The organism is Acidovorax sp. GW821-FHT10A04 (genome assembly GCF_059415825.1).
The window spans coordinates 167,660-222,638 of sequence record NZ_JBWKNZ010000007.1 but is presented as its reverse complement, the minus strand read 5'-3'; the positions used below and the strand labels follow the sequence as shown (position 1 = coordinate 222,638).

General features: G+C 68.3%; 53 protein-coding genes (2 of these 53 cut by a window edge). 25 read left to right on the top strand and 28 right to left on the bottom strand.

Features of this window, described 5'->3' with window-relative positions; translation table 11 throughout:
* The 4 genes from AC07PF_RS16865 to AC07PF_RS16850 all read right to left on the bottom strand — a co-directional run.
* Nucleotides 1–706, bottom strand: the beginning of a protein-coding gene (locus tag AC07PF_RS16865; RefSeq protein WP_494612621.1) for an efflux transporter outer membrane subunit. It extends 779 nt beyond the left edge of the window; the window shows 706 of its 1,485 coding nt (coding positions 1–706); the start codon lies at nucleotides 704–706; the stop codon falls past the left edge of the window.
* Nucleotides 707–725: 19 nt separating this feature from the next.
* Nucleotides 726–3,959 carry an efflux RND transporter permease subunit gene (locus AC07PF_RS16860; RefSeq protein WP_494609290.1) on the bottom strand — a complete coding sequence of 1,078 codons (3,234 nt, stop codon included), beginning with the start codon at nucleotides 3,957–3,959 and terminating at the stop codon, nucleotides 726–728.
* A gap of 32 nt (nucleotides 3,960–3,991) precedes the next feature.
* Nucleotides 3,992–5,236 (bottom strand): efflux RND transporter periplasmic adaptor subunit, encoded by a 1,245-nt coding sequence (locus AC07PF_RS16855; protein WP_007854633.1) that lies wholly within the window; start codon nucleotides 5,234–5,236, stop codon nucleotides 3,992–3,994.
* Between the two features lie 439 nt (nucleotides 5,237–5,675).
* Nucleotides 5,676–6,557 carry an alpha/beta hydrolase gene (locus AC07PF_RS16850; RefSeq protein ID WP_007854632.1) on the bottom strand — a complete coding sequence of 294 codons (882 nt, stop codon included), beginning with the start codon at nucleotides 6,555–6,557 and terminating at the stop codon, nucleotides 5,676–5,678.
* Nucleotides 6,558–6,723: 166 nt separating this feature from the next.
* Between AC07PF_RS16850 and AC07PF_RS16845 the strand changes: the two genes are divergently transcribed.
* Both AC07PF_RS16845 and AC07PF_RS16840 read left to right on the top strand, forming a co-directional pair.
* A complete protein-coding gene (locus AC07PF_RS16845) occupies nucleotides 6,724–7,641 on the top strand; it encodes a LysR family transcriptional regulator (protein ID WP_494609289.1) in 918 nt (305 codons plus the stop codon).
* Nucleotides 7,642–7,687: 46 nt separating this feature from the next.
* Complete coding sequence (locus AC07PF_RS16840; RefSeq protein ID WP_007854629.1) at nucleotides 7,688–7,990, top strand: VF530 family protein; 303 nt, start codon at nucleotides 7,688–7,690, stop codon at nucleotides 7,988–7,990.
* A 10-nt stretch (nucleotides 7,991–8,000) separates the two neighbouring features.
* Here AC07PF_RS16840 and AC07PF_RS16835 read toward each other — a convergent pair whose 3' ends face one another.
* Nucleotides 8,001–8,618, bottom strand: coding sequence for a DJ-1/PfpI family protein (locus tag AC07PF_RS16835; protein WP_494612619.1), 618 nt, complete (start codon nucleotides 8,616–8,618; stop codon nucleotides 8,001–8,003).
* Between the two features lie 87 nt (nucleotides 8,619–8,705).
* Between AC07PF_RS16835 and AC07PF_RS16830 the strand changes: the two genes are divergently transcribed.
* Nucleotides 8,706–10,037 (top strand): aminotransferase-like domain-containing protein, encoded by a 1,332-nt coding sequence (locus AC07PF_RS16830; RefSeq protein WP_494612618.1) that lies wholly within the window; start codon nucleotides 8,706–8,708, stop codon nucleotides 10,035–10,037.
* Here AC07PF_RS16830 and AC07PF_RS16825 read toward each other — a convergent pair.
* Complete coding sequence (locus AC07PF_RS16825; protein ID WP_494612617.1) at nucleotides 10,034–10,957, bottom strand: carbon-nitrogen hydrolase family protein; 924 nt, start codon at nucleotides 10,955–10,957, stop codon at nucleotides 10,034–10,036. The genes AC07PF_RS16830 and AC07PF_RS16825 overlap by 4 nt on opposite strands.
* An 82-nt stretch (nucleotides 10,958–11,039) precedes the next feature.
* Here AC07PF_RS16825 and AC07PF_RS16820 point away from each other — a divergent pair, with 82 nt between their 5' ends.
* The gene (locus AC07PF_RS16820) at nucleotides 11,040–11,972 is read left to right on the top strand and encodes a LysR family transcriptional regulator (RefSeq protein ID WP_494612616.1); all 933 of its coding nucleotides are present in this window, start codon (nucleotides 11,040–11,042) and stop codon (nucleotides 11,970–11,972) included.
* A gap of 21 nt (nucleotides 11,973–11,993) precedes the next feature.
* Here the strand turns inward: AC07PF_RS16820 and AC07PF_RS16815 are convergent, their stop codons facing one another.
* From AC07PF_RS16815 to AC07PF_RS16805, 3 genes are all read right to left on the bottom strand, one after another.
* On the bottom strand, nucleotides 11,994–12,953 hold the full coding sequence (locus AC07PF_RS16815) for an alpha-E domain-containing protein (RefSeq protein ID WP_007854623.1): 960 nt from the start codon (nucleotides 12,951–12,953) through the stop codon (nucleotides 11,994–11,996).
* The gene (locus tag AC07PF_RS16810; protein WP_007854621.1) at nucleotides 12,953–14,410 is read right to left on the bottom strand and encodes a circularly permuted type 2 ATP-grasp protein; all 1,458 of its coding nucleotides are present in this window, start codon (nucleotides 14,408–14,410) and stop codon (nucleotides 12,953–12,955) included. Before AC07PF_RS16810 ends, AC07PF_RS16815 begins: the two co-directional genes overlap by 1 nt.
* A 93-nt stretch (nucleotides 14,411–14,503) precedes the next feature.
* On the bottom strand, nucleotides 14,504–17,080 hold the full coding sequence (locus AC07PF_RS16805) for a DNA internalization-related competence protein ComEC/Rec2 (protein WP_494612615.1): 2,577 nt from the start codon (nucleotides 17,078–17,080) through the stop codon (nucleotides 14,504–14,506).
* Nucleotides 17,081–17,233: 153 nt separating this feature from the next.
* Between AC07PF_RS16805 and AC07PF_RS16800 the strand changes: the two genes are divergently transcribed.
* Nucleotides 17,234–17,692 (top strand): RidA family protein, encoded by a 459-nt coding sequence (locus AC07PF_RS16800; RefSeq protein ID WP_494612614.1) that lies wholly within the window; start codon nucleotides 17,234–17,236, stop codon nucleotides 17,690–17,692.
* Nucleotides 17,693–17,741: 49 nt separating this feature from the next.
* On the opposite strand, the gene AC07PF_RS16795 is transcribed toward AC07PF_RS16800, so the two are convergent.
* The 4 genes from AC07PF_RS16795 to AC07PF_RS16780 form a co-directional block, all read right to left on the bottom strand.
* Complete coding sequence (locus AC07PF_RS16795; RefSeq protein WP_494612613.1) at nucleotides 17,742–19,493, bottom strand: methyl-accepting chemotaxis protein; 1,752 nt, start codon at nucleotides 19,491–19,493, stop codon at nucleotides 17,742–17,744.
* 233 nt (nucleotides 19,494–19,726) lie between these two features.
* Nucleotides 19,727–22,081 (bottom strand): DNA topoisomerase IV subunit A, encoded by a 2,355-nt coding sequence (gene parC, locus AC07PF_RS16790; RefSeq protein ID WP_494612612.1) that lies wholly within the window; start codon nucleotides 22,079–22,081, stop codon nucleotides 19,727–19,729.
* Nucleotides 22,078–22,926, bottom strand: a complete 849-nt coding sequence (locus tag AC07PF_RS16785) for a lytic transglycosylase domain-containing protein (RefSeq protein WP_007859198.1) — start codon at nucleotides 22,924–22,926, stop codon at nucleotides 22,078–22,080. Before AC07PF_RS16785 ends, parC begins: the two co-directional genes overlap by 4 nt.
* On the bottom strand, nucleotides 22,898–24,880 hold the full coding sequence (locus AC07PF_RS16780) for a DNA topoisomerase IV subunit B (protein ID WP_007859200.1): 1,983 nt from the start codon (nucleotides 24,878–24,880) through the stop codon (nucleotides 22,898–22,900). The genes AC07PF_RS16785 and AC07PF_RS16780 overlap by 29 nt, the downstream gene beginning before the upstream one ends.
* 117 nt (nucleotides 24,881–24,997) lie before the next feature.
* On the opposite strand from AC07PF_RS16780, the gene AC07PF_RS16775 reads away from it, so the two are divergent.
* From AC07PF_RS16775 to AC07PF_RS16750, 6 genes are all read left to right on the top strand, one after another.
* Nucleotides 24,998–26,215 carry an MFS transporter gene (locus tag AC07PF_RS16775; protein WP_145696951.1) on the top strand — a complete coding sequence of 406 codons (1,218 nt, stop codon included), beginning with the start codon at nucleotides 24,998–25,000 and terminating at the stop codon, nucleotides 26,213–26,215.
* 31 nt (nucleotides 26,216–26,246) lie between these two features.
* Nucleotides 26,247–26,414 carry a hypothetical protein gene (locus tag AC07PF_RS16770; RefSeq protein WP_186457914.1) on the top strand — a complete coding sequence of 56 codons (168 nt, stop codon included), beginning with the start codon at nucleotides 26,247–26,249 and terminating at the stop codon, nucleotides 26,412–26,414.
* A 6-nt stretch (nucleotides 26,415–26,420) separates the two neighbouring features.
* Nucleotides 26,421–26,975, top strand: a complete 555-nt coding sequence (locus tag AC07PF_RS16765) for a class I SAM-dependent methyltransferase (protein WP_494612611.1) — start codon at nucleotides 26,421–26,423, stop codon at nucleotides 26,973–26,975.
* 32 nt (nucleotides 26,976–27,007) lie between these two features.
* Nucleotides 27,008–27,904 (top strand): 4-hydroxy-tetrahydrodipicolinate synthase, encoded by an 897-nt coding sequence (dapA, locus tag AC07PF_RS16760; protein WP_007859208.1) that lies wholly within the window; start codon nucleotides 27,008–27,010, stop codon nucleotides 27,902–27,904.
* Between the two features lie 41 nt (nucleotides 27,905–27,945).
* On the top strand, nucleotides 27,946–29,040 hold the full coding sequence (gene bamC / locus AC07PF_RS16755; RefSeq protein ID WP_007859210.1) for an NlpB/DapX family lipoprotein: 1,095 nt from the start codon (nucleotides 27,946–27,948) through the stop codon (nucleotides 29,038–29,040).
* Between the two features lie 80 nt (nucleotides 29,041–29,120).
* Nucleotides 29,121–29,957 carry an MBL fold metallo-hydrolase gene (locus tag AC07PF_RS16750; RefSeq protein WP_007859211.1) on the top strand — a complete coding sequence of 279 codons (837 nt, stop codon included), beginning with the start codon at nucleotides 29,121–29,123 and terminating at the stop codon, nucleotides 29,955–29,957.
* 116 nt (nucleotides 29,958–30,073) lie between these two features.
* On the opposite strand, the gene AC07PF_RS16745 is transcribed toward AC07PF_RS16750, so the two are convergent.
* From AC07PF_RS16745 to AC07PF_RS16735, 3 genes are all read right to left on the bottom strand, one after another.
* Nucleotides 30,074–30,316, bottom strand: coding sequence for a hypothetical protein (locus tag AC07PF_RS16745; RefSeq protein ID WP_081497403.1), 243 nt, complete (start codon nucleotides 30,314–30,316; stop codon nucleotides 30,074–30,076).
* 215 nt (nucleotides 30,317–30,531) lie between these two features.
* The gene (locus tag AC07PF_RS16740; RefSeq protein WP_007859213.1) at nucleotides 30,532–31,059 is read right to left on the bottom strand and encodes a hypothetical protein; all 528 of its coding nucleotides are present in this window, start codon (nucleotides 31,057–31,059) and stop codon (nucleotides 30,532–30,534) included.
* Nucleotides 31,060–31,061: 2 nt separating this feature from the next.
* Entirely contained in the window at nucleotides 31,062–32,201 is a 1,140-nt protein-coding gene (locus AC07PF_RS16735) for a cupin domain-containing protein (protein WP_007859215.1), read from the bottom strand.
* 53 nt (nucleotides 32,202–32,254) lie between these two features.
* Here AC07PF_RS16735 and AC07PF_RS16730 point away from each other — a divergent pair, with 53 nt between their 5' ends.
* A complete protein-coding gene (locus AC07PF_RS16730) occupies nucleotides 32,255–32,779 on the top strand; it encodes an FKBP-type peptidyl-prolyl cis-trans isomerase (protein WP_494612610.1) in 525 nt (174 codons plus the stop codon).
* Nucleotides 32,780–32,834: 55 nt separating this feature from the next.
* Here the strand turns inward: AC07PF_RS16730 and AC07PF_RS16725 are convergent, their stop codons facing one another.
* From AC07PF_RS16725 to coaBC, 4 genes are all read right to left on the bottom strand, one after another.
* Nucleotides 32,835–33,329 (bottom strand): outer membrane lipoprotein, encoded by a 495-nt coding sequence (locus AC07PF_RS16725; protein WP_007859218.1) that lies wholly within the window; start codon nucleotides 33,327–33,329, stop codon nucleotides 32,835–32,837.
* Nucleotides 33,330–33,547: 218 nt separating this feature from the next.
* Nucleotides 33,548–33,994 (bottom strand): dUTP diphosphatase, encoded by a 447-nt coding sequence (gene dut / locus AC07PF_RS16720; RefSeq protein ID WP_007859220.1) that lies wholly within the window; start codon nucleotides 33,992–33,994, stop codon nucleotides 33,548–33,550.
* Nucleotides 33,991–34,488, bottom strand: a complete 498-nt coding sequence (locus AC07PF_RS16715) for a hypothetical protein (RefSeq protein WP_494612609.1) — start codon at nucleotides 34,486–34,488, stop codon at nucleotides 33,991–33,993. The genes dut and AC07PF_RS16715 overlap by 4 nt, the downstream gene beginning before the upstream one ends.
* Before the next feature lie 41 nt (nucleotides 34,489–34,529).
* Nucleotides 34,530–35,753, bottom strand: coding sequence for a bifunctional phosphopantothenoylcysteine decarboxylase/phosphopantothenate--cysteine ligase CoaBC (gene coaBC / locus AC07PF_RS16710; protein ID WP_494612608.1), 1,224 nt, complete (start codon nucleotides 35,751–35,753; stop codon nucleotides 34,530–34,532).
* A 139-nt stretch (nucleotides 35,754–35,892) separates the two neighbouring features.
* Between coaBC and pyrG the strand changes: the two genes are divergently transcribed.
* The 6 genes from pyrG (at nucleotide 35,893) to AC07PF_RS16680 (ending at nucleotide 41,275) form a co-directional block, all read left to right on the top strand.
* Nucleotides 35,893–37,566: a CTP synthase gene (pyrG, locus tag AC07PF_RS16705; protein WP_007859226.1), complete on the top strand. Its 1,674-nt coding sequence runs from the start codon at nucleotides 35,893–35,895 to the stop codon at nucleotides 37,564–37,566.
* Nucleotides 37,567–37,606: 40 nt separating this feature from the next.
* Nucleotides 37,607–38,464, top strand: a complete 858-nt coding sequence (gene kdsA, locus AC07PF_RS16700) for a 3-deoxy-8-phosphooctulonate synthase (RefSeq protein WP_145696947.1) — start codon at nucleotides 37,607–37,609, stop codon at nucleotides 38,462–38,464.
* 3 nt (nucleotides 38,465–38,467) lie between these two features.
* Nucleotides 38,468–38,758 carry a DUF1330 domain-containing protein gene (locus AC07PF_RS16695; RefSeq protein ID WP_007859228.1) on the top strand — a complete coding sequence of 97 codons (291 nt, stop codon included), beginning with the start codon at nucleotides 38,468–38,470 and terminating at the stop codon, nucleotides 38,756–38,758.
* A 313-nt stretch (nucleotides 38,759–39,071) separates the two neighbouring features.
* Nucleotides 39,072–40,358, top strand: a complete 1,287-nt coding sequence (eno, locus tag AC07PF_RS16690; protein ID WP_494612607.1) for a phosphopyruvate hydratase — start codon at nucleotides 39,072–39,074, stop codon at nucleotides 40,356–40,358.
* Between the two features lie 100 nt (nucleotides 40,359–40,458).
* Nucleotides 40,459–40,737: a septum formation initiator family protein gene (locus AC07PF_RS16685; RefSeq protein ID WP_145696946.1), complete on the top strand. Its 279-nt coding sequence runs from the start codon at nucleotides 40,459–40,461 to the stop codon at nucleotides 40,735–40,737.
* 16 nt (nucleotides 40,738–40,753) lie between these two features.
* On the top strand, nucleotides 40,754–41,275 hold the full coding sequence (locus AC07PF_RS16680; RefSeq protein ID WP_145696945.1) for a hypothetical protein: 522 nt from the start codon (nucleotides 40,754–40,756) through the stop codon (nucleotides 41,273–41,275).
* On the opposite strand, the gene AC07PF_RS16675 is transcribed toward AC07PF_RS16680, so the two are convergent.
* From AC07PF_RS16675 to AC07PF_RS16665, 3 genes are all read right to left on the bottom strand, one after another.
* Nucleotides 41,235–41,678, bottom strand: coding sequence for a CZB domain-containing protein (locus AC07PF_RS16675; protein ID WP_238541918.1), 444 nt, complete (start codon nucleotides 41,676–41,678; stop codon nucleotides 41,235–41,237). The genes AC07PF_RS16680 and AC07PF_RS16675 overlap by 41 nt on opposite strands.
* 181 nt (nucleotides 41,679–41,859) lie before the next feature.
* Nucleotides 41,860–42,852, bottom strand: coding sequence for an Hsp33 family molecular chaperone HslO (gene hslO, locus AC07PF_RS16670; protein ID WP_494612606.1), 993 nt, complete (start codon nucleotides 42,850–42,852; stop codon nucleotides 41,860–41,862).
* 151 nt (nucleotides 42,853–43,003) lie between these two features.
* Nucleotides 43,004–43,528, bottom strand: a complete 525-nt coding sequence (locus tag AC07PF_RS16665) for a gamma carbonic anhydrase family protein (protein WP_007859909.1) — start codon at nucleotides 43,526–43,528, stop codon at nucleotides 43,004–43,006.
* 103 nt (nucleotides 43,529–43,631) lie between these two features.
* Between AC07PF_RS16665 and AC07PF_RS16660 the strand changes: the two genes are divergently transcribed.
* From AC07PF_RS16660 to AC07PF_RS16650, 3 genes are all read left to right on the top strand, one after another.
* Nucleotides 43,632–44,435 (top strand): ferritin-like domain-containing protein, encoded by an 804-nt coding sequence (locus tag AC07PF_RS16660; protein ID WP_494612605.1) that lies wholly within the window; start codon nucleotides 43,632–43,634, stop codon nucleotides 44,433–44,435.
* Nucleotides 44,436–44,508: 73 nt separating this feature from the next.
* Entirely contained in the window at nucleotides 44,509–45,780 is a 1,272-nt protein-coding gene (locus AC07PF_RS16655; RefSeq protein WP_007859905.1) for an EAL and HDOD domain-containing protein, read from the top strand.
* Between the two features lie 101 nt (nucleotides 45,781–45,881).
* On the top strand, nucleotides 45,882–47,162 hold the full coding sequence (locus AC07PF_RS16650; RefSeq protein WP_494612604.1) for an EAL and HDOD domain-containing protein: 1,281 nt from the start codon (nucleotides 45,882–45,884) through the stop codon (nucleotides 47,160–47,162).
* An 80-nt stretch (nucleotides 47,163–47,242) separates the two neighbouring features.
* Here the strand turns inward: AC07PF_RS16650 and AC07PF_RS16645 are convergent, their stop codons facing one another.
* The 4 genes from AC07PF_RS16645 to AC07PF_RS16630 all read right to left on the bottom strand — a co-directional run bounded on the left by AC07PF_RS16645 (nucleotide 47,243) and on the right by AC07PF_RS16630 (nucleotide 51,213).
* The gene (locus AC07PF_RS16645) at nucleotides 47,243–48,256 is read right to left on the bottom strand and encodes a Bug family tripartite tricarboxylate transporter substrate binding protein (RefSeq protein ID WP_494612603.1); all 1,014 of its coding nucleotides are present in this window, start codon (nucleotides 48,254–48,256) and stop codon (nucleotides 47,243–47,245) included.
* Between the two features lie 23 nt (nucleotides 48,257–48,279).
* On the bottom strand, nucleotides 48,280–49,149 hold the full coding sequence (locus AC07PF_RS16640) for a Bug family tripartite tricarboxylate transporter substrate binding protein (RefSeq protein ID WP_494612602.1): 870 nt from the start codon (nucleotides 49,147–49,149) through the stop codon (nucleotides 48,280–48,282).
* 123 nt (nucleotides 49,150–49,272) lie between these two features.
* A complete protein-coding gene (xerD, locus tag AC07PF_RS16635; protein ID WP_007859897.1) occupies nucleotides 49,273–50,172 on the bottom strand; it encodes a site-specific tyrosine recombinase XerD in 900 nt (299 codons plus the stop codon).
* A 75-nt stretch (nucleotides 50,173–50,247) separates the two neighbouring features.
* Complete coding sequence (locus AC07PF_RS16630; RefSeq protein ID WP_145696941.1) at nucleotides 50,248–51,213, bottom strand: tripartite tricarboxylate transporter substrate binding protein BugE; 966 nt, start codon at nucleotides 51,211–51,213, stop codon at nucleotides 50,248–50,250.
* 125 nt (nucleotides 51,214–51,338) lie between these two features.
* Here AC07PF_RS16630 and AC07PF_RS16625 point away from each other — a divergent pair, with 125 nt between their 5' ends.
* Together AC07PF_RS16625 and AC07PF_RS16620 are read left to right on the top strand one after the other, a co-directional pair.
* Nucleotides 51,339–52,244: an AEC family transporter gene (locus AC07PF_RS16625; RefSeq protein ID WP_494612601.1), complete on the top strand. Its 906-nt coding sequence runs from the start codon at nucleotides 51,339–51,341 to the stop codon at nucleotides 52,242–52,244.
* Between the two features lie 59 nt (nucleotides 52,245–52,303).
* Nucleotides 52,304–52,903, top strand: coding sequence for a GDSL-type esterase/lipase family protein (locus AC07PF_RS16620; RefSeq protein WP_494612698.1), 600 nt, complete (start codon nucleotides 52,304–52,306; stop codon nucleotides 52,901–52,903).
* 20 nt (nucleotides 52,904–52,923) lie between these two features.
* Here AC07PF_RS16620 and queG read toward each other — a convergent pair whose 3' ends face one another.
* Nucleotides 52,924–53,961 carry a tRNA epoxyqueuosine(34) reductase QueG gene (gene queG, locus AC07PF_RS16615; RefSeq protein WP_494612600.1) on the bottom strand — a complete coding sequence of 346 codons (1,038 nt, stop codon included), beginning with the start codon at nucleotides 53,959–53,961 and terminating at the stop codon, nucleotides 52,924–52,926.
* A 12-nt stretch (nucleotides 53,962–53,973) separates the two neighbouring features.
* On the opposite strand from queG, the gene tsaE reads away from it, so the two are divergent.
* A complete protein-coding gene (gene tsaE / locus AC07PF_RS16610; RefSeq protein WP_494612599.1) occupies nucleotides 53,974–54,528 on the top strand; it encodes a tRNA (adenosine(37)-N6)-threonylcarbamoyltransferase complex ATPase subunit type 1 TsaE in 555 nt (184 codons plus the stop codon).
* Nucleotides 54,529–54,532: 4 nt separating this feature from the next.
* Nucleotides 54,533–54,979, top strand: the start of a protein-coding gene (locus AC07PF_RS16605; RefSeq protein ID WP_494612598.1) for an N-acetylmuramoyl-L-alanine amidase. Its footprint extends 1,011 nt past the window's final position; only the first 447 of its 1,458 coding nucleotides appear in the window; its start codon is at nucleotides 54,533–54,535; its stop codon lies beyond the right edge, outside the window.

The following is a 54,979-nucleotide window of genomic DNA, read 5'->3' as shown; positions in this document are numbered from 1 at the left end:
CCAGCTCGGCCACATCGCCGGCCTGGAAGCGGCGCTGCGTCAGGCGCAGCGTGTCGCGGTAGGCGCCCAGGCTTTCGCGCACCAGCAGCTGCTCGGCCTGCACCGAGCGCAGCTGCAGGTAGGTCTGCGCCACGTCGGCCTGCACCAGAAGGCGCGTGCTCTGCAGCAGCGCATCGCGGGCCTGGGCATCCAGGCGCGCGGCGTCGCTGGCCTTGGACAAGCGGCCGAAAAGATCCACCTCGTACGCGACATTGAGCCCCACCGAGGTCAGCGTCGACGCCTGCGTGCTGCCCGTGGTGCCAGCGCCGGCCTGGCGCGTGGCACCGGCCGAGGCACCCACCTGCGGGGCGCGTGCGGCATCGGCCGAGCGCAGCAGCGAGCGCGCCTCGGCCAGGCGGGCGGCCGCCTCCTGCACCGTGGTGTTGCCGCTGGCGGCACGCTCCACCAGGGCGCTGAGCACCGGGTCCTGAAAGCCCAGCCACCATTCGCCGCGCGGCTGCGCCTCGGCGGGGGCGGCGGTGGTCCAGGCAGGTGCGCCATCGGCCACGCTGAAGCTGGCGGGCACGGCCACGCCGGCATGCTCGGGCTGCTGAGCGACAGGCGTGCCCATGCAGCCGGCCAGCACCAGGGCGGCGACCAGCGGCGCCAGGCGCGCCGCACGCCGCACGGTCAGGGAAGGATCGGAAAAAATCGTGTTGGCATTCATGGCAAAGACTCCCTTGCACTCATTCGTCATGGCCGCGCGGTGCAGCCAGTATCGGGTGGGCCACGGCGCCGGGGCCGGTGGCATCGGTCAGCGGCGCCGTATGGCTGCCGTGGTTGGCCAGGGGGCGGTTGCCCGCCAGTCGGCGCAGCACCACGTAGAACACCGGCGTGAGGAACAGGCCGAAGGCCGTCACCCCGATCATCCCGGCGAACACCGCCACGCCCATGGCGCTGCGCATTTCGGCACCGGCACCGGTGGACAGCACCAGGGGCAGCACGCCCATCACGAAGGCCAGCGAGGTCATCAGGATGGGGCGCAGCCGCAGGCGGCTGGCCTCGATGGCGGCCTGCACGGGCGTGCGCCCGGCAAACTCCAGCTCACGGGCGAACTCCACGATCAGGATGGCGTTCTTGGCCGATAGCCCCACCAGCACGATGAGCCCGATCTGGGTGAACACGTTGTTGTCCCCCTTGCTGAGCCACACGCCCGCCATGGCGGCCAGCAGGCCCATGGGCACGATCAGGATGATGGCGATCGGCAGCGTCAGGCTTTCGTACTGCGCGGCCAGCACCAGGAACACCAGCAGGATGGCGATGGGGAACACCAGCACGGCGGAATTGCCGGCCAGGATCTCCTGGTAGGTCAGCTCGGTCCACTCGAAGCCGATGCCCTTGGGCAGCGTTTCGGCGGCGATGCGCTCGATGGCGTCCTGGGCCTGGCCCGACGAGAAGCCGGGACCGGGCTGGCCGTTCACGTCGGCCGCGAGGAAGCCGTTGTAGCGCATGGCACGCTCGGGGCCGAAGCTCGGCTCGAGCTTCATCAGCGCCGACAGCGGCACCATCTCGCCCGTGGTGGAGCGCACCTTGAGCAGGCCCACGTCATCGCTGCGGGCACGGAAGGCCGCATCGGCCTGCACGCGCACGCTGTAGGTGCGGCCGAACTGGTTGAAGTCGTTGGCGTACAGGCTGCCCAGGTAGATCTGCAGCGTCTCGAAGATGTCCGTCACGGGCACGCCGAGCTGGCGCGCCTTGGTGCGGTCGATGTTCGCGTACAGCTGCGGCACGTTGACCTGCCAGCTTGTGAACAGGCCGGCCAGCTCGGGTGTCTGGTAGGCCTTGGCCATGAAGGCCTTCACGGCCGAGTCCATGGCCTCGTAGCCCAGCGATGCACGGTCTTCGATCTGCAGCTTGAAGCCGCCCGTGGTACCGAGGCCCGCCACCGGTGGCGGCGGGAACATGGCGATGAAGGCTTCCTGGATGGCACCGAACGACTGGTTCAGCTGGCCCGCCACGGCGCCGCCGCTCTGGTCGGCACGCGTGCGCTCGGCAAAGGGCTTGAGCGTGGCGAAGACGATGCCGGAGTTCGAGCTGTTGGTGAAGCCGTTGATCGACAGGCCGGGGAAGGCGATGGCGTCTTCCACGTTGGGGTTCTTCTTCATGATGTCGCCCATGCGGCGGATCACGTCCTCGGTACGGTCCAGCGTGGCGCCATCGGGCAGCTGCGCAAAGCCGATCAGGTACTGCTTGTCCTGCGCGGGCACGAAGCCGCCGGGAATGACCTTGAACAGGCCGAAGGTCACACCCACCAGCGCCAGGTAAACCACCAGCATCAGCGCCTTGCGGCCGATGACGCGCTTGACGCCGCCGCTGTAGGCCTCGGAGCCGCGGTGGAACACGCGGTTGAAGCCGCGGAACACACCACCGAGCACCTTGTCCATGCCGCGCGTGAGCGCGTCCTTGGGCTCATGGTGGCCCTTGAGCAGCAGCGCGCTGAGCGCCGGCGACAGGGTCAGCGAGTTGATCGCCGAGATCACCGTGGAGATCGCGATGGTGACCGCGAACTGGCGGTAGAACTGGCCCGTAAGGCCGCTGATGAAGGCCAGCGGCACGAACACCGCCACCAGCACCAGCGCGATCGCGATGATGGGGCCGGAGACTTCGCGCATGGCGCGGTAGGTGGCCTCGCGCGGGGTCAGGCCGGCCTCGATGTTGCGCTCCACGTTCTCCACCACCACGATGGCGTCGTCCACCACGATGCCGATGGCCAGCACCAGGCCGAACAGGCTCAGGGCGTTGATCGAAAAGCCCAGCAGGTGCAGCACGGCGAAGGTGCCCACCACCGACACCGGCACGGCCAGCAGCGGGATGATGGAGGCGCGCCAGGTCTGCAGGAACAGGATCACCACGACCACCACCAGCGCGATGGCCTCGAGCAGGGTCTGGATCACCGACTTGATGGAGGCCCGCACGAACTGCGTCGGGTCGTAGGCGATGCGGAATTCCACGCCTTCGGGCATGTTCTTCTGCAGCTCGTCCATGGTCTTGCGCACGTTGGCCGAGATGTCCAGGGCATTCGAGCCCGGGGCCTGGAACACGCCCATGCCCACGGCCGGGTCGTTGTTGAGCAGCGAGCGCAGCGAGTAGTCGGCCGCGCCCAGCTCCAGGCGGGCGATGTCGCGCAGGCGCGTTACCGCGCCGTCGGCACCGGTCTTGACGATGATGTCGCCGAAGTCGTCCTCGGTCTGCAGTCGGCCCTGGGCGTTGATGGACAGCTGCAGGTCCACGCCAGGCAGGCCGGGAGAAGCACCGACCACGCCGGCGGCGGCCTGCACGTTCTGGCCGCGGATGGCAGCCACCACGTCGCTGGCCGAGAGGCCGCGCTGCGCGACCTTCTGCGGGTCGAGCCAGACGCGCATGGAGTAGTCGCCACCGCCGAAGATCTGCACCTGGCCCACGCCCTGGATGCGCGCCAGGCGGTCCTTGACGTTGAGCACGGCGTAGTTGCGCAGGTAGTCGATGTCATAGCGGCCGTTGGGCGAGACCATGTGCACGACCATGGTCAGGTCGGGCGCGCTCTTGACCGTGGTGACGCCCAGGCGGCGCACTTCCTCGGGCAGGCGTGGCTCGGCCTGCGAGACGCGGTTCTGCACCAGCTGCTGGGCCTTGTCGGGATCGGTGCCCAGGGCGAAGGTCACGGTCAGCGTCATCACGCCGTCGGTCGTGGCCTGGCTGCCCATGTAGAGCATGCCTTCCACGCCGTTGATGGATTCCTCCAGCGGCGTGGCCACGGTTTCGGCGATGACCTTGGGGTTGGCGCCCGGGTACTGGGCGCGCACCACCACCGAGGGCGGGGCCACCTCGGGGTACTCGGAGATCGGCAGGCTGCGCAGCGCGATCAGCCCTCCGAGGAAGATGAGCACCGACAGCACCCCGGCGAAGATGGGTCGGTCGATGAAGAAGCGGGATAGATTCATGGCGATGGTCTTTCAGCAGGCGCGCGGTGCCCTTATGCGGCAGGCGACTTGGCGGCGCGGGCTTCCTTGCGGTCGGCGGAAGGGATTTCGGCCTTGGCGGTCATGGGGACGGACTGCGGGGCGACGACGGCGCCAGGGCGCACGCGCTGCAGGCCGTTGACGATGATGGTCTCGCCGGCCTTCAGGCCCGAGGTGACCACGCGCAGACCTTCGATGGGCGCACCCAGCGTGACCTCGCGGTACTCGGCCTTGTTGCCCTCGCCCACCACCAGCACGAACTTCTTGTTCTGGTCCGTGCCCACGGCGCGCTCGTTGATCAGGATGGCCTGCGAGCTGCGTGCCTGGCCCATGCGGATGCGCGCGAACTGGCCGGGAATGAGGTCGCCATCGGCGTTGTCGAACACGGCGCGCACGCGCACCGTGCCGCTCCTGGCATCGACCTGGTTGTCGATGAGCTGCAGCTTGCCTGCGTGCGGCGTGCCGCCCGAGGTGCCGGTGCCCATCTGCACGGGGATGCGCTCGATCAGGGTGCGGGCGCTGCTGCCGGACTTCAGGTCCTGCAGCGCCTTGACGACGATCTGCTCGTCGGTATCGAAGCTCGCGTAGATCGGGCTCACCGAGACCAGCGTGGTCAGCACCGGCGCACCGGCGCCCGAGGCCACCAGGTTGCCCACGGTGACTTCGATGCGGCCCACACGGCCGGCCACGGGGGCCCGCACCTGGGTGTAGCCGAGGTTCAGGCGCGCGGCCTGCAGCGCGGCCTGGGCGGCACGCAGGTTGGCGTCGGCCTCGCGCTGGGCGTTCTGGCGCTCGTCGTGCTCGCGCTGGGCGATGGCGCTTTCCTGCAGCAGGCGCGTGGCGCGCTCCAGCTCGCTGCGGGTGTAGGAGACGCGGGCCTGCGCTGCGGCGACCTGTGCCTCGGCGCGGTCCACCTCGGCGGCGTAGGGGGCTGGGTCCACCGTGATCAGCAGGTCGCCCTGCTTGACCAGCGAGCCTTCACGGAAGTGCACGGCCTGCACGGCACCCGCCACGCGCGGGCGGATGTCCACGCGCTGCACAGCTTCGAGCCGGCCCGAGAACTCGTCCCACAGGCTGATGTCCTGTTGCAGCACGGCGGACACGGAGACGGGTACGGCCTGGGGCTGCGCCGCACCGGCGGTGGCCTGGGCCGAGGGCGACTGGAACACCAGCACGGCGGATGCGGCGACGGCAGCGGCGGCCGTGGCCAGGGTGGCGAGGCCCAGGGGGCGCTTGGGGAAAGGAAGATGGAAGTTCATGGTCACTTTCTGTGGCGGGGTAGTTCTCGTGGAACACGCCCCGCTGCGGTTTTCAAGATCGGGTGGATTGGAGACGACGAAGTCTGGGCACTGACACGGTGGCAAGGTCAACACCGGCTGCGCAGTGCGGCGGCTTTTGTGTCGGCAGTGGCAGTGCTCCCGGGTGCAGCAGCCTGCAGGTCGATGGTGTTCATGGGCAATTCCTCCGTGTCGTTGATATGGGCAAAACAGATCGTCAAAAAGCGCGGGCAACAGCCGGTCCGTACCGATCTGTGTCGGCACTTGCACCAGCTCCTGGCCAGTCATGGGCAAAGCATTCCCCCTCCGGCGCCAATGGCCGGAAATTACGGGGTGAGCGCCTGGCTCGGTAAGTGGGGTGGCGGGAGTATCGAACCTCAACTTAAGTTGAGGTCAACCACATCCTACAAACCCTGGGGTTTCAGGTGGGGGCCGGACATCGGGTGTCCTCGAAAAACTGCCGGATCTGCACCAGCGCGCCTTCGGCGCAGGGGCATTCACGCTGCTCAGCCTCCAGGGCTTCGGGCATCTCTCCGGCTTTGGGAAACACATGGCGCCGTACCAGCAGGCCGGCGGATTCGAGGCGCGCGGCATAGGCCAGCGCCTCGTCGTGCATGGGGTCGGTGTCGCCCACCATCACCAGGGTGGAGGGCAGTCCTGCCAGGCGGTGCGCGGTGGCAGGCACGGCGTAGGGGTGTTCGGCATCGCGCGGGCAGCGCAGGAAGTTGCGCCAGCCCTCGGTCCATTTGCAGCCGGTGGCGTCGCCCGTGGCTTCGCGCACCGAGGCCGTGCCCACGCAGGGGTCGAGCATGGGCGACAGCAGGATCTGGCCGGCCAGCGGCGGGTGCGACTGGTCGCGCGCCATCACCGAGACGGCGGCCGCCAGGTTGCCGCCGGCCTCTTCGCCGGCCAGGTAGATCTGCGCACCCTGGCCGCCGAGCTTGACGCGGTTGCGAAACGCCCACTGCAGCACACCGTAGCCGGTGTTGACCGGCTGGGGGAAGGGCGTGAGCGGGTAGGCCACCGATACCACCACGGCGCCGGCCCTCTCGAGCAGGTCGGCCACGGTGCAGCCGGTATCGAGGTCACCCGTGGTGAACGCGCCGCCGTGGAAATGCACCACCAGCGGCGAGGGCTTGCCGGGCTGCTTGCGGCCATAGACGCGCACCGCCACCTCTTCGCCCTTGGCCACCTCAATGGTGGCGTCGGTGCGCTGGGGAGCGCCCGCTGCGCTGCCCGAAGCCTTGGAAGAGGCTCCGGCACGGGGGGACGGCGAAGGTGGCGACGGACGGTCGGGCTGCATGGCATGGACCCATTGGATTGACGATGGATGAAATGTAGTACCTGCCGCCTGCCCGATAAACAGGCCAAACACCACTGCACTGTTTCCAAAAGCTCAACAATCAAATGCAAACCGCATGTGAGAATTCCGCTGCACCCACTGGTGGGTGCAAGTACAAGGAGAGCCCATGGACCAGATACAGGCCATGCGCATATTCGTGCGGGTGGTGGAGGCCGGCACGTTCACAAGGGCGGCGGATTCGCTTTCGCTGCCCAAGGCCACGGTCACTAAGCATGTGCAGGCGCTGGAGGAGCGGCTGCGCGTGAAGCTGCTCAACCGCACCACGCGCCGCGTCACCGTGACCGCCGACGGCGCCGCCTACTACGAGCGCACCATCCGCCTGCTGACCGACCTGGACGACATCGAGGCGAGCATGACCAACGCCCGCTCGAACCCGCGCGGGCGCCTGCGCGTGGACGTGGGCACCTCGATGGCGCAATTGCTCATCCTGCCCAACCTGGCCGAGTTCCATGCGCGCTACCCCGACATCCAGGTGGACCTGGGCGTGAGCGACCGCATGGTGGACCTGATCAGCGACAACGTGGACTGCGTGATCCGCGGCGGCGAGTTGACCGACCAATCGCTGGTGGCGCGGCGCATCGGCAACCTCGAATTCATCACCGTGGCTTCGCCCGACTACCTGGCCAAGCACGGCACGCCCGTACATCCGCTGGAGATCGAGGAAAAGCACGCCATCGTCGTCTACTTCTCGCCCCAGACCGGGCGCCACTACCCGCTGGAGTTCCGCAAGGGCGATGAGTCGGTGGACATCACCGGCCCCTACCAGGTCAGCGTGAACGAGAGCAACGCCTATGTAACGGCGACCGTCTCGGGCCTGGGCATCGGGCAGGTCACGAGCTTCCAGGCCACGCGCCACCTGGAGACCGGCGCCCTGGTGCGCCTGCTGCCCGAATGGACACAGCCCCTGCTGCCGATCTACGTGGTCTACCCGCCCAACCGCCACCTGAGCGCCAAGGTGCGCGCCTTCGTGGACTGGACGGCCGAATTGGTGCAGCGCAACTCGCACCTGCAACGCACGACCTGACCCCCCGCAAGCCGCTTCGCGCCATCCCCCAAGGTATGCTTGGGACATGAGCGACGCCCCCGACACCCCGACGCCCGAACCCGGGACCCCGCCAGAAGCCACGCCCGCCAAACCCGCCCAGCCGCGCAACCCGCTGCACGGCGTGACGCTGGAGGCCATGGTGGTGGGCCTGGCCGATTACTTCGGCTGGGCTGGCCTGGCCGAGCGCATCCCGGTGCGCTGCTTCCAGAGCGACCCGAGCGTGGGCTCGAGCCTCAAGTTCCTGCGCAAGACGCCCTGGGCGCGTGAGAAGGTCGAGAGCCTGTACCTGTTCATGCTGCGCGACCAGCGGCGCAACGCGCAGGAGTAAGCGCTCAGCCTCAGACCGGCTCTGCCGCCGGCAGGTAGCGTTCGATATGGCCCATGGCGCGGGCCACGTAGTCGTCCTTCTCTCCCACCGGGGCGAAGTAATGCAGGGCGGTAGCAGCCTCCTCCACGCCCGCCAGGCGGGCAATCACCCATCCCGCCAGGTACGACGATGCGAGGCAGCCCCCTGCGGTCGCCACATTGCCGCGGGCAAAGAGCGGCTGGTCGAGCACCGTGACGCCCGCCGCCTGCACCCAGGGCTTCGTGGTCAGGTCGGTGCAGGCCGGCACATTGTCGAGCAGGCCCAGCCTGGCCAGGACCAGGGCACCCGAGCACTGCGCACCCAGCAGTTGGCGCACGGGGTCGAACTGCATCTGCGCCATCAGCACTGCGTCTTCCACCACCTCGCGGGTCTGGATGCCGCTGCCCACCAGCACCGCATCCGCGTCGCGCGCCCAGGCCAGTGACGCCTGGTGCGGCTCGACCACGATGCCGTTCATGGAGCGCACACGCGCAGTGGGGCAGACCAGGGCCACCTCCCAGCCCGGGCGCTTGACCCGGTTGAGGATGCCCAGGGCGATCAGGGAGTCGAGTTCATTGAAGCCGTCGAAGGCCAGCAGGGCAATGCGCATGGTGTGCTTGCAAGGGATGAAGATGCGCCATCGTAGGCAGGCCACTTAGTACAATCAAAGAATTGTCATAGATACACTGGGATTGCGATGGGCCTGGTCCGGTACAAGCAGGTGGTCGATGCGCTGGCGGCCGATATCCGCACCGGCCGGCTGCGGCCTGCCACCCGCCTGCCCACGCACCGCGCGCTGGCGGCGAAGTACGGTCTGGCGCTGGGCACGGCCAGCCGCGTGTATGCCGAACTGGAGGCCATTGGCCTGGTGGTCGGCGAGACCGGGCGCGGCACCTTCGTGCGCGACCCGTCGTACCCGCGGACGGGGGCCGACCTCACCGCGCCGCAGGCCAGTGCCATCGACCTGTCGTTCAACAACCCCAGCGTGCCCGGCCAGACCGAACAGCTGCGCGAGGCCCTGCGCCAGCTTGCGGCTTCGGGCGACCTGGAATCGCTGCTGCACTACCAGCCCTATGGCGGGCGCCTGCACGAGCGCGCCATCGTGGCGCGGCACTTGCAATCGCGGCTGCTCAAGGTCGGCGGCGAGCAAGTCCTCATCGTCAACGGCGCCCAGCACGGCATGGCCATCGCAGCGCTGGGCCTGCTCAACCCCGGCGACATCGTGGCCGTGGACGCCCTGACCTACCCCGGCTTTCGCGTGCTGGCCGAGCGCCTGCGGCTGGACCTGGCGCCCGTGCCCGTGGGGCCGGAGGGAACGGACCTCGACGCGCTGCAGCGCCTGTGCCATGCGCGGCCCGTGCGCGCCATCTACACCATGCCCACCTTGCACAACCCGCTGGGCTGTGTGATGCTGGCACGCGCACGCGGGCGCCTGGCGATGATCGCGCGCCAGCACGACCTGCTGGTGATCGAGGACGCGCCCTACGCCTACCTTGCAGGCGACGCCCTGGTGCCCGTCGCCGCACTCGCGCCGGAGCGCACGGTCTACGTCTCCAGCCTGTCCAAGAACGTGGCCACGGGCCTGCGCTTCGGTTTTGTCGCGGCCGCGCCGGCACTGATCCCGGCGCTGGAGCGCGCCATCCGCGCCACCTCGTGGAACACGGCCGGCGTGCTCACGGCCATGGCCTGCGCCTGGATCGAGGACGGCACCGTGGCGCGGCTGGAGGCCGAGAAACGCGCCGATACGGCCCGGCGCCAGGCCCTGGTCACCCAGGCGCTCGGCGGACTTCCCCTTGTGCGCCACCCACACTCGTACTTCGTCTGGCTGCCGCTGGGCGACGACCAGCGCGCCGACCGCATTGCGGCCACGCTGCTGCAGCGTGGCGTGACCGTCTCCACCGCAGAAGCCTTTGCCACCACCACCCATGTGCCCCAGGCGCTGCGCGTGGCGCTGGGCTCGGTAGCGCTGGACGACCTGCCCCAGGCCCTCGCACTGGTGCGGCAGGCCGTGGAGCAGGACTCGTCCTAGTCGTTGAAAACGACGCTCTGGCGCGCTCTCCGGTCCACCTGCAGTGTGAAGATATCGGGCCGCGCATAGTGGCCCACCACGTCGAAGTCGTAGCGGGCGCGCACCAGTTCCGCCACGTCGATCTGCGCGGTGAGCAGGCCGGTGGTGTTCTGCAGCGGGCCGGCGAGCACATCGCCCAGCGGCCCCACGATGACGCTGTTGCCGCGGATCAAGGGGCGGTCGGCGTCCCAACCGGGCGCATCGATGCCCAGCGCGCGCGGCGAGGGCTGCACCTGGCAGGCGCTGATGACGAAGCAGCGCCCCTCGTGCGCGATGTGGCGCATGGAGCATTGCCAGATGTCGCGCTCGTCCACCGTGGGCGCGCACCAGACCTGCACGCCCTGGGCGTACATGGCGGTGCGCAGCAGGGGCATGTGGTTCTCCCAGCAGATCACGCCGCCCACGCGGCCGACGGCCGATTCCACCACCGGCAGGGTGGAGCCATCGCCCTGGCCCCAGATCAGGCGCTCGGTGCCCGTGGGCATGAGCTTGCGGTGCCTGCCCACCAGGCCCTTGTCGGGGTCGAAATACAGCGCCGTGCAGTACAGCGTGCTGCCCGCGCGCTCGATCACGCCGAGCACCAGCATGGCGCCGGTGCGCTGGGCCAGGCCGGCCAATGCCTCGGTCTCGGGCCCGGGCACGTCGATGGCGCTCGCGTGGTAGCGCGCATAGGCCTCGCGGCCCTCGGGCAGGCGGTAGCCCAGGCGGGTGCCGAAGATCTCGCCCTTGGGGTAGCCGCCCAGCAGGGCCTCGGGCATGACGACGAGGCGTGCGCCCGAGGCCTTGATCTCGCCCTCGAACGCGAGCACGTTGGCCAGGGTCTGGGCAGTGCCCTCGGGGGAGGAGCCGATTTGCAGGGCGGCGACGGTGGAAAGGGTCATGGCAGGGTTCCTGGGGATGGAAGACAAGCGCAGTGTTGCCAAAGCCCTAAGATGAATCAATGCCCCTCCATTGCTGATTGATATGAACGAGATTGATATCGGGTTCGACCTCAACGGGCTGCGCGTGTTCGAGGCGCTGTACGAGGAAGGTGGCGCCACGCGCGCCGCGCTGCGCCTGTCGCTCACCCAGTCCGCCGTGAGTGCGGCCCTGGGGCGGCTGCGCAAGGTCTATGGCGACCCGCTGTTCACGCGCACCGGGCGCGGCCTGGCACCCACGCTGCGTGCGCAGGAGCTGCGGCCGGTGATCGGCGAGGCGCTCAACAAATGCCGCGAGAGCCTGGCCCTGGGCACCTCGCCGGCCGCGCGCTACCAGGGCCGCTCGGTGGTGCTGGGCCTGTCGGACGATTTCGAGATCGCCATGGGCCCGTGGCTGGTGCAGTTGATGGCGCAGCATGCGCCGGGCCTGCGCCTGGCCTTCCGGCAGACGCACAGCCAGATCGTGGCCGAGATGCTGATGGCGCGCGAGATCGACCTGGCCATCACCGCCGGCGGCCTGGCCACGCGCTGGCTCAGCCACCGCTCGCTGGGCGAAGGCGGCTATGCCTGTGTGGTCGATGCACCGCCCAGCCGGCGCAAGGCGGCGCTGCGCCTCACGGTGGAGGATTATGTGGCGCGCGACCACGTGCTGATCTCATCGGGCGGCTTCATCGGCGTGGTGGACGAGGTGCTGGCCGCCCTGGGCCACAAGCGGCGCGTGGTGGCATCGACCACGCACTTCGCCGCCCTGCCCTACCTGCTCAAGGGCACGCAGGCCGTGGCCACCGTACCGATCCATGCCGCGCACGCCATGGCACGCCTGTGCGGGCTCACGGTGCTGCCCTGCCCTGTGGTCATGCCGCGCTATGCGGTGGAGCTGGGCTGGCGCACCGATGCGCTGCGCGACTCGGCGGTGGCGCAGGTGCATTCGGTGGTGGCGGCCCACTGGGGCGGGCTGCCCCTGGACCCGGGCGCCTGAAGCCACCCGGGCAGGGCTGCGTCAGTCCCCCGTCGCGACGAGGAAGTTGCGGCTGATGCCGCCACCCAGGTCGTTGACGCGGTCCAGGAACTGCGTGAGGAAGGCGTGCAGCCCGGTCGACAGGATCTCGTCGATGCGGCCGTACTGCAGGTCGGCCAACAGACGGCCAGCGCGGCGCTGGGTCTCGGACGAGTGGTCGTTGGCCAGCACGGCCAGGTTGTCCACCACCTCGCGCATGCTGGCATGCAGCGAGCGCGGCATGTCGCGGCGCAGGATCAAGAGGTCCGCCACGCGGCCCGGGGTGATCACGTCGCGGTAGACCTTGCGGTAGACCTCGAAGGCCGAGACGCTGCGCAGGATGGCGCTCCAGTGGTAGAAGTCGTTCTCCTGGTTGCGCTCGCTGGCGCGACCGAAGAAGTCCTTTTTGACGGCGTGGAACTTCACGTCCAGCAGGCGCGCCGTGTTGTCCGAGCGCTCCAGGAAGGTGCCCATGCGCAGGAAGTGGAAGGCCTCGTCCTGCAGCATGGTGCCCAGCGTGACGCCGCGCGACAGGTGCGAGCGGTACTTGACCCATTCGAAGAACTGGCCCGGGTCGCGCTCGTAGGCGTCGCCCTTGAGCAGGCGCTGCAGTTCCAGCCAGGTCTGGTTCTGGGTTTCCCAGATCTCGGTGGTCAGCGCGCCGCGCACGGCGCGCGCGTTCTCGCGCGCAGCGCGCAGGCAGGAGACGATGGACGAGGGGTTCTCGCCATCGCGCACCATGAAGTGCAGCACGCGCTCGGGCGTCACTTCGCCATGCTTGGCGGTGTAGGCGGGGATCAGCTCGCTGATGGACAAGAGGCCCTCCCAGCCCTCCTGCGCCACGGCCGCGGACTGGGGCAGCAGCGATGTCTCGTAGCTCACATTGAGCATGCGCGCGGTGTTCTCCGCGCGTTCGGTGTACCTGGACATCCAGAACAGGTGGTCGGCGGTGCGGCTGAGCATTATGGGGTCCCTCCTTCTCCGAGCACCCAGGTGTCCTTGGTGCCCCCGCCCTGTGATGAATTGACGACCAGCGAACCCTCCTGCAGGGCCACGCGGGTCAGGCCGCCGGCGACCATCTGCACCTCGCGCCCGCTGAGCACGAAGGGGCGCAGGTCGATGTGGCGCGGTGCGATGCCGCTCTCCACATAGGTGGGGCAGCTCGACAGGCTGAGCGTGGGCTGACCGATGTAGCCGGCCGGGTTGGCCAGCAGCGCGCGGCGGAAGTCTTCGATCTCGGCCTTGGTGGCGGCCGGGCCGATCAGCATGCCGTAGCCGCCCGCGCCGTGCACTTCCTTGACGACCAGCTCGTGCAGGTGGTCCAGCACGTACTGCAGGTCGTCCTGCTTGCGGCACATCCAGGTGGGCACGTTCTTCAGGATGGGCTCCTGGCCCAGGTAGAAGCGGATCATCTCGGGCACGTAGGGGTAGACCGACTTGTCGTCGGCCACGCCCGTGCCCACGGCGTTGCAGATGCCCACGTTGCCCGCGCGGTAGGCCTCCATCAGGCCGGCGCAACCCAGCGTGGAGGTGCGGCGGAACACCTGCGGATCGAGGAAGTCGTCGTCCACGCGGCGGTAGATCACGTCCACGCGCTGCAGGCCGCGCGTGGTGCGCATGTAGACGAAGCGGTCCTTGACCACCAGGTCCTGGCCTTCGACCAGCTCCACGCCCATCTGCTGGGCCAGGAAAGCGTGTTCGAAGTAGGCGCTGTTGTGCATGCCCGGCGTGAGCACCACCACCGTGGGCTCGTCGGCCGTGGCAGGGGCGCTGGCGCGCAGGGTCTCGAGCAGCATGTCGGGGTAGTGGGCCACCGGCGCCACCTTGTGCATGCTGAACAGGTCGGGGAACAGCCGCATCATCATCTTGCGGTTTTCCAGCATGTAGCTCACGCCGCTGGGCACGCGCAGGTTGTCCTCGAGCACGTAGTACTCGCCCTCGCCCTGGGCGTTGGGGGCGCGCACGATGTCGATGCCGGCAATGTGCGCGTAGATGTTCTGCGGTACCTGCACACCGGCCATCTCGGGGCGGTACTGGGCGTTGTTGAGCACCAGGTCGGCCGGCACGATGCCGGCGCGGATGATGTCCTGTCCGTGGTAGACGTCGTGGATGAAACGGTTGAGCGCCGTGACCCGCTGCACCAGCCCCTGCTGCATGCTGGCCCACTCGTGCGAGGGGATGATGCGGGGGATCAGGTCGAAGGGGATGAGGCGTTCGTTGCCGGCGCCGTCCTCGTCCTTGGCGCCGTAGACGGCAAAGGTGATCCCCACGCGGCGGAAGATCATCTCCGCCTCGGCCCGGCGGGCCTGCATCACGTCCACCGGCTGCCTGGACAGCCATTGCGCGTAGCGCTTGTAGTGTTCTCGCACGTCGCTGCCGTCAAAAGGCAGCATGGCGTACATCTCATCAAATTTCTGCATGAACTGGCCTCCTGCTTGCAGGATAGCAAGTTGTGCGCCCAGTTTTCCGGATCGGCCTACCAAGGCACTGTGCCATCGCACCCCCCGCTGGGCTCAGCGCGACAAAGCTGGCACCATGCTGTGCTGCCAATACCGCTGGCCGGATTCGCGCTGGCAGGCCACACCCTCGGGCCGGGCCGATGACCAGGTGGCGGCCCCGCAGCGCGCCGACTCCACCACGGTGATGCCGCGCGCCTGGTAGCGCGCCAGCACATCGGGCGCCGGATGGCCAAAACGGTTGCGGTAGCCGGCCTGCACCAAAGCAGTGCGCGGCGCCACGGCATCCAGGAAGCCGCCTGTGGACGAGGTCTTGCTGCCGTGGTGCGGCACCAGCAGCACATCGGCCTTGAGCGGCGCACCGCCGGCCACCAGGGCCTGCTCCTGCGCGGTCTCGATGTCGCCGGCCAGCAGCGCGACCGGGGGCCCACCCCCCGCCCTTGTGCCCGCCGCCACGATGCGCAGCACGCAGCTGGCGTGGTTGGCACGCACCACCGCCCCGGCACCGGGCGCAGGGTGCAGCACCTCGAAGGTCACGCCGTCCCACGCCCAGCGCTGCCCGGCCAGACAGGGCGTGGCCGGGCGCAGGGCCTGCAACTCATGCCCGGCCTCGATGGAGCCGGTGAGCCGGGCGCCGGGCTGCTGGGCCAGCACGGCCGCCGCGCCCCCGGTGTGATCGGCATCGCGGTGGCTGAGCATGAGCACGTCCACCCGCTCGCCCAGGGCGCGCAGCAGGGGCACCAGCACGCGGTGGCCGGCATCGCTTTCCAGGCTGAAGCGCGGCCCGGCATCGTACAGCAGGGTGTGGCTGGCCGTGCGCACCAGCACCGCATTGCCCTGGCCGATGTCGGCGGCCAGCAGCTCGAACTGGCCCGGCGCCGGCCGCCCGGGCTGCCACCACAGCACCGGCAGCACCAGCGGCAGGGCCAGCAGGCGCAAGCGCCAGGGCAGGCGCATGGCCAGCAGCAGGCCGCCGGCCAGGGCGGCCGCGCCGGCCCACAACGGCGCCACGGGCAGGTACAGCACGGCCATGGGCCAGGTGGCCAGCCACTGCAGCAAGGCGGCCAGCGGCTGCAGGCTCCACAGCGCGAGGTTCCACAAGGGCACACAGAGCACCCCGCCCAGCGCCAGCGGCGTGACCACCAGCGTCACCCACGGAATCGCCACCAGGTTGGCCACAAAGCCCACCAGCGACACCTGGCCGAACAGCAGCAGGCTGAGCGGAGTGAGGGCCAAGGTGACCACCCACTGCTCGCGCAGCAGCGCCAGCACACGCGCCCGGCCCCGGGGCGGCGCGCCGCCCACGGCCCGGGTGTCGGTGGCAAACAGCACCGCCACCGCCACGAAGCTGAGCCAGAAGCCCGCCTGGTGCAGGGCCCAGGGGTCCACCCAGACCACAGCCGCACAGGCCAGCAGCCACACCTGCGGCCAGGGCCAGCGCCGGCCCGAGAACTGCAGCAAGGCCACCGTGGCCAGCATGGTCACCGTGCGCTGCGCAGGCACGCCCCAGCCGCTGAAGAGCGCGTAGGCCGCGGCCAGCAGCACCCCGGCCACCAGCGCCGCCGTGGGCGCCGGCACGGCCAGGCACAGGCGCGGCGAGCGGCGCCACAACGCGCCCACCGCCAGCGCGGCGAGCCAGGCAAACAAAGTGATGTGCAGGCCCGAGATGCTCATCAAATGCGCGACGCCGGTCGCGCGGAACACGTCCCAGTCGGCCCGGTCGATGGCCCGCTGGTCGCCCGTGACCAGCGCCGCCACCACGCCGGCCATGCGCGCGCGGCCCGGGTCGTCGGGGTCCAGGCCCGGCGCCAGGCGCGCCAGGATGGCATCGCGCACCGACTGGCGCGCCTGCTCCACCGGGTACTGCCAGGTGCTGGCCAGGCGCACCGGCGCCTGGTCCTTGGGGCCCGTGCGCACCGTGCCGGTGGCCTGCACGCCCTGCTCCCAGGTCCAGAGCTCGTAGTCGAAGCCATGCGGGTTGCTCAGGCCATGCGGTGCGCGCGGGCGGATGGTCATTTCCCAGCGCTCGCCCGCATGCAGCGCCGGTGGCCGGCGTTGCGGTTCAAGCGGCCGCACGGTGGTGGTCGCGCTGGTGGCGCCGAAGAAGAAGCCTCCGTACCAGGAGACGTCCATGCGTTCGGGCAACTGCACGGGCTGGCGCGCGGCCCTCGCAGCCTCGCCCGGCAGCCAGGCCGATTCCACATCCAGGCGCAGGCGCACGCCCGCCTCGTTGACCTGCGGCATGGCAGCGATGGTGCCGATGACGCGGATGTTCTGCCCCTCCAGCGCCGGGTCCAGCGCGCCCTGCAGGTAGACCGTGGCACGCAGGCCGGTGGTGGCAAACAGCAGCCCGGCGCCGGCACAGGCCACGAGCAACCGGCACAGCCAGCGGCCCGCGTTGCCGCCCGACCGGGCCAGCCGGCCCGACAGGCCCCACACCATCACCGCACAGGCCAGCACCAGGGCATAGCCCTGCCAGTGCCAGAGCACTGGCTGCTGCAACTGCAGCGCCGCCCCCACCAGGCTGCCCGCCAGCAGCGCGGGCAGGCGCCACAGAACCGGCGCGCCACTGCGCGCAGCCGCCACCGGGACTCCGGTGGGGCGGGCTAGCACGGCAGCAAGGGGTTCGGGCATGCGCGCATGCTAAACCGCGGGCGCAACAGGCCTTCGCCGACCACCCGGGCGCCTGGGTATGTAACACTCCCGTGCTGCCCTGGCCTGGCCCGGTGAACATCGCCACCGGCTGCCGCGGGCCCGATCCACCACTTCCAACCAAGGACGACGACCATGAGCGTTTACGACAAGCTTTCCGAACTGAACATCACCCTGCCGCCGGTGTCGGTGCCTGCGGCTGCCTACGTGCCCTACGTGCAGACCGGCAACCTGGTGTTCCTCTCCGGCCACATCGCGCGCAAGGACGGCAAGCCCTGGTCGGCCCAGTTCGGCCACAACATCAGCACCGAAGAAGGCAAGAGCGCCGCACGCGCCGTGGCCGTGGACCTGCTGGGCACGCTGCATGCGGCCACCGGCGGCGACCTGAACCGCGTCAAGCGCATCGTGAAGGTCATGAGCCTCGTGAACTCGACCGGCGACTTCACCGAGCAGCACCTGGTGACCAATGGCGCCAGCGAGCTGTTCGGCCAGGTGTTCGGCGACAAGGGCGTGCATGCGCGCAGTGCATTCGGCGTGGCGCAGATCCCCATGGGTGCCTGCGTGGAAATCGAGCTCATCGCAGAACTGGCCTGAAGCATCTGCCGGCCAGGCCCACCCGGGAAACCCGGGAAAGGCAGCCTGGTCAGAACGACTCCCAGTCCTCCTCCGCCCCCTGGGCCAGGGCTGGTGAGCGTGCAGGCGCGGCCTTGGCAGGCGCAGCGGCTTTCGCGGCCGGCTTTCCGGCTGCCTGGGTGATGCGCGGTGCAATGGGCTTGGCGCTGGCAGCCGGCCGGGCCGGTGGCGCCGGTGTGTGCGCCGCGCGCATCGGCGGCGCCACGCCGCCATAGGCGGCCCCGTTGACCTTGAACACCGAAACCACCTGCGCCAGGTGCTCGGCCTGCTCGCGCAGGCTCTGGGCAGCGGCGGCGCTCTGTTCCACCAACGCGGCGTTCTGCTGCGTCATCTGATCGAGGTTGCCCACGGCCTGGTTGACCTGGTTGATGCCCAGGCTCTGTTCCGACGATGCCGAGGTGATCTCGCCGATCATGTCGGTCACGCTCTGCACCGAACGCACGATATCGGTCATGGTGCTGCCCGCATCGGCCACCAGGCGGCTGCCGGTCTCCACCTTTTCCACCGAGGCGCTGATCAGCGCCTTGATCTCCTTGGCGGCCTCGGCGCTGCGCTGCGCCAGGCTGCGCACCTCGCTGGCCACCACGGCAAAGCCCCGGCCCTGCTCGCCGGCACGCGCCGCTTCCACAGCGGCATTCAGTGCCAGGATGTTGGTCTGGAAGGCGATGCCGTCGATGGTGCCGATGATGTCCGAGATCTTCTTGCTGCTGTGGTTGATGTCCTCCATGGTGGAGACCACCTGGGTGACCACCGCGCCACCGCGCTCGGCCACGCCCGTGGCGCTGGCGGCCAGGGTGCTGGCCTGGCGCGCACTGGTCGCGCTCTGGGCGATGGTGCTGGTGAACTGCTCCATGGCGGCCGCCGTCTCCTGCAGGTTGCTCGAGGTCTGCTCGGTGCGCGCCGACAGGTCATGGTTGCCGGTGGCGATCTCGGCGCTGGCGATGGCGATGCTGTCGGTGCTCTGGCGCACCTGGTGCACCATGCGCCCGAGCGAGTCGCTCATTGCATATTGCGAGCGCAGCAGGTCGCCGAACTCGTCGCCGCGTGTCACCGCGCCCTGCTCGCTCAAATCGCCGGCCGCGATCTTGGCCGCCAGGTCATTGGCCTGGGCCAGCGGGCGCTGGATGCTGCCGATCAGGTAGTAGGCGCCGGCAATGATGGCGGCCAGCAGCGCCGCCACGGCCACGGCCGCGATCTTCACGGTGAGCATGCGCGACTCGGACATCTCTGCCAAGCGGGTCTGCGCGGTCTTCTGCTGCAGGTCGACAAAATCGCGCAGCGCCGTGAGGTAGGCCGCGACGGCGGGGTTGTAGGTCTGCTTGACAAGGGCCACGGCCTCCTCGGCCTTGCCATCGGTCTTGAGCTGGCGCGCCTTGCCGCGCAGGTCGATCATGGTCTTGCGCGCATCGGCGATCTTGGCCATCTGCGCCTTGTCCGCATCGGACAGGGCCATGGCCTCCAGCGACTTCTGCACCTCGGTGATCTGCGCCGAGGTGGCGGCAATCACGTCCTTGAACTCGGCCTCTACCGCCGCATCGCTGCTCACGATGAGCGCCTGGGTGCGGGCGGCGTTGGTCTCGGTCAGGCCCGCCCAGCGGATGGCGGTGTTCACGCGGGTCTGCATCTCGCGGGCAACCACATCCGCCTCGGCCTGTACCTTGGCCGAGCGGTAGGCCGAAAAGCCCACCACGCTGGCCAGCATGACGACGATGAAAATGACGGCGAGCCACAGTTTCTGGGCAATCCGGATGCGTTGGAACATCATGGTCTCCTGTCGTTGTCGATGGTTTCAAGGTCTGCCGGCCACCGCCAAGTGGACTTGCTGCATCGTCGCACAAACCGGCACCAGACCACGCCCGCACCACGGCAGACACTTTTTTACATATAGTGCGCCCGTTCCCGCCTTTCGTCCAATCCGTAGCAACCCGTGGACTGTTGCGGCGCACCAAAAGAAAAACCACCCGGGTGGGTGGCTTGCTGGCGACAGCTTGCGCCCTACTCGATGCGCGTCACGGCCGAGGGCTTGAAACCCAGGTCGGCCGCTTTGCCCTTGCGTCCCCGGGCGGCGCGGGCATTGTTGAGCGAGCGGATCTCGAGGGTTTCCTCACGCTCCTTGCCGCCGCGGCCCATGCCGTCGATGCGGATGCTGCGCGTGTAGGCCGCGGCACCGGCCAGCGTGTCCTTGGGCTCCAGGTCGATCAGCATCAGGCCGCGGCCGCCATTGGCCATGGTCTTGAGCTCGGTGATCTCGAAGGTCAGGATGCGCCCACCCGCCGAGGCACAGGCCACGTGCGTGGCCGGCGCCAGCGGCTGGCCGCCGGTGCTGCCCGCCGCATGCGAGGGCGGGCAGACGGTTTCGCCCTCACCCAGCGTGAGGAAGGCCTTGCCGCCCTTCTGGCGGGAGACCATGTTCTCCACCGAGGCGATAAAGCCATAGCCGCCCGAGTTGGACAGCAGCAGGCTGGCACTGGCCGGCCCGGCAAAGTAGTGCAGGAGCTGCGTGCCCGATTCAAGCTCGATCAGCGTGGTCACGGGCTGGCCATCGCCGCGCGCACCGGGCAGCACCGACACCGGCACCGAGTACACCCGGCCATTGCTGCCGAAGGCCAGCAGGGTATCCACCGTGCGGCACTCGAAGGTGCGGTACAGGCCGTCGCCGGCCTTGAAGGCAAAGCTTGCGGCCTCATGGCCATGGCCGGTGCGCGCACGCACCCAGCCCTTTTGCGAGACCACCACGGTCACCGGCTCATCGACCACCTTGACTTCGGCCACGGCCTTCTTTTCGGCCTGGATCAGCGTGCGGCGCGGGTCGGCGAAGGTCTTGGCATCGGCCTCGATCTCCTTGACCATCAGGCGGCGCAGCGAGCCGGGGTTGTTCAGGATGTCTTCGAGCTTGCTTTGGCTGTCGCGCAGGTCCTTGAGATCCTGCTCGATCTTGATGGCTTCGAGCCGGGCCAGCTGGCGCAGGCGAAGTTCCAGGATGTCCTCGGCCTGGCGGTCGCTCAATGCAAAGCGGGCGATCAGCGCGGCCTTGGGATCGTCGGACTGGCGGATGATGGCGATCACCTCATCGATGTTGAGCAGCACGAGCTGCCGCCCTTCGAGGATGTGGATGCGGTCCAGCACCTTGCCCAGGCGGTGCTGCGAGCGGCGGGTGATGGTGCTCTGGCGGAAGGAGATCCACTCCTCCAGCATCAGGCGCAGCGACTTCTGCACCGGCCGGCCGTCCAGGCCCACCATGGTCAGGTTGATCGGGGCCGAGGTCTCCAGGCTGGTGTGCGCCAGCAGTGCGGTGATCAGCTCCTGCTGCGGTGTCTTGCCGGTCTTGGGCTCGAACACCAGGCGTACCGGCGCGTCCTTGCTCGATTCGTCGCGCACCACGTCCAGCACGGCCAGCATGCTGGCCTTGAGCTGGGTCTGGTCCTGGCTCAGCGCCTTCTTGCCGGCCTTGACCTTGGGGTTGGTGATTTCCTCGATCTCTTCGAGCACCTTCTGCGAGCTCACGCCCGGCGGCAGCTCGTTGACCACCAGCTGCCACTGGCCGCGCGCGAGTTCCTCGATCTTCCAGCGCGCGCGCACCTTGAGGCTGCCGCGGCCGGTGCGGTAGGCGTCGGCGATGTCGGACGCAGCGCTGATGATCTGCCCGCCACCGGGGTAGTCGGGGCCGGGCACCAGGGCCAGCAGGTCTTCCTGCGAGAGTGCAGGCGTCTTGATCAGCGCCACGCAGGCATCGGCGATCTCGCGCAGGTTGTGGCTCGGGATCTCGGTGGCCAGGCCCACGGCGATGCCGCTGGCACCGTTGAGCAGCGCAAACGGCAGCCGCGCGGGCAACTGGCGCGGCTCGGAGGTAGAGCCGTCGTAGTTGGGCATGAAGTCGACCGTGCCCTCGTCGATCTCGTCGAGCAGCAGGCTGGTGATGCGCGACAGGCGCGCCTCGGTGTAGCGCATGGCCGCCGCGCCATCGCCGTCGCGGCTGCCGAAGTTGCCCTGGCCGTCGATCAGCGGGTAGCGCTGGGCAAAGTCCTGCGCCATGCGCACCAGCGCGTCGTAGGCCGACTGGTCGCCGTGCGGGTGGAAGCGGCCCAGCACGTCGCCCACCACACGGGCGCTCTTGACCGGCTTGGCCGCCGTGTTGCGCGTGGGGCCGCTGTAGCCCAGGCCCATGCGGTCCATGGAGTACAGGATGCGCCGCTGCACAGGCTTCAAGCCATCGCACACGTCGGGCAGGGCCCGGCCCTTGACGACCGAGAGGGCGTACTCCAGGTAGGCACGCTGGGCGTAGCCGGCCAGGCCCAGGGAGTCGCCGCCGTCGTCGGAGGCCGGGAAATCGAGAGTGGGTTGGTCGCTCATTCGTTCTTGCTGGATTCAGGAGGTTCGGTCATTGCGGGCGTCTGCGCCACGCGGTTGGGCGGAAGGTTCCCCCGGTTCAGGGCACCGCCCTGCAGTTCCATGCGCACCCGGCCGGAGACGGCGCGCTGCGCCTTCACCGGAGCCGGGGGCTTGAGCTGCGTGTACAGCCCCATCACCGTGCGCACGTAGTTCTGCGTTTCCTTGTAGGCCGGGATCTGGTTGCCCGCACGCTGCACCGCACCCTCGCCCGCGTTGTAGGCAGCCAGTGCCAGGTCCAGGCGCTCGGGAAACAGGTCGAGCAGGTGGCGCAGGTAGCGGGTGCCGGTGGGCACGTTCACGGCTGGATCGGTGAGCTTCTTTTCCACCGAGCGCCTGGCGTCGGCGCTCACGCCGAAGCGGGCGGCCGTGGCCGGCATCACCTGCATCAGCCCCACTGCGCCCTTGGGCGACACAGCATCGGCATCGAAGCCCGACTCCGTGGCGATCAGCGCCTGCAGCAGCTCGTAGTCCACCTCGTGCTTGGCCGCCGCCGCGCGCAGGTGGTGCTTGACGCGCTTGTAGTCGGGCGCGATGTCGAAGAACGCCAGCAGCCGGGCCCCGGCGGGCGGCAGGGCATGGGGCAGGGTGGCCGCGCCAGCGGGCGCATCGCGCGTGGAGTCGAACTCGTTGCCCTTGAAGAACAGCTGGTAGTTGGCATCCACCTGCTCGGGTGCGAAGTGCGTCACGCCGCGCGGGTCGACATAGGCCCAGAGGTCGGCATGGGCGGCCGTCTGCACCAGGCCCAGCAGCAGGCCCGCGCACAGCAGTCGCAGCCGCTCAGATGTCGATCTCGACCGCATCACCATGCAGTTCCATCAGCTCGCGCCGCGAGGCCGCCTCGCCCTTGCCCATGAGCTTGGTGATCAGGTCCTCGGTCTGGGCGAAGTCCATGTCGCCCAACTGCACGGGCAGCAGGCGGCGGGTGTCGGGGTTGAGCGTGGTTTCCCACAGCTGCTCGGCGTTCATCTCGCCCAGGCCCTTGAAGCGGCTGATCTGGCACTTTTCGCGCGCCACGCCGTCCTTGGCGCATTTGTCGAGGATGGCGGTGAGCTCGCCATCGTCCAGCGCATACATCTTGGCGGCCGGCTTCTTGCCGCGGGCCGGCACGTCCACGCGGAACAGCGGGGGGCGTGCCACGTAGATATGGCCGGTTTCGATGAGCTTGGGGAAGTGGCGGAAGAACAGCGTGAGCAGCAGCACCTGGATGTGCGAGCCGTCCACGTCGGCGTCCGAAAGGATGCAGACCTTGCCATAGCGCAGGCCCGACAGGTCGGGCGTGTCATTGGGGCCGTGCGGGTCCACGCCGATGGCCACCGAGATGTCGTGGATCTCGTTGTTGGCGAACAGGCGGTCGCGCTCCACTTCCCAGGTGTTGAGCACCTTGCCGCGCAGCGGCAGGATGGCCTGGCTTTCCTTGTCACGGCCCATCTTGGCGCTGCCGCCGGCCGAGTCGCCCTCGACCAGGAAGACTTCGTTGTGGGCAATGTCCTTGCTTTCGCAGTCGGTGAGCTTGCCGGGCAGCACGGCCACGCCCGAGCCCTTGCGCTTTTCGACCTTCTGGCCGGCCTTCTGGCGCGTCTGCGCGGCCTTGATGGCCAGCTCGGCCAGCTTCTTGCCGTAGTCCACATGCTGGTTGAGCCAGAGTTCGAGCGCCGGGCGCACGAAGCCCGAGACCAGGCGCACCGCGTCGCGCGAGTTCAGGCGCTCCTTGATCTGGCCCTGGAACTGCGGGTCCAGCACCTTGGCCGATAGCACGTAGCTGGCACGCGCGAACACGTCCTCGGGCAGCAGCTTGACGCCTTTGGGCAGCAGGCTGTGCAGCTCGATGAAGCTCTTGACGGCGTTGAACAGGCCGTCGCGCAGACCGCTTTCGTGCGTGCCGCCGGCACTGGTGGGAATCAGGTTGACGTAGCTCTCGCGCATGGGCTGGCCGTCTTCGGTAAAGGCCACGCACCAGGAGGCGCCCTCGCCCTCGGCAAAACTCTCGTTGTTGCGGTCGGCAAAGCCTTCGCCCTCGAAGAGCGGGATCACCGGGTCACCGCTGAGCGTCTGCATCAGGTAGTCGCGCAGGCCGCCCTTGTACTGCCAGGTCTGGGTGTCGCGCGTCTTCTCGTTGACCAGGGTCACCGACACGCCGGGCATGAGCACGGCCTTGCTGCGCAGCAGGTGGGTCAGCTCGCCCATGGGCAGCGCGCTCGACTCGAAATACTTGGCATCGGGCCAGGCGCGCACGGTCGTGCCCTGCTTGCGCTCGCCCGCTTCCAGCGCGCGGGTCACCAGGGGCTCGACCACGTCGCCGGCCGAGAACACCAGCCGCGCGACCTTGCCCTCGCGGTGGCTGCTCACTTCCAGGCGGGTCGCCAGCGCGTTGGTCACGCTCACGCCCACACCGTGCAGGCCGCCCGAGAAGCTGTAGGCACCGCCCTTGCCCTTGTCGAACTTGCCGCCCGCGTGCAGGCGGGTGAACACCAGCTCGATCACCGGGGCGTTCTCCTCGGGGTGCATGCCGAAGGGGATGCCGCGCCCGTCGTCCTCGATGCTGACCGAGCCGTCGGTGTGCAGCGTGACCTTGATCTTCTTGCCATGGCCGGCGAGCGCCTCGTCGGCGGCGTTGTCCAGCACCTCCTGGATGATGTGCAGGGGGTTGTCGGTGCGGGTGTACATGCCCGGGCGCTGCTTGACGGGCTCCAGGCCCTTGAGCACGCGGATCGAGCCTTCGGAATATTCGCTGGCGGAGACGGGAGACGGTTTGGCAGACATGCGGCGGATTGTAGTGCGACGCAGCAAAGACTGTATAAAAATACAGCCACATCACCCCCAACTGTACTGTTTGGTGGTGTGCGGGCAGATTGCGGCCAATCTGGCTACATTCTGCGCATGTCTATGCATCCTCCGAAACTGTCCATGTTCCAGGTGCTCGCGTGCGGCGCGGCCATCGTGACCCTGTCCATGGGCATCCGCCACGGCTTTGGCCTGTGGCTGCTGCCCATCACCCAGGAAATGGGCTGGACGCGCCAGTCCTTTGCCCTGGCCATCGCCATCCAGAACCTCTCCTGGGGCCTGATCGGCATCTTTGCCGGCATGGCGGCCGACCGCTTCGGCGCCTTCCGCGTGCTGCTGGCCGGCGCCGCCCTCTACGCCGCGGGCCTGGCGGGCATGGCCCTGTCGCCCACGCCGCTGCTGTTCGCGCTGACCACGGGCGTGCTGATCGGCGCCGCCCAGGCGGGCACCACCTATGCAGTGATCTACGGAGTGCTGGGCCGCCAGATCGCGCCCGAAAAACGCTCCTGGGCCATGGGCGTGGCCGCGGCGGCCGGCTCCTTCGGCCAGTTCCTCATGGTGCCCATGGAGGGCTGGCTGATCGCCAGCTTCGGCTGGCAGCAGGCGCTGCTGACCCTGTCGCTGGCGGTGCTGCTCATCGTGCCCCTGGCCTTCGGCCTGCGCGAGCCGGGCTTCAAGGGTACGGCCCCGGTCAAGCGCGACCAGACCATTGCCCAGGCGCTGTTCGAGGCCTTCCGCTACCCCAGCTTCACGCTGCTGATGGCCGGCTACTTCGTCTGCGGTTTCCAGGTGGTGTTCATCGGCGTGCACATGCCCAGCTACCTCAAGGACCATGGCCTGTCGCCCCAGGTGGCGAGCTATGCGCTGGCGCTGATCGGCCTGTTCAACGTGTTCGGCACCTACATTGCCGGCACCCTGGGCCAGCGCCTGCAAAAGCGCTTCATCCTGGCCTTCATCTACTTTGCGCGGGCCGTGGCCATCGCCATCTTCCTGGTGGTGCCACTGTCGCCGGCCTCGGTCTATGTCTTCTCGGCCGTGATGGGCACGCTGTGGCTGTCCACCATCCCGCCGACGAATGCCACGATTGCCCAGATCTTCGGCGTGCAGCATCTGTCCATGCTGGGCGGCTTCGTGTTCTTCAGCCACCAGATCGGCAGCTTCCTGGGGGTGTGGCTGGGCGGCTACCTGTACGATGCCACGGGCAGCTACGACATCGTCTGGTACATCTCCATCGCGCTGGGTATCTTCGCCGCGCTGGTGAACCTCCCCGTCAAGGAAAGCCCTATCCAGCGTGCGGCGCCCGTGCCGGCATGATCGCTGGCAACCCCTTTTTCCAGGCCTGACCATGCACCCCGCGCCCGACCACCCACCTGACCGCCCCCCGGCCCTGCCGCTGGTGTGGCGGGTGCTGGCCTGGGCGGCGGCCGTCCTGGCCTGCCTGGCGGTGTTCGGCCTGTACACCGTGCCCGAATTCATGGTGATGCTGGCCGACCAGGTGTGGAACTGCTTTTGATTTCTCATGCATGGATCTGACAACCCCTCGGACTGGGTGCGCCGCTGGTCGGCCCTGATCGCACCCCAGAGCACCGTGCTCGACGTGGCCTGCGGCGCCGGCCGCCACCTGCGCTGGCTGCACCGCCTGGGCCATGCGGTGGTGGGGGTGGACCGCTCCCCCGAGGCGGTGGCCGCAGGAGCCCCGCTCGGCGAAATGGTCTGCGCCGACATCGAAAACGGCCCCTGGCCCTTTTCCGGGCGGCAGTTCGGCGCCGTGGTGGTCACCAACTACCTCTGGCGACCGCTGTTTCCGACCCTGCTGGCCAGCCTGGCGCCGGGCGGCGTACTGGTCTACGAAACCTTTGCACACGGTAACGAAACGGTAGGCCGCCCTGCGCGGCCCGAATTCCTGCTGCAACCGGGCGAATTGCTGGCGGCCTTCAGCGGGCTGCGCACCGTGGCCTACGAGGACGGCTTCCTCGAAGAACCTGCGCGTTTCGTGCAGCGCATCACGGCCATCCGGGAACTTGCGCACGCCGGGGCACCCTCAAGACATCTGCTGGCCGGTCCGGCTAGTTAGAATGCTCTTTTATCCCGTTCACCACTGCGGACATGACATCTTCCTTAGTGCCACTCACTGGCAGCATCGTCGCCCTCGTCACCCCCTTGCATGAGGACGGTAGCGTCGACTATCCAGCGCTGCGCAAACTGATCGACTGGCACATCGCCGAAGGCACCGACTGCATCGGCGTCGTGGGCACCACGGGCGAATCCCCCACGGTGAACGTCGAGGAACACTGCGAGATCATCCGCGTGTCGGTGGAGCAGGCGGCCAAGCGCGTGCCCATCATGGCCGGCTGCGGCGCCAACTCCACGGCCGAGGCCATCGAGCTGGCCCGCTTCGCCAAGAAGGTCGGCGCCGACACGCAGCTGCAGGTCGTGCCCTACTACAACAAGCCCACGCAAGAGGGCCAGTACCAGCATTTCAAGGCCATCGCCGAGGCCGTGGGCGACCTGCCCACCATCCTGTACAACGTGCCCGGCCGCTCCGTGGCCGACATGCAGCACGACACCGTGCTGCGCCTGGCCCAGGTGCCCGGCATCATCGGCATCAAGGAAGCCACGGGCAACATCGAACGCGCGCAGTGGCTGATCCGCGAAGCCCCCAAGGGCTTCGGCATCTACTCGGGCGACGACCCGACCGCCGTGGCCCTGATGCTGTGCGGCGGCCATGGCAACGTGAGCGTGACGGCCAACGTGGCCCCGCGCCTGATGCATGAGCTGTGCGTGGCCGCCACCTCGGGCAATGTCCAGCGCGCCATGGAAATCCAGTTCCAGCTGATGCCCGTGCACAAGCAGCTCTTCGTCGAAGCCAACCCCATTCCCGTGAAGTGGGCCGTGGCCCGCATGGGCCTGTGCGGTGGCACACTGCGCCTGCCCATGACCCCGCTGAGCCCGGCCAATGAAGCCGTGGTCGAGGCGGCCCTGCGCTCCGCCAGCCTGATCTAACCCGGGCTGCGCCCGAACCCTGACACTCCAAGGAATTTCGCGTGAACGCTGTTACTACCCGAGCGGGCCTGCTGGCCCTTGCCCTGGCACTGTCCGCCTGCTCCGCCCTCGAAGGCGACAAGATCGACTACAAGAGCGCTGCCAAGGGCTCCACGCTGGAGGTGCCTCCGGACCTCACGCAGCTCTCGCGCGACTCCCGCTACAACGTGCCGGGCGGTGCCGTGTCGGCCGCAGCCCTGCAGGCCAGCCAGGCCGCCCAACCCTCGGGCACGGCCAATGCGGCCGCTGCGCAGCTGGGTGACGTGCGCATCCAGCGCGAAGGCAACAAGCGCTGGCTGGTGATAGACCGCCCCGCCGACAAGCTGTGGGAGCCCGTGCGCGACTTCTGGCTGGAGAACGGCTTCACGCTGGACCTGGACCAGGCCAACCTGGGCATCATGGAAACCGACTGGGCCGAGAACCGCGCCAAGCTGCCGCAGGACCTGATCCGCTCCACGCTGGGCAAGGTGATCGACTCGCTGTATTCCACGGGCGAACGTGACCGCTTCCGCACCCGCCTGGAGCGCAATGCCGCCGGCGGCACCGAGGTCTACATCACGCACCGCGGCATGGTCGAGGTCTACAGCAACACCACCAAGGACCAGACCGTCTGGCAGCCCCGCGCGGCCGACCCCGAGCTGGAGACCGAATTCCTGCGCCGCCTGATGGTCAGGCTGGGCGTGAGCCAGGAGCAGTCCAAGGCCGTCGTGGCCGCCGCCGCGCCAGTGGCCCAGTCGGCGAACGTGACCACGGTGAACAACGTGCCCGTGGTGCAGATCAACGAAGGCTTCGACCGCGCCTGGCGCCGTGTCGGCGTGGCGCTGGACCGCACCGGCTTCACCGTGGAAGACCGCAACCGCAATGACGGTGTGTACTTCGTGCGCTACGTGGCCCCCAATGCCGACAAGAAGGAGGCCGGCTTCTTCGGCAAGCTGTTCAGCCGCTCGCCGGCCGCCGTGCCGCCGCTCAAGTACCGCATCGTGGTGCGCAGCCAGGGTGAGTCGACCACCGTGTCGGTGCTCAACGAAGGCGGCTCGCCCGAATCCTCGGCCAACGCCGAGCGCATCGTGCGCGTGATCGCGGACGAGCTCAAGTAAGCCCCACCGAGACCTGACCCCCTTGTTGCGCCTGGACGCCACCCCACGGGGTGGGGCCCAGGCGCAATGCATTTGAGACCATGCTGCGTTTGAAGAACCTCGCCAGCGGCAGCGCCGGCAATGCGACGGTGGTGGAGGCCAGCGACGGCCTGCACACGCGCCGCCTGCTGGTTGACTGCGGCATCGGCCCGCGCCAGCTCGAGACCCGCCTGGCGGCAGCCGGCCTGCAGATCGCGCAGATCGACGGCCTGTTCATCACCCACGAGCACTCGGACCACATCGGCTGCGCGCACCTGCTGGCCCTGCGCCACCGCATCCCGGTGTGGATGAGCCAGGGCACGCACATGGCCATCGGTGCGCCGGATTTCGATGGCTTGCTGCAGGTGGCGCAGGACATGCAGGGGATCGAGCTCGGCCCCCTGTCGTTTCGGCCGTTCACGGTGCCGCACGATGCGCGCGAACCCCTGCAGCTGCGCTGCACCGACGGCGCCCACGACCTGGCCCTGCTCACCGACCTGGGCCATGCCACGCCCCATGTGCTGCAGCAGGTGGCGGGCTGCCACGCCCTGTTCATCGAGGCCAACCACTGCCCGGACCTGCTGGCCGCCTCGGCCTACCCGGCCTTCCTCAAGCGCCGCGTGGGGGGCGCCTACGGCCACCTGGCCAACCAGGCCACGGCCGCCATCGTGCAGGCGGTGCGGCACGACGGCCTCAAATGGGTGGTGGCGGCCCACCTGAGCGCACGCAACAACACGCCCGAGCTGGCCCGCCAGGCACTGGCGGGCGCGCTGCAATGGGCGCCAGAGCTGATCGCCGTGGCCGACCAGGCCCACGGGACGGGCTGGCTGACGGTGGGCGAGCAGCCCGCTCCCAGCGGCCCCCTGTCGCCACCACCCCTGCCCACATCGCTCTTCTGAGCACTGTCCGTCTGGCCGAGTGCCCTGCGGGCGGGCGAAAAAAAACCCGCACTCTGTCGAGGGCGGGCTTCCGAACCAAAGGCCGGCGCCGGGGCGCGGGCAGGGTTCAGGCGTGCTTAGTTCGAAGCAGCGCTGGCAGCAGCGGTAGCGGCCGTGGCGGCAGCGTTGGCAGCAGCGGCTGCGTCCGAAGCGGCAGGAGCTGCGTCGGAAGCGGCAGGTGCTGGAGCTGGCTCGGAAGCGGCTGGAGCAGGGGCAACCACGGGTGCGGGTGCTGGTGCAGGAGCGGGTTCTTCCTTCTTGCCGCAAGCAGCGAGGGCAGCAGCAGCGATCAGGGCGGCCAGAACGAGAGAGTTCTTCATTGGATTTTTCCTAGTTGGACAGACAGAATCTTGAAAAGCCACGGCGCCCGGCTCCTGAAAAGCCCTTGCGCATTGGCACAGTGCACTTGAGTAGCACCATTTCGGCGCAGCGGCCGATTATATTGGCATTTAGTCAATACTGACTAACACCGATGCAAGGTTTACCATGCCTTCACATGGTGCAAGGCCTGGAAACACCAAGTCGGGTGCTTGTCCTACAAGCCCAGGGTGGAGGCCGGGAAGCCCGGTGCACTTTTTCCGTGCAGCCAGTCGTTGAGCGTTTCACGCACCAGCACACGGCGATCGGGCTCCGTGCCCGTGACGCCCACGCAGCGCTCGGGGTCCAGCCGGTGCATCACCCATTGCGGCGACCATAACACACTGGGAATGTCGAGCGGATCGGCCGATCCGGCGCGCCGGCAGGTGATGATGTGGTCCCAGGTGCCACGCCAGCGCACAAAGCGCGCGTGGCGGCGGATCACGTCGTCGTAGGAGCCGGCCAGCATGGTGAAGCGCCGGCCCGTCTTTGCCCAGGCCTGCAGCGATTCGGCCACCGCACGCTCGCCCAGCGGCCAGTCGTGGAAATTCGCGTCGCTGACCACGATTTCTCCCCAGCCCTCGCGCGCCGCCGTGGCCAGCGCATCGCGCACCAGTTGAATGAAGGTCTCGCGGCTGGCAAACCGGCCCGAAGGCAGCTCGCTTGGCAAAACGACAGACGGTGGGGTGCTCGAATCCTGCGTCACGGTCAATCCTCCTGCGGTTCCTCGGTATCGGAATGGGCCCATCCTGCATCGCACCAGGACGATATCAGTTCCAGCGCATCGTCGCTGGCGCGCGCCAGCTCCCGCTCGGACAGGCGCCGCTGGTCGGCCAGACGCCGCATCAGCGTGGCGTCGCGGCCGGCGGCACGGTAGCTTTCGCCGTTGATGAACACATGCTGCGCGTCATACATCATGCGGGTGCGGCGGTCCAGCACCACGCCCTCGATCATGGCGCCGGATTCGTCGGGGTCGAACCAGACATTGGGCTTGGGCTCGGTCAGGTACTCGCCCAGCGCGCGCTCCAGCGCCAGAGGCTCGGCCAGGGCCTTCGCCAGCGCCTCGCGCGCAAAGTCCTGCAGGCTGGCCGGGATGGCCGCGGGCTGCTCCACGGCCTCCTGGCGGGGGTCGCGGTAAAGCACCGGGACGTCGCCTTCCTCCCCCTCATCGGTCAGGCGCACGAGCAGCTCGTTGGCGAGCTCGGCCCGCGCCGGCGCGCGAAAGCCGATGGAGTAGGTCATGCACTCGCCCTCGGCCACGCCATCGTGCGCATAGCGCGGCGGCAGGTAGAGCATGTCGCCCGGCTCGAGCACGAACTCCTCTTCGGGCTCGAACTCGGCCAGCACCTTGAGGGGGATGCCCTCCTTGAGTGCGAGGTCCTTCTGGCGGCCGATGCGCCAGCGCCGCCGGCCCTGGGCCTGCAGCAGGAACACGTCGTAGCTGTCGAAGTGCGGGCCCACGCCGCCGCCGTCACTGGCGTAGCTGATCATGAGGTCGTCCAGGCGCGCCTCGGGCACGAAGCGGAACTGCTGCATCAGCGCGTGCACGCCGCCATCGTGCAGGTCCACGCCCTGCACCAGCAGCGTCCAGTCGGGCTGCTTGAGCGAGGGCAGCGCGCGGCGCGTGAACGGCCCCTGGCGCAGCTTCCAGGCGCCCCGCAGCTGCTGCACCAGGCGCGACTCCACCCCCTCCTGCCCGGCCAGGTCGAACAGCGCGGCACGCTGCACCGGCGCCTCGAAGCCCGGTATCGCCTGGCGCACAAGGAGAGGCTTCTTGTGCCAGTGGCGGCGCATGAACTGGGCAGGGGTGAGTCCGCCCAGAAGGGTCAGGGGTTGGTGGGCGTCCATGGGTACTGTGCGGCCCTTTGCAGGGCAGTTGGTCAAACTGCGACAATTCTCCTATGGAAATTACCGAACAATGCGTGGTCGCTTTGACCTGGATCCTGAAGGACACCCTTGGCGAGGAACTCGACGTGCTCGACGAGCCGGTGGAGTTCCTGGTGGGGGGCGATGACCTCCTGCCCCGTATCGAGGAGGCCCTGCAGGGCCACAGTGCCGGGGCCTCGGTGGCGCTGCACCTGGAACCCGAAGATGCCTTCGGCGACTTCAACGACCAATTGCTGTTCCTGGAGCCCCGCTCGCTGTTCCCCCCGGAAATCGAGGAAGGCATGACCTTCGACGGCGCAGCCCTGCCTGAGGGTGTGAACCCCGACGCGCCGCGCGACGTTCTGTACACGGTGGCCGAAATCTACCCGGAGCATGTGGTGCTGGACGGCAACCACCCGCTGGCCGGCATTGCGCTGCGCCTGCAGCTGCAGGTGCAGTCGGTGCGTGAGGCGACCGAGGACGAGATTGGCCAGGGCACCGCGGGCACGGGCTTCTTCCGCGTCCAGCCGCAGGCCCCCGGAAACGACCTGCTGCACTGATCACCTCCCAAAGAAAACGGGCCCTCCGAAGAGCCCGTTTTGCATGGAAAAAGGCTTAGATGCGCTGGATCTGGCCATCGTAGACGCGCACGCGGTCGCCGATGCGCAGATCACCTGGCGAGGGCACGTCATAGGCACGGTAGCCGCCCTGGTCCAGCTGGATCGAGACGCGGTAGCCGATGTACTCGCCGCTGTTGTTGTGGCGTTCCACGGCGTTGCCGGCCACGGCACCGCCCAGCACACCCACGGCCGTAGCGGCCACGCGGCCTGTGCCACCACCCACGGCGTTGCCCAGCACACCGCCGACCACGGCACCGATCACGGCACCGGCACCCGAGGTGCGGCCCGAGCCCTGGGTCTGCGTCGTCTCGATATTGGCCACGCGGCCGAATTCGGTCGGAACCGGGTTGGACGACGAGTAGACGGGCGCCGCTGTACGGTAGCCGCCGCCAGCGTAGTACTCCTCGGAGCGCGGTGGGGCACCGCAGGCGGCAAGGCTCCCGATGAGGATGAGGGAGCCGGTCAGCGTGGCGATACGGGTCTTGGTCATGGCAGATCTCCTGGAATGAATCTCGCCAGGCAGATCGCTGCGGGTCCGCAGCGTTCACCGCCAGGCAATGGAGAGATTGAAGCACCGGGGAGTCACCCGCCACGCCATCCGGCAGCGGATGGGCGCGTCAGGCCGCGCACCCCGGTGGCGTCAGTCCTCACCTACAGGATAGGAACGCCACGCGGGCGCCCGTAAGCGTTTGTGCCGCAGATTACAAATCAGCCCTTGCCGGTGGAGCCATAGCCCCCTTCGCCGCGTTCGGACGCGGGAAATTCCGTGACCACATTGAACTGCGCCTGCACCACGGGCACGATGACCAGTTGCGCCAGCCGCTCCATGGGCTCGAGTGTGAAGGCCGTGCTGCTGCGGTTCCAGGCGCTCACCATGAGCTGGCCCTGGTAATCGCTGTCGATCAGGCCCACCAGGTTGCCCAGCACGATGCCGTGCTTGTGCCCCAGGCCCGAGCGCGGCAGGATCAGCGCGGCGTAGCCGGGGTCCTTGAGGTAGATGGAAATGCCCGTGGGCACCAGCTGCCAGGCATTGGGTTCGAGGGTCAGCGGCGCGTCCAGGCAGGCCCTGAGGTCGAGCCCCGCACTGCCGGGCGTGGCGTAGGCGGGCAATTGGTCCGCCATGCGCGGGTCGAGAATCTTGACGTCAATCTTCACTTCTTGTTTCCTGTCTTGCGCTGCTGGGCCCCTTGCCGCTGGCGCTCCTTCACAGCCGCAGGCGGCACCACCACGGTGCCCGCCGACGCGGCATTGATCACAATCCCCATGAACCACCACAGGCCGGCCATCACCGCCAAGACGAACCAGGAGCCCTGCCCCGCCATCAGCAGCGTGAGCGCATGCACCGCGGCGATCACGGCCAGCAGGGTGCGGGCAATGCGCACCATGCCGACGAAAGGAGCCACCACCTTCAGCAGATCGGGCGGCAGGGCCACCGCCAGCGGCACCGGGCTGGCGCTGCCTGTTCCCTGGCGGGCCGCGGCCTGCGCGGACCCGGGGGCCACGCCACCGGACTGCGTCACCTGCGCGGAATGGGCCGCCTGTGCACGCCCCGACTGCAGCGCCTGCGCAGCGCTCAGGCGCTCCACATAGCTGGCAAAGTCGCCATTGGGCGGGGTGTCCCATTCGGGCTTGATCGAGTGCATCGTCATAAGGCCTCCCCGCAGGGGTCAAGGAAATGGGCTGAAAACCGTCAACCGCGCGGCGCGGGCAGCCGCGCCGCCACCTCGGCCACCAGGCCCTGCGCCAGGGAGCGCTTGGAAGCCAGGGGCAGTTCGCGGTGGCCATGTTCGTCCACCAGCAGCAAGGCATTGTCGTCCTGGCCGAAGGTGGCGGGCCCGATATTGCCCACCAGCAGCGGGATTTTCTTGCGCAGGCGCTTGGCCGTGGCATGGGCCAGCAGGTCGTGGCTTTCCGCCGCAAAGCCCACGCAGTAGAGCTCGCCCGACAGCGCCTGGGGCAACTGGGCCACGGTAGCCAGGATGTCGGGGTTCTCGACGAAGGCCAGGGTAGGGGTCTGGCCCGAGCCATCCTTCTTGATCTTTTCACAGGCCTGCGTGGCCGGGCGCCAGTCAGCCACGGCCGCCGTGGCAACGAAGACGGACGAGGTGGGCGCCAGCGCCATCACCGCCGCCAGCATCTGCTGGGCCGACTGCACATTGACGCGCTGCACGCCACGTGGCGTGGGCAGGTGCACGGGCCCGGCCACCACGGTCACCTCGGCACCGGCCTCGCGGGCGGCGCGGGCGATGGCAAAGCCCATCTTGCCGCTCGACAGGTTGGTGATGCCGCGCACCGGGTCGATGGCCTCGAAGGTCGGCCCGGCCGTGATCAGCACCTTGCGCCCGGCCAGTGGCTTGGGCGCGAAGAAGGCGATCAGTTCGTCGAGCAGTTCCAGGGGTTCGAGCATGCGGCCGTCGCCGGTCTCGCCGCAGGCCTGGTCGCCATTGCCCACTCCGAGCACGCGGGCGCCGTCCTTCGCGACCTGTGCCAGGTTGCGCTGGGTCGCGGGGTGGGCCCACATCTCGCGGTTCATGGCCGGGGCCAGCAGCAGCGGCACACTGTCCATGGGGCGGGCCAGGCACAGCAGGCTCAGCAGCTCGTCGGAGCGGCCCTGCACCAGCCGCGCGATGAAATCGGCGCTGCAGGGCGCGATCAGGATGGCGTCGGCCCCGCGGCTGAGGTTGATGTGGGGCATGTTGTTGGGCTCGCGCGCATCCCACTGCGAGCCGTAGACCGGCCGCCCCGACAGGGCCTGCATGGTCACCGGCGTGATGAACTGCGCGGCCGCCTCGGTCATCACCACCTGCACGGTGGCGCCCTCCTTGATGAGCTGGCGGCACAGGTCGGCCGCCTTGTAGCAGGCCACGCCCCCGCTCAGTCCCAGAACAATGTGTTTGCCAGCAAGCTCATTCATGGGCGCGAATTTAGCAGACGGGGCCGCAAGCGCCTGCGGGCAGCCCGATGGCACTGCAGCGGGCCCCGTGAAAAGACCATGGACGGGGCCCAGGCCGGGCGGGCATCTATAATCCCAATTTCCCACCACCAAAAAAGACATGACCAAATTTGTCTTCGTCACCGGCGGTGTGGTGTCTTCCCTGGGCAAGGGAATCGCCTCAGCCTCCCTTGCCGCGATCCTCGAATCGCGGGGCCTCAAAGTCACCCTCATCAAGCTCGACCCGTACATCAACGTGGACCCGGGCACCATGTCACCGTTCCAGCATGGCGAAGTGTTCGTCACGGACGATGGCGCCGAAACCGATCTCGACCTGGGTCACTATGAGCGTTTCATCGAAACGCGCATGAAAAAGACCAACAACTTCACCACCGGCCGCATCTACCAGAGCGTGCTGGAGAAGGAACGCAGGGGCGATTACCTGGGCAAGACGGTGCAGGTGATCCCGCACGTCACCAACGAAATCCAGGAATACATCAAGCGCGGCGCCGGTGTCGGCACCGACGATGCGGTGGACGTGGCGATCGTGGAAGTCGGCGGCACCGTGGGCGACATCGAGTCCCTGCCCTTCCTCGAAGCCGTGCGCCAGCTGAGCCTCAAGCTCGGCCCGAACAACGCCGCCTTCGTGCACCTGACCTATGTGCCGTGGATCGCCGCGGCCGGCGAGCTCAAGACCAAGCCCACCCAGCACACCGTGCAGGAACTGCGCAAGATCGGTATCCAGCCCGACGCGCTGCTGTGCCGGGCCGACCGCCGCATGCCGGAGGACGAACGCGCCAAGATCTCGCTGTTCACCAACGTGCCCGAATGGGGCGTGATCAGCATGTGGGACGTGGACACCATCTACAAGGTGCCGCGCATGCTGCACGAGCAGGGCCTCGATGGCCTGATCTGCGACAAGCTGCGCCTGAACACCCCGCCCACGAGCCTCAAGCGCTGGGACCAGCTGGTCTACGAAACCGAGCACCCGCAGGGTGAGGTGACCATCGCCATGGTCGGCAAGTACGTGGACCTGTCGGACAGCTACAAGTCGGTGAACGAGGCGCTGCGCCACGCCGGCATGAAGAACCATGTGCGCGTGAAGATCGAGCACGTGGACTCCGAGACCATCAACGCCGGCGATGCGGCCGAGAAGCTCGCCAAGTACGACGCCATCCTGGTGCCCGGCGGCTTCGGCGCGCGCGGCGTGGAAGGCAAGATCAGCACCGCGCGCTTTGCCCGCGAGCAGCACGTGCCCTACCTGGGCATCTGCCTGGGGATGCAGGTCGCCACCATCGAGTACGCGCGCCACGTGGCCGGCCTCAAGAATGCCAACAGCACCGAATTCGAGCCCGCCACGCCCCACCCCGTGATCGCCCTGATCACCGAGTGGAAGGACGCCGACGGCACCATCAAGCAGCGCGACGAGAACTCCGACCTGGGCGGCACCATGCGCCTGGGCGCGCAGAGCTCGGACGTCTCGGCCGGCACCCTGGCGCACGAGATCTACGGCAACATCGTGACCGAGCGCCACCGCCACCGCTACGAAGCCAACGTGAACTACCTGGACCAGCTGCGCAAGGCGGGCCTGGTGATCTCGGCACTGACGCAGCGCGAGCAGCTCACCGAGATCGTCGAGCTGCCCAAGAGCGTGCACCCCTGGTTCATCGGCGTGCAGTTCCACCCCGAGTTCAAGTCCACGCCCTGGAACGGCCACCCGCTGTTCAACGCCTTCATCAAGGCGGCGGTGGAACACCAGAAGGGCCTGCAACAGCAGCCCGCCAAGGCGGCCTGACCCCCAGCGCCAGCAACCCTCAAAAAGAAGAGACCCTGCCATGAAACTCTGCGGCTTCGACGTCGGCCTGGAACACCGCTTCTTCCTCATCGCAGGCCCCTGCGTGATCGAGTCCGAGCAACTGCAGATGGACGTGGCCGGGCAGCTCAAGGAGATCACGGGCGCCCTGGGCATCCCGTTCATCTTCAAGAGCAGCTTCGACAAGGCCAACCGCTCCTCGGGCACGAGCTTTCGCGGCCCGGGGCGCGAGAAGGGCCTCGAAATCCTGGCCAAGATCCGCAAGGACCTGGGTGTGCCGGTGCTCACCGACGTGCACACCGAGGACGACATCACCGAGGCCGCCAAGGTGGTCGACGTGCTGCAGACACCCGCCTTCCTGTGCCGCCAGACCGACTTCATCCGCGCCGTGGCGCAGTCGGGCAAGCCGGTGAACATCAAGAAGGGCCAGTTCCTCGCGCCGCACGACATGAAGAACGTGATCGACAAGGCCCGCGCTGCCGCCCGTGAGGCCGGCCTGCCCGAGGACAGCTTCATGGCCTGCGAGCGAGGTGCGAGCTTCGGCTACAACAACCTGGTCTCGGACATGCGCAGCCTGTCCATCATGCGCGAGACGAATGCCCCGGTGGTGTTCGATGCCACGCACTCGGTGCAGCTGCCCGGCGGCAACGGCACCAGCAGCGGCGGCCAGCGCGAGATGGTGCCGGTGCTGGCGCGTGCGGCCGTGGCCGTGGGCGTGGCCGGCCTGTTCATGGAAACCCACCCGGACCCGGCCAATGCGCTGTCCGACGGCCCCAACGCCGTGCCGCTCAAGCACATGAAGGCGCTGCTGGAGACGCTGGTGGCCCTGGACGGCATCACCAAGAAGAACGGATTCCTCGAAAACAACTTTGGAGCCTGAGACATGAGCAGTGGTTACGTCATCGCATCCGTCACCGTCACCAACCCCACGCAGTACGAGGAATACCGCAAGTGGAGCACCATCGCCATGCAGGCCCATGGTGCCGAGGTGTGCGTGCGCGGCGGCAAGGTCGAGGTGCTGGAAGGCGACTGGAACCCCGGCCGCACCGTGATCCTCAAGTTTCCGAGCTTCGAGGCGGCCCGCGCCTTCTACGACACCCCTGAGTACCAGAAGGCCAAGGCCGCGCGCGAAGGCGCTGCGATCATGCGCATGGTCTGCGTGGAAGGCGTCTGAGAAGGTGCGAACGAACCCGCCATGCCCGCTCATGCCGCCAAAACACGCGCGCTCGTCGTTGCAAATGCTCGCCATAGCCCGAGCTATGGCTGTGCTTTGCGCCTAGATCGCACACGTTTTGGCGGCCTGCTCGGACACGCCGGGTCCATTCACACCTTCTGATTCCGTACCCGATTCGTACCTAGGACCCTCAATTACTATCAAATCGGTAGCATAGAATCGTGACCGACGCGCGGCGGCGCCAGGCACCGCAGGTGGTTTGCCCCTCCTCCCTGCCCGTCCGGATGAATTTCAAAAACCCTCAAGGAAGATCATGAGTGCCATTGTTGACATCGTAGGCCGCGAAGTGCTGGACAGCCGCGGCAACCCCACCGTCGAATGCGACGTGCTGCTGGAGTCGGGCGTGATGGGCCGTGCGGCCGTGCCGTCGGGCGCGTCCACCGGCAGCCGCGAAGCCATCGAGCTGCGCGACGGCGACAAGGGGCGCTACCTGGGCAAGGGCGTGCTCAAGGCGGTGGAGCACATCAACACCGAGATCTCCGAAGCCGTGCTGGGCCTGGATGCCTCCGAGCAGGCCTTCCTGGACAAGACCCTGATCGACCTCGACGGCACCGACAACAAGGGCCGCCTGGGCGCCAACGCCCTGCTGGCCGTCTCCATGGCCGTGGCCCGCGCCGCAGCCGAAGAGTCCGGCCTGCCGCTGTACCGCTACCTCGGCGGCATGGGCAGCATGCAGCTGCCCGTGCCCATGATGAACGTGATCAACGGCGGCGCGCACGCCAACAACAGCCTGGACCTGCAGGAGTTCATGATCATCCCCGTGGGCGCCCCCACCTTCCGTGAAGCCCTGCGCTGGGGCGCCGAGGTGTTCCACGCCCTGAAGAAGATCCTGCACGACAAGGGCATCAGCACCGCCGTGGGCGACGAAGGCGGCTTTGCCCCCAGCGTCGAGAACCATGAAGCGGCCATCGTGCTGATCCTGCAGGCCATCGAAGCCGCCGGCTACACCGCAGGCGAGCAGATCGCCCTGGGCCTCGATTGCGCAGCCAGCGAGTTCTACAAGGACGGCCACTACGTGCTCGAAGGCGAAGGCGGCCTGAAGCTGACGGCCACGCAGTGGACCGACATGCTGGCCTCGTGGTGCGACAAGTACCCCATCATCAGCATCGAAGACGGCATGCACGAAGGCGATTGGGACGGCTGGAAGATCCTGACCGAGCGCCTGGGCAAGAACGTGCAGCTGGTGGGCGACGACCTGTTCGTGACCAACACCAAGATCCTCAAGGAAGGCATCGACAAGCAGATCGCCAACTCGATCCTGATCAAGATCAACCAGATCGGCACGCTGACCGAAACCTTCGCCGCCATCGAGATGGCCAAGCGCGCCGGCTACACCGCCGTGATCTCGCACCGCTCGGGCGAAACCGAGGACAGCACCATCGCCGACATCGCCGTGGGCACCAACGCCGGCCAGATCAAGACCGGCTCGCTGTCGCGCTCGGACCGCATCGCCAAGTACAACCAGCTGCTGCGCATCGAGGAAGACCTGGGCGACATCGCGCACTACCCCGGCCGCGCTGCCTTCTACAACCTGCGCTGAGGCCAGGCTGCAGCATGCCGGTCTGCGCGGTTGCGAACCACCCGCTCCTGTCCAGGAGTGGTGCATTCCCGATGGCGTCCGGCTGCTAAGCTAGCGGACCATGGTCAACCGCCTCGTTCCCGTCGTGCTGCTGGCCCTGCTGGCGGCCGTGCACGCCCAGCTGTGGCTGGGGCGGGGCAGCCTGCCGCGCGTGAACGCCATGCAGCGCCAGATCGACGTGCAGAAGGCCGCCAATGTCCAGGCCCAGCAGGCCAATGAGCGCCTGACCTCCGAGGTGCACGACCTCAAGGAGGGCCTGGACATGGTCGAGGAAAAGGCGCGCAGCGAGCTGGGCATGGTGCGGCCCAACGAAATCTACGTGCAGTTCACACCGCGCTGAGCGGGCACCCCACCCCGTGACATCCCCCATCGTGCTGCTGGGTGCACCGGGCACCGGCACCCAGGCACTGGCCGAGGCCCTGGCACCGCACCTGCGCGCAGCGCCATCGCCCCTTTCAATCGCCCACTCCACCCTGGTGGATGCCCTGGCAGCGGACCACGGCATGCACCTGGCTGCCGCATTGCAAGCGCACCAGGGCGCCGCGCTCACGCTGCTGATGGGTCTGGACCTGCCCTGCCCGGCTGCGGAACGGGAGCGCCGGCAGGCGATGGATGCGCGCCTGCGCGCCACGCTCGACGCCCAGGCCATCGCCTACCGCGTGGTGTACGGCCAGGGGCCAGCCCGCCTGGCCAGCGCCATGCGCGCCCTGGGCCCCTTGCTGGGCGGGCACCAGGCCGTTGACGGACAGACTGTGGCACACAGCGAGGCCCGTGCGGCCCGCCTGCGCGCCTATGGGTGCGAGAAATGCAGCGACCCGGTGTGCGAACACCGGCTGTTCACTGCGCTGACCCGGCCTCCTGCGCCAGGCCGCGCTTGAGCTCCTTGAGCAGCAGCACCACCTGGCTGGAGCCGTGGCGGTAGCCGCCATTGAGCACCTGCACCACGCGAGGCCATTCACCCTGCTGCGCCAGCTCGACGATGCTGGCGGCCTGTTCGTGGAAGTACTGGTGGCGCGCCACCAGCAGGGAGAAGGCCGGGCGGTCGCCCAGCAGTTCTGCGCCCACGCCGTGCAGCCAGCGGCCCAGGGCATCCTGGTCGGTGCGGCGCACCATGGCCGGGTCCAGCCCCTTGGCGGAGCGGCCTTCGAGGTAGTCCATCAAGCGCTCTTTCCAGCGCTCATGGGCGTTGATGGCGGCGTCCAGGTCGAGCACGGCGAGCACCGTGTCGGCGCGCCGTGAGTCCTGCGCGAGCGAGCTCTCGTACAGCGCGAGCGGTGGCACTCCCCTGTTGCGGGCCGAAAGGCCCATGACGCGACTAAGAAACCCCATGACAGACCTTTGGTACAGACCTTCATGGTAGACCCGCAGGGCGGCGCGCGGCGGCCGCGATTGTCAACGATGGTCAGACGATCGCCCCCGGTAACCGGTATGGCGATCTCGCAGGGAGCGCGTGGGCAGGCCGTTACTGCATGCCCGTGGGGGCCGGCGGCTGGATGATGGCCGGCTCCACGAAGATCTGCGCCGCATCCACCGCATCGAAGCGGTACTGCTGGCCACAGAACTCGCAGCCCACCTCGATCTCGCCGCGCTCGGCCAGGATGCTCTCGGACTCGGCCGCGCCCAGGTTGCGCAGCATGTTGCCCACGCGCTCGCGGCTGCAGGTGCAGGCAAAGCGCGGGCCCGTCTCACCCTCCTGGGGCGTGAAGCGCACCAGCTTTTCCTCCCAGAACAGGCGGCGCAGGATGGTGTCCACGTCCAGGCTCAGCAGTTCCTCCCGCGTCAGGCTGGCGGCCAGGTGGGCGATGCGGTTGTAGTCCTCGTTGTGGCCGATCTGGTCCTCGTTCTCGCGGTGCGTGAGGCCTGCGGCCAGGTTGCCCTCGCCCTTGATGGGCATGCGCTGGATCAGCAGGCCCGCGGCCACCTTGTCATTGGCCCCCAGCACCAGCACGGTGTCGAGCTGCTCGGACTGCAGCATGTAGTGCTGCAGCACGTCCGACAGGCGGTCGAGCTTCTCGTGGTGGTCACCGTGCAGCGGCACCACGCCCTGGTAGGGCTGCTGGCCGGGATGGCGGTTCTTGGGGTCCAGCGTGATGGCGCAGCGGCCGCCACCGGTCACGTTGACCATCTGGCTCAGGCGCGCATTGCCAGGCACCTCGCTGGTGACGGTGGCGGTGGCGCGCAGGGAGAGGTCGGATTGCACTTCGGCCACGGCCAGCTTCACCGGTCCATCGCCGAACACCTGCAGGATCAGCGCGCCATTGAACTTGATGTTCGACTGCATCAGCACACCGGCGGCCGCCATCTCGCCGAGCAGCTCGGTGACGGGGGCAGCGTAGGCGCCGGTGGCGGAATTGCCTGCGCGCCGGCGCAGGATGTCGGTCCAGGCGTCGGTCAGGCGCACCAGCATGCCGCGCACGGGCAGGCCATCGAAAAGGAATTTGTGGAGTTCAGACACTAATCAGGGTTCCAGTTAAATACAAGGATCGGTGGAGACGTGCTCCTATGCGGATTGGCATTCGATCGGATAACCAGGCGGGGAGCCGCAGACAGTGCTGTAGCACGGCAAGGGTCCCCAACGACGTTATACGGTTGAAGGCCAATCAGCATCAGCCGATCCGGTGCAGGCCGCTCTGGAAGCGGCGCGCATTGTCGATGTAGTGCTGCGCGCTCTGGCGCAGGCCCTCGATCTGCTCGGGGGTCAGTTCGCGCACCGCCTTGGCGGGGCTGCCGATGATCATGGAGCCATCGGGAAACTCCTTGCCCTCGGTCACCAGGGCGCCGGCCCCCACCAGGCAGTGCTTGCCGATCCTGGCGCCATTGAGCACGATGGCGCCGATGCCGATCAGCGACTCGTCGCCGATGGTGCAGCCGTGCAGCATGACCTGGTGGCCCACCGTCACGCGCTCGCCCACCACCAGCGGCTTGCCGATGTCGGCGTGCAGCACGCTGGCGTCCTGGATGTTGGAGCCAGCACCGATGGTGATGCTCTCCGTATCGCCGCGCACCACGGTGCCGAACCAGACGCTCGCATCCTCACCCAGCACCACGTTGCCCATGACCTGGGCGCTATCGGCCACCCAGGCCGAAGCGGCCACCTGGGGAATCGCACCATCGAGTTCGTAAATCGCCATACCGCAGACTCCAGACAGAAAGAAAATATTGCGCGCATCGGGGCCTGCCAATGGTTACAAAGCGTTTGCAGCGTTGCAGATGGCAGGGCCTAGAATTGTAAGGATGGAGCTTCGCCAACGTGCACTGCAGGTCTTGTGCCTTGCAGACCCTGAACAAAAAGCGGCGCAGTCGCTCAGCCTGCAAGCGCAGGCCGCTCATCTTTCAATAGCAGAAAAAGCCCCCCAGCCCCCCCTGGATCCCAGCGCCCTGCCCGGCCGGCCCGAGCGTCCGCTGCTGCTGCGCCACACCGAGGTGGCGCGCCGCTCACCGGCCACGCCCGAAGGCCGGGCCATCCTGCTGCACGCCATTGCCCATATCGAGTTCAATGCCATCAACCTGGCGCTCGACGCGATCTGGCGCTTCGACGGCATGCCGGGCGCCTACTACCTGGACTGGCTGCGCGTGGCCGCCGAGGAGGCCACCCACTTCGGCCTGCTGCGCGAGCATCTGCGCGCCAATGGCCACGACTACGGCGACTTCCCCGCCCACCAGGGGCTGTGGACCATGTGCGAGAAGACCCAGCACGACATCGTGGCGCGCATGGCCCTGGTGCCGCGCACGCTGGAGGCGCGCGGGCTCGACGCCACGCCGCAGATCCAGCGCAAGCTGCGCCAGGTGGGCACCCCCGATGCGCTGGCCGCCGTGGGGATCCTCGACACCATCCTGCGCGACGAGGTCGGGCACGTGGCCATCGGCAACCACTGGTACCGCTGGCTGTGCATGCGCGAAGGCCTGGAGCCGGAAACCCACTACGGCACGCTGGTGCGCCAGTACGAGGCGCCGCGCCTGAAGCCGCCCTTCAACGACAGCGCGCGCCGCGCAGCCGGATTCACCGACACCGAGCTCGCATGGCTCCAGCAGGGCTGAACGTGTCCACGATCTTCCCTACAATGCCTCGCGCCCTTTCATCCCCCATGTCCAGCCAACGTATCCACGATCCATGTCCACCCATCCTGCCAATGGAAGAACCTACCCTGCCAGCACAGCCTCTGGCCAGTCGTCCGTGGCAATGATCGCGCGCCAGGCCATCGTCAATGGCCAGCAGATCGTGGTCGGCTACGAGCTGTTCAACCGCTCGCGCACCGAAGCCTCGCACACGGCGGCCAGCGACGTGATCCTGATCTTCAACGCCCTCTCGCATGCGGGCACCGAAGAACTCGTGGGCAAGAAGCTGATCTTCGTGAACTGCACGCACGAAAGCCTCTCGGGGGGCCACCTGGAACTGCTGGACCCTGACAAGGTGGTGCTGGAGATCCCGCCCCTGGGCCATGCGGCGGCCGACGAGGTGCAGGCGCGCCTGCCCATCCTCACCGGCCTGCGCGACCGCGGCTTTCACCTGGCGTTCAACCACACGGTGCTGCAGTCGACCTATGCGCCCTGGCTGCCGCTGGCCGACTACATCAAGCTCGACCTGTCGGTGCTGGCGGCCGACCAGCTGGCGGTGCTGATCAGCTATGCCGGACGCCATTCCCAGGCGGAGCTCATCGCAGAGAAGGTGGAAACCGCCCAGCAGTACGACATGGTCTCCACCCAGGGCGTGCAGCTGTTCCAGGGCTACTGGTTCGCCCGCCCGGCCCTGGTCGAGGCCAAGCTGCTCACGCCGGCGCAAAGCAGCATCATCCAGTTGATCAACCTGGTGCGCCAGCAGGCCAGCACCGACGAGATCGAGGAAGTGCTCAAGAAGGATGCGGGCCTGGCCTTCAACCTCATGCGCCTGATCAATTCGGCCGGCTTCGGCATGAACCGGGAGATCACCTCCTTCCGCCAGGCGGTGATGCTCATGGGCCTGAAGAAGCTCTTCCGCTGGGCCGCCCTGCTGCTCACGGCCTCGCGCACCAGCGGTGCACCCTCCTCCGTGGGCCAGACCGCCGTGGTGCGCGGGCGCCTGATGGAGCTGCTGGCGCTGGAGACCCTGCCGCCCGACGAGGCCGACCAGGCCTTCGTCGTGGGCATCTTCTCGCTGCTGGACGTGATGCTTTCCATCCCCATGGAATCGGCCATCGGCCTGCTCAACGTGCCCGAGGCCTCCGCAGCCGCGCTGCTGCGCCGCGAGGGCTTCCTCGGGGACCTGCTGAACCTGGCCGAGGCCTGCGAATCCAGCGACGACGCCGTGTTCCACCGCGCCGCCGGCACCCTGCACCTGTCCAGCCAGCAGATCAATCTGGCCCACCTGCAGGCGCTGGCCTGGGCCGACCAGCTGACCGAGGATTGACCCCCATTGGGGCATGGCGTGCAATTTGCATACAGAAGGATTGCGGGAGCAGGTCTAGAATCCATCCAATAGCCCCCATTGCCTATCCCTATCCAAGCGCCATGTCGACCACCCCTGAACAAGCCGCCTCCGAAGTCGACCCGACCCAGGAGAACGTCGAAGACAGCAACCTGGCCATCATTGCGCGCCAGCCCATCGTGGACCAGCACCGCGCCGTGTACGGCTACGAGCTGTTCGACCGCTCCACCGCCAGTGCTTCGCACACCGCCGCCAGCGATGCGGCGCTGCTGTTCAATGCGCTGTCCTATGCGGGCACCGAAGCCCTGGTGGGCAAGAAGACCGTCTTCATCAACTGCACGCACGACAGTCTGGCCGGCGGCCACCTGGAGCTGATCCACCCCGAAAAGGTGGTGCTCGAAGTGCCCCCGCTGCCCGACAGCGCCACCCAGGAAGAGATCGACGGCCGCGTGCCCGTGCTCGAGTCGCTGCGCACCCGCGGCTTTCGCCTGGCGTTCAACCAGAATGCCCTGCGCCGCGCCTATGCCAACTGGATGCCGCTGGCAGCCTACATCAAGCTCGACATGCAGGCCTTCAAGCCCGAGCTGGCGGCGCCCCTGGTGAAGTTTGCCGGCAACTACGCCAAGGCCACGCTGGTGGCCGAAAAGGTGGAGACGCCCGAGCAGTTCAAGATGATGTCCGACCTGGGCGTGAAGCTGTTCCAGGGCTTCTGGTTCGCCAAGCCCTCTCTGGTCAAGGCCACCACCATCCGGCCCTCGCAGGCCACCATCATCCAGCTCATCAACCTGGTGCGCAAACAGGCCAGCACGGCCGAGATCGAAGACCTGCTCAAGAAGGACCCGACGCTGTCCTTCAACCTGCTGCGCTTCATCAACTCCTCGGGCTTCGGCCTGTCGTGCGAGATCACCTCGTTCCGCCATGCGGTGATGATCCTGGGCCTCAAGAAGCTGTTCCGCTGGGCGGCCCTGCTCATGACCACCTCGCGCGCCGACGGCTCGCCGCCGGCCGTGGGCCAGACCGCCGTGGTGCGCGGCCGCCTGATGGAACTGCTGGCCACCGAACTGCTGCCGCCCGAGGAATGCGACAACGCCTTCGTGGTGGGCGTGTTCTCGCTGCTGGACACCATGCTCAACGTGCCCATCGAGAAGGCCCTCGAATCCGTGGCCCTGCCCCAGCCCGTGACCGACGCCCTGCTGCACAACACCGGCGTGTTCGCCCCCTTCCTGGAGCTGACCAAGGCCTGCGAGAGCGGCGACGAGGTGGTGTTCGCACGCACGGCCGAGGCCCTGCACCTGTCCAACCGCCAGGTCAACTGGGCCCACCTGCAGGCCCTGACCTGGGCCGAGAGTTTGAACGCCGACTGACCGCGCACCGACCGCGCCATGCAAAAAGGGGAGCCACTGGCTCCCCTTTTCCATGGGCGGGCCGCCAGCGGCCCCGCCCCTCACTGCCCCTTGATGCCCGCCGCACGGATGATGCGCAGGTTGGCCTCGGATTCGGCGGCAATGCGCTTGCCGAAATCGGCCGCCGTGCCACCCAGGGGCACGTTGTCGGAGGCGTCGAGCTTGGCGCGCACATCGGGCAGGGCCAGCACCTTGTTGATCTCGGCATTGAGTCGCGCCACCACGGCCGCCGGCATGGCGGCCGGCGCGAACACGCCTAACAGCGAGGACAGGTTGGCCGCACCCTGGCCCAGCTCGGCCAGCGTGGGCACGTCGGGCAGGGTGTCGAGCCGGTCCGGTGCACCCACGGCCAGGGCCTTGAGCTTGCCGGCCTTGATGTGCTGCAGCACGGCCGGCCCGGCGTTGGTGGACAGGATCTCGAACTGCCCGCTGAGCGCATCGTTCATCTGCTGGCCACCGCCCTTGTAGGGGATGTGCGTCATCTGCACGCCCGCGGTGTACATGACCTGCTCGAGCATGATGTGGCCCAGCGAGGCCTGGCCCGAGGTGGCCCAGCGGATGCTGCCCGGCTTGGCCTTGGCCTGCGCCAGCAGGTCGCGAAAATCGCGCGCGCTGCTGGCCGGCGTGCCCAGCAGCAGCACGGGCGAGTACATCACGGTGGCCACGGGCACGATGTCCTTGGCCGGATCGAAGGGCGAGGCGCCCAGGTGCGGGTTCAGCGCCAGCGGGCTGATGGCGGCAAAGCCCAGGGTGTGCCCGTCCGTGGCCTTGGCCACGGCATCCAGGCCGATGCTGCCGCTGGCGCCGGCCTTGTTCTCGATCACCACCGGCTGGCCGAGCACGGGCGACAGCTTGTCGGCCAGCAGGCGCGCGACCACGTCGCTCACGCCACCCGCCGGGTAGGCCACGACGATGCGCACCGGCCGCGTGGGCCAGGCGGGCGCCTGGGCCCGTGCCAGGCCAGGGGCGAGCGCCGCCAGCGCCCCGCCCGCCACCACCGCCAGCGCAGCGCGCCGGCCTCCATCCACCGTGTTCTCGGTTGCCATCGTCTTCATTCCCTGTTCCTCAGAACGTTGTCTCAGTCCACCTGGAGCTTGCGCTCGCGTATCAATTTGGCCCATTTGTCATTTTCGCCCTTCACGAAAGCCGTGAACTCCGCAGGGCCGAGGGGGTGCACCTGGGCCCCGGCGGTCGCGAACTTGGCCTGGATATCCGGCTGCGCCAGCACCTTGGCCAGTTCGGCCGAGAGCCTGTCGACCACCTCGCGCGGCATGCCGGCCGGGCCGACCAGGCCCTGGAAGCCCACGGATTCCATGGCGCCAAGTCCCAGCTCGCGCACCGTGGGCACATCGGGCAGCTGCGGGTCGCGCTGCGCACCGGTGACGGCCAGGGCCTTGAGCTTGCCGCCCTTGATCTGCGGCAGCAGCACGGTGCCGGCGTCGATCAGCAGTTGCGTCTGTCCGCCGATCAGCTCCTGCAGGGCCGGGGCGCTGCCCTTGTAGGGCACATGGGTGATGTCCATGCCGATGGCCTGGTTCATGAGCTCGCCGTTGAGGTGGGTGGAGGTGCCCGCCCCGCCCGATGCGAAGTTGACCTTGCCGGCGTTGGCGCGCGCCCAGGTGACCCATTCCTTCAGGTCCTTGGCAGGGTGGGCCGGGTAGGTCACGGCGATGTAGCTGCCCTGGCTGATCTGGCCGATGTAGGTGAACTGCTTGAGCGGGTCGTAGGGTAGCTTGCGCTGCAGGTAGGGCGCGATGGCAAAGGGCCCGGTGTTGGCCAGCAGGATGGTGTAGCCATCGGGCTGCGCGCGCACCAGCTCGCCCGCAGCCAGCAGGCCTCCGGCGCCGGGCTTGTAGTCCACCACGATCTGCTGCTTCAAGGCCTCCTGCAGCGGCGTCTGGACGGTGCGCGCGGCAAAGTCGATGCCGCCGCCTGGAGGGTAGCCCACGATCAGGCGGCCGGCCAGGCCTGGGCCATGGCCAGGCCGGCGCTGGCCAGCAGCAGCGCTGCGATCAGGGGCTTCTTCATGCGTTGTCTCCTCGTTGTGGTTTGAATGGCTGAAGGGGTCGGCTTACCCCCGCGGGTGGTGCTGCGCGTGCAGGGCCTTGAGCCGCTCGCGCGCCACATGGGTGTAGATGGTGGTCGTGGAAATGTCGGCGTGGCCCAGCAGCAGCTGCACCACGCGCAGGTCGGCACCGTGGTTGAGCAGGTGGGTGGCGAAGGCATGGCGCAGCGTGTGCGGCGACAGCGGTGTGGTGATGCCGGCCACGGCCGCCCATTTCTTGACGATGACCCAGAACATCACCCGCGTCATGCCCGCGCCGCGCTGGGTCACGAACAAATCGTCAGTCTGCTGGCCGCCGAGGATAGCGCCGCGCGCCTCGGCCAGGTAGCGCTGCAGCCACTGGCGCGCCTCTTCGCCGAAGGGCACCAGGCGCTCCTTGCTGCCCTTGCCCATCACCCGCAGCACGCCTTCATTGAGCCCCAGCTGGAAGGTCTTGAGCGTGACCAGCTCGGTCACGCGCAGGCCACTGGCGTACATCAGCTCCAGCATGGTGCGGTCGCGCAGACCCAGGGGGTTGCCAATGTCGGGCGCAGCCAGCAAGGCCTCGACCTGGGCCTGTGAAAGGGTCTTGGGCACGCGCAAGGGCTGGCGCGCTGCCTGCAGGCGCACGGTGGGGTCGGCACTGATGCGGCGCTCGCGCAGCGCCCAGTGGAAGTAGCGCCGCAGCACCGTCAGGCGCCGGTTGGCCGAGGTGGCGCGGGTCTCATCGTGCCGGGCCGCGAAGTAGCCCTGCAGGTGCGGCTCGGCCGTGCCGTCGAGCGCCAGTTCGGGGTGGTGCTCGGCCAGCCACTGCGCATACAGCGTGAGGTCGCGCCGGTAGGCAGCCAGGGTGTTGCGCGAGAGGCCGTCCTCCAGCCACAGGGCATCCACGAAGGTATCGATCGCGTTCAGGCTGGCGGTGAGCATGCCAAAACCATAGCACGTAAAAAAGCCGCCCGTGGGCGGCCTCGTGGACAGCGAGCGTGGCCCGCGCTGGCGTCTTTATTCCAGCGCCAGCTTCTGCTTGGCCACCACGTCCTTGTAGACACCGAACTCGGCCTTGATCTGCTCGGCAAACTGCTCGGGCGTGTTGCCGATCACGATGGAGCCGGTCTCCTCGATGCGCTTCTTCACGGCCGGGTCTTCCAGGGCCTTGCGCACGGCGGCGTTGACCTTGTCGACCACCTCCTTGGGCAGGCCCTTGGGACCGACGATGCCGTAGTAGGCCATGCGGTTCACGGGCTCCAGCCCCAGTTCCTTGAAGGTGGGCACATTGGGCAGGCCGGCCACGCGCTGGGGTGCCGCGACCACGATGGGCACCAGGCGGTTTTCCTTGATGAAGGGCAGTGCCGAGGGCAGGTTGTCGAAGATCATCGGCACCTGGCCGGCCACCGTGTCGTTCAGCGCCGGGCCCGCGCCGCGGTAGGGGATGTGCGTCACGAAGGTGCCCGAGAGGCTCTTGTACAGCTCCATCTGCAGGTGGCCGATGCCGCCCGTGCCCGACGACGAGTACGAGTACTTGCCCGGCGACTTCTTGAGCTCGGCCACATAGGCCTTGTAGTCCTTGGCCGGGAAGCTCGGGTGCACCGCGATGACGTTGGGCGTGGCCGCGATGTTGGTGATGGGCGTGAAGTCCGTGATCGGGTTGTACGGCGTCTTGGGGTTGATGGCCGGGTTGGCCGCCGTGGTGGACACGGTGGCCACGCCCAGGGTGTAGCCGTCCGGTGCCGAGCGTGCGGTCTCAGCCGCGCCCACGATGCCGCCGCCACCGGCCTTGTTCTCGACGATCACGCTCTGGCCCAGGGCCTTGCCCAGCGGGTCGGCGATCACGCGCGCGATGATGTCGGTGGTGCCGCCGGGGGCGAAAGGCACCTGCAGTTTGATGACCTTGTTGGGGTAGCCCTGGGCTGCGGCAGATCCTGCGGCAGCCACCAGCGCCAGTGCGAGCCATTGGCGACGACGTTGCATTGATTTCTCCTTATGGGGTTTACTTGGCGGTAGCCAATGGTATGCGCAATGCGGGGCCCGGCCCCCTATGGATTCCACATAGGGGCTTACCCGCAGCCTGCCAGGGCTTCCGTTATCCTCGGAGTGTGAATTACGCCCAGCTCCTGCTCCCCGATTTCTCCCTGATCCTGTGCGGTTATCTGGTGTGCCGCTTCACCGCACTGAACCGCGCCGTGTGGCAGCCGGTCGAGAGCCTGGTGTACTACCTGCTGTTCCCGGTGCTGCTGTTCCAGTCCATCGTCAAGAGCCCGGTGGACATCGGCGCCGCCTCGGGCCTGATCGCCGCCGGCATGCTCACCGGCATCGCCGGCATTGCGCTGGCCTACAGCATGCCGCACTGGCCCTGGCTGGGCAAACGCCTGGACCTGCGCGACCATGCGGCCAGCGCGCAGATCGCGTTCCGTTTCAACTCCTTCATCGGCCTGGCGATTGCCGAGCGGCTGGCGGGCGCCCAGGGCCTGTTGATGATCGCCGTGCTGATCGGCGTGTGCGTGCCGCTGTTCAACGTGGCCGCCGTGTGGCCCATGGCGCGCCAGGGCGAACACGGTTTTTTGCGCGAGCTGGCGCGCAACCCGCTGATCGTGGCCACGCTCTCGGGCCTGGTGGCCAACCTGCTCGGCTTCCAGATCCCCGCGTGGATCGAGCCCACCGTCACGCGCATCAGCGCCGCATCGCTGGCCCTGGGCCTGATGGCCGCGGGCGCGGGCATGCAGTTCGGCCTGCTCACGCGCGGCAAAGCGCTGAGCGTGACGGTGCTGGCCATCCGCCACCTGGTGCTGCCCGTGATCGCCTTCGGCCTGGCGCACCTGTTCGCACTCAACCCCGTGCAGACCACGGTGCTGCTGGCCTTCTCGGCCCTGCCCACGGCCAGCACCTGCTACGTGCTGGCCGCGCGCATGGGCTACAACGGCCCCTACGTGGCGGGGCTGGTGACGCTGTCCACGCTGCTGGGCGTGGTGAGCCTGCCCTTCGCACTCGGGGTGCTGCGGTGAATTCCCTCCACGCACGGGCGCGCCGTCGGCTCTTGGCGACCGGCCTGCTGGTGGCCGCCATGGCCCCGCTGGCAGGCTGCGGGCGCAAGCCGCCCCGCGCCCAGGCCGTCCCCTCCGGGGCCACCGTGCTCGCGCTCGGTGACTCGCTCACCTCCGGGGTGGGCGCGTCCGCCGATGCGGCCTACCCCGCCGTGCTGCAGCGCCTGACCGGGTGGAAGGTCGTCAACGGCGGCATCTCGGGCGATACCTCGGCCCAGGCCTTGCAGAGGCTGCCGGACCTGCTGCAAACGCACCAGCCCGCCCTGGTGATCGTAGGCATCGGCGGCAACGACTTCCTGCGCCGCCAGAGCGCCAGCGCCACGCGCGCCAATGTGCGCAAGATCTGCGAGCAGGCGCGGGCCGCCGGCGCCCAGGTGCTGCTGGTCGCCGTGCCCGAGTTCACGGTCATGGCCACCCTGGGCCAGCTGAGCGACCATGCCATGTACGAAGAGATCGCCAGCGAACTCAAGCTCCCCCTGCACCGCAAGGGATGGTCCGGCGTGCTGGCCGACGCCACGCTGCGCTCCGACCAGATCCATGCGAATGCGGCGGGGTACGAGCGCTTTGCCCAGGGGCTGGTGGATACGCTCAGGGCGACCGGGCTGCTGGCCGGCGGCTGAGCCGGGGCCTGCCGCACCCGCTACCCCTCCAAGGCCCAGGCCACATGCTCGCGCACCAGGGGGCTGGCATCCGCCACCCGCGACTGCAGCGCCGCGCGCACCGCTTCGTCGCCCGTCGCGCGCAGCGCATTGCCCAAGGCCACGGCCACGTTGCGCAGCCAGCGCTCATGGCCGATGCGCCGGATCGGCCCGCCCTCGGTCATGCGCAGGAAGGTGGCCTCGTCCCAGGCGAACAGGTGCACCAGTTGCTGGCCCGACAGGCCATTGCGCTCGTCGAAATCGGGCAGGCGGCTGACCTGCGCGAACTTGTTCCAGGGGCAGGCCAGCTGGCAGTCGTCGCAGCCGTAGATGCGGTTGCCCATGGCCACCCGGAACTCCAGCGGGATCGGGCCACCGTGCTCGATGGTCAGGTAGGAGATGCAGCGGCGCGCATCGATGCGGTGCGGCGCGATGATGGCCTGCGTGGGGCAGATGGCGATGCAGGCACTGCAGCTGCCGCAGTGCGCGGTGACGGGATCGCTCTCGGGCAGTTGCATGTCCACGTAGATCTCGCCCAGGAAGAACATCGAGCCCGCTTCGCGGTTGAGCACCAGCGTGTGCTTGCCGCGCCAGCCCTGGCCGCTGCGCGAGGCCAGCTCGGCCTCGAGCACCGGCGCCGAGTCGGTGAACACGCGGTGGCCGAACGGACCCACCGCCTCGGCGATGCGGTCACTGAGCTTTTGCAGCCGCGCACGCAGCACCTTGTGGTAGTCGCGGCCCCGGGCGTAGACCGAGACGATGCCCTCGCCCGGGCGCGCCAGGCGCGACAGCTCCGCCTCCTGCCAGCCTTCCATGGCCTTGCCGCGCGGCAGATAATCCATGCGCGCCGTGATCACGCTCACCGTGCCGGGCACGAGCTCGGCCGGGCGGGCACGGCGGGTGCCGTGGGTGGCCATGTAATGCATCTCGCCATGGAACCCCTGGGCCAGCCACTGCATCAACCCCTCTTCGGCGGCAGACAAATCCACCCCCGCCACGCCGATTTGGGAAAATCCCAGCTCGCGGGCCCACTCCTGCATTTGAGGAACGAGTTGACTGTTGCACCACATACCGGCCAGATTGTAGAAAGCCCCGCGGTCCCGGCCGCCGGGCAAAGCCCTCGCACGCAAAGCCCTCGCACCTGGCACTGGCACGGCGAGGACGACACCGCCGCCTTCGCGCAGGCGCTGGCCGCCCAGCCGCCGCTGCTGGCCCAGGCCTTCCTCACACTGCATGGCGACCTGGGCGCCGGCAAGACCACGCTGGTGCGCCACCTGCTGCGCGCGCTCGGGGTGCAGGGCCGCATCAAGAGCCCCACCTATGCCGTGGTGGAGCCGCACGATGCACCGGGCCTGGCGCCGCACGCCACCACCGTCTGGCACTTCGACTTCTACCGCTTCGACGACCCGCGCGAGTGGGAAGACGCCGGATTCAGGGACATTTTTGCCAACCCGGGCCTCAAGGTGGCAGAATGGCCGGAAAAGGCTGCAGCGCTCACCCCGCCTGCCGACCTTGCTATACACATTGAAGCAATTGACGAGACCGAAAGGCAAGTCACCGTGCATGCCCACACCGCCGCCGGCCACCGGCTGCTGCAAGGACTCTGAACGAATGAAGCTGCCCGCCCGCCCGGCACCCCGCCAACCGTCCCGCCGCACCCTGCTGCAGACGGGCAGCCTGGTGCTCTTGCTGGGTACACAGCAGATCGCCCGCGGAGCCACCATCCTGGCAGTGCGTGTCTGGCCCGCCCCCGAATACACGCGCGTCACCATCGAATCCGATGGCAAGCTGGTCGCCAAGCAGTTCTTCGTGACCACGCCGCCGCGCCTGGCGGTGGACATCGAAGGCATCGATCTGAGCCCCGAGCTGCGCGAACTGGTGGCCAAGGTCAAGCCCGACGACCCGAACATCGCCGGCATCCGCGTCGGGCAGAACGCGCCCAACGTGGTGCGCCTGGTGGTGGACCTGAAACAGGCCGCCATGCCCCAGGTGTTCACCCTGCCCCCGGTGGCCGCCTACCAGCACCGGCTGGTGTTCGACCTGTACCCTGCCGAGCCC

What these genes read in the sequence shown, in the direction of transcription:
- AC07PF_RS16860 (WP_494609290.1), bottom strand. Translation starts at nt 3,959, where the DNA reads ATGAATCTATCCCGCTTCTTCATCGACCGACCCATCTTCGCCGGGGTG.
- AC07PF_RS16855 (WP_007854633.1), bottom strand. Translation starts at nt 5,236, where the DNA reads ATGAACTTCCATCTTCCTTTCCCCAAGCGCCCCCTGGGCCTCGCCACC.
- AC07PF_RS16850 (WP_007854632.1), bottom strand. Translation starts at nt 6,557, where the DNA reads ATGCAGCCCGACCGTCCGTCGCCACCTTCGCCGTCCCCCCGTGCCGGA.
- AC07PF_RS16845 (WP_494609289.1), top strand. Translation starts at nt 6,724, where the DNA reads ATGGACCAGATACAGGCCATGCGCATATTCGTGCGGGTGGTGGAGGCC.
- AC07PF_RS16840 (WP_007854629.1), top strand. Translation starts at nt 7,688, where the DNA reads ATGAGCGACGCCCCCGACACCCCGACGCCCGAACCCGGGACCCCGCCA.
- AC07PF_RS16835 (WP_494612619.1), bottom strand. Translation starts at nt 8,618, where the DNA reads ATGCGCATTGCCCTGCTGGCCTTCGACGGCTTCAATGAACTCGACTCC.
- AC07PF_RS16830 (WP_494612618.1), top strand. Translation starts at nt 8,706, where the DNA reads ATGGGCCTGGTCCGGTACAAGCAGGTGGTCGATGCGCTGGCGGCCGAT.
- AC07PF_RS16825 (WP_494612617.1), bottom strand. Translation starts at nt 10,957, where the DNA reads ATGACCCTTTCCACCGTCGCCGCCCTGCAAATCGGCTCCTCCCCCGAG.
- AC07PF_RS16820 (WP_494612616.1), top strand. Translation starts at nt 11,040, where the DNA reads ATGAACGAGATTGATATCGGGTTCGACCTCAACGGGCTGCGCGTGTTC.
- AC07PF_RS16815 (WP_007854623.1), bottom strand. Translation starts at nt 12,953, where the DNA reads ATGCTCAGCCGCACCGCCGACCACCTGTTCTGGATGTCCAGGTACACC.
- AC07PF_RS16810 (WP_007854621.1), bottom strand. Translation starts at nt 14,410, where the DNA reads ATGCAGAAATTTGATGAGATGTACGCCATGCTGCCTTTTGACGGCAGC.
- AC07PF_RS16805 (WP_494612615.1), bottom strand. Translation starts at nt 17,080, where the DNA reads ATGCCCGAACCCCTTGCTGCCGTGCTAGCCCGCCCCACCGGAGTCCCG.
- AC07PF_RS16800 (WP_494612614.1), top strand. Translation starts at nt 17,234, where the DNA reads ATGAGCGTTTACGACAAGCTTTCCGAACTGAACATCACCCTGCCGCCG.
- AC07PF_RS16795 (WP_494612613.1), bottom strand. Translation starts at nt 19,493, where the DNA reads ATGTTCCAACGCATCCGGATTGCCCAGAAACTGTGGCTCGCCGTCATT.
- parC (WP_494612612.1), bottom strand. Translation starts at nt 22,081, where the DNA reads ATGAGCGACCAACCCACTCTCGATTTCCCGGCCTCCGACGACGGCGGC.
- AC07PF_RS16785 (WP_007859198.1), bottom strand. Translation starts at nt 22,926, where the DNA reads ATGGTGATGCGGTCGAGATCGACATCTGAGCGGCTGCGACTGCTGTGC.
- AC07PF_RS16780 (WP_007859200.1), bottom strand. Translation starts at nt 24,880, where the DNA reads ATGTCTGCCAAACCGTCTCCCGTCTCCGCCAGCGAATATTCCGAAGGC.
- AC07PF_RS16775 (WP_145696951.1), top strand. Translation starts at nt 24,998, where the DNA reads ATGTCTATGCATCCTCCGAAACTGTCCATGTTCCAGGTGCTCGCGTGC.
- AC07PF_RS16770 (WP_186457914.1), top strand. Translation starts at nt 26,247, where the DNA reads ATGCACCCCGCGCCCGACCACCCACCTGACCGCCCCCCGGCCCTGCCG.
- AC07PF_RS16765 (WP_494612611.1), top strand. Translation starts at nt 26,421, where the DNA reads ATGCATGGATCTGACAACCCCTCGGACTGGGTGCGCCGCTGGTCGGCC.
- dapA (WP_007859208.1), top strand. Translation starts at nt 27,008, where the DNA reads ATGACATCTTCCTTAGTGCCACTCACTGGCAGCATCGTCGCCCTCGTC.
- AC07PF_RS16750 (WP_007859211.1), top strand. Translation starts at nt 29,121, where the DNA reads ATGCTGCGTTTGAAGAACCTCGCCAGCGGCAGCGCCGGCAATGCGACG.
- AC07PF_RS16745 (WP_081497403.1), bottom strand. Translation starts at nt 30,316, where the DNA reads ATGAAGAACTCTCTCGTTCTGGCCGCCCTGATCGCTGCTGCTGCCCTC.
- AC07PF_RS16735 (WP_007859215.1), bottom strand. Translation starts at nt 32,201, where the DNA reads ATGGACGCCCACCAACCCCTGACCCTTCTGGGCGGACTCACCCCTGCC.
- AC07PF_RS16730 (WP_494612610.1), top strand. Translation starts at nt 32,255, where the DNA reads ATGGAAATTACCGAACAATGCGTGGTCGCTTTGACCTGGATCCTGAAG.
- AC07PF_RS16725 (WP_007859218.1), bottom strand. Translation starts at nt 33,329, where the DNA reads ATGACCAAGACCCGTATCGCCACGCTGACCGGCTCCCTCATCCTCATC.
- AC07PF_RS16715 (WP_494612609.1), bottom strand. Translation starts at nt 34,488, where the DNA reads ATGACGATGCACTCGATCAAGCCCGAATGGGACACCCCGCCCAATGGC.
- coaBC (WP_494612608.1), bottom strand. Translation starts at nt 35,753, where the DNA reads ATGAATGAGCTTGCTGGCAAACACATTGTTCTGGGACTGAGCGGGGGC.
- pyrG (WP_007859226.1), top strand. Translation starts at nt 35,893, where the DNA reads ATGACCAAATTTGTCTTCGTCACCGGCGGTGTGGTGTCTTCCCTGGGC.
- kdsA (WP_145696947.1), top strand. Translation starts at nt 37,607, where the DNA reads ATGAAACTCTGCGGCTTCGACGTCGGCCTGGAACACCGCTTCTTCCTC.
- AC07PF_RS16695 (WP_007859228.1), top strand. Translation starts at nt 38,468, where the DNA reads ATGAGCAGTGGTTACGTCATCGCATCCGTCACCGTCACCAACCCCACG.
- eno (WP_494612607.1), top strand. Translation starts at nt 39,072, where the DNA reads ATGAGTGCCATTGTTGACATCGTAGGCCGCGAAGTGCTGGACAGCCGC.
- AC07PF_RS16685 (WP_145696946.1), top strand. Translation starts at nt 40,459, where the DNA reads ATGGTCAACCGCCTCGTTCCCGTCGTGCTGCTGGCCCTGCTGGCGGCC.
- AC07PF_RS16665 (WP_007859909.1), bottom strand. Translation starts at nt 43,528, where the DNA reads ATGGCGATTTACGAACTCGATGGTGCGATTCCCCAGGTGGCCGCTTCG.
- AC07PF_RS16660 (WP_494612605.1), top strand. Translation starts at nt 43,632, where the DNA reads ATGGAGCTTCGCCAACGTGCACTGCAGGTCTTGTGCCTTGCAGACCCT.
- AC07PF_RS16655 (WP_007859905.1), top strand. Translation starts at nt 44,509, where the DNA reads ATGTCCACCCATCCTGCCAATGGAAGAACCTACCCTGCCAGCACAGCC.
- AC07PF_RS16650 (WP_494612604.1), top strand. Translation starts at nt 45,882, where the DNA reads ATGTCGACCACCCCTGAACAAGCCGCCTCCGAAGTCGACCCGACCCAG.
- AC07PF_RS16645 (WP_494612603.1), bottom strand. Translation starts at nt 48,256, where the DNA reads ATGAAGACGATGGCAACCGAGAACACGGTGGATGGAGGCCGGCGCGCT.
- xerD (WP_007859897.1), bottom strand. Translation starts at nt 50,172, where the DNA reads ATGCTCACCGCCAGCCTGAACGCGATCGATACCTTCGTGGATGCCCTG.
- AC07PF_RS16630 (WP_145696941.1), bottom strand. Translation starts at nt 51,213, where the DNA reads ATGCAACGTCGTCGCCAATGGCTCGCACTGGCGCTGGTGGCTGCCGCA.
- AC07PF_RS16620 (WP_494612698.1), top strand. Translation starts at nt 52,304, where the DNA reads ATGGCCCCGCTGGCAGGCTGCGGGCGCAAGCCGCCCCGCGCCCAGGCC.
- queG (WP_494612600.1), bottom strand. Translation starts at nt 53,961, where the DNA reads ATGCAGGAGTGGGCCCGCGAGCTGGGATTTTCCCAAATCGGCGTGGCG.